This is a genomic window from Acinetobacter sp. YH12211 (assembly GCF_013418015.1).
In the GTDB taxonomy this organism is placed as follows: Bacteria; Pseudomonadota; Gammaproteobacteria; order Pseudomonadales; family Moraxellaceae; genus Acinetobacter; species Acinetobacter towneri.
In genome coordinates this window covers 1-57,671 of sequence record NZ_VPCW01000001.1, presented here as the reverse complement: position 1 = coordinate 57,671, position 57,671 = coordinate 1, and the positions used below count along the sequence as shown (strand labels likewise).

Annotated in this window: 48 protein-coding genes and 1 pseudogene; 22 read left to right on the top strand and 27 right to left on the bottom strand. The window is 42.2% G+C overall.

The window, feature by feature from the left end; translation table 11 throughout:
- Window positions 1–346 precede the first annotated feature (346 nt).
- The 8 genes from FTU98_RS00245 to FTU98_RS00210 form a co-directional block, all read right to left on the bottom strand.
- Window positions 347–1,720: an AAA family ATPase gene (locus FTU98_RS00245; RefSeq protein WP_131261097.1), complete on the bottom strand. Its 1,374-nt coding sequence runs from the start codon at window positions 1,718–1,720 to the stop codon at window positions 347–349.
- A gap of 16 nt (window positions 1,721–1,736) precedes the next feature.
- The gene (locus FTU98_RS00240; protein WP_004975892.1) at window positions 1,737–3,239 is read right to left on the bottom strand and encodes a UvrD-helicase domain-containing protein; all 1,503 of its coding nucleotides are present in this window, start codon (window positions 3,237–3,239) and stop codon (window positions 1,737–1,739) included.
- A 22-nt stretch (window positions 3,240–3,261) separates the two neighbouring features.
- Entirely contained in the window at window positions 3,262–4,044 is a 783-nt protein-coding gene (hisIE, locus tag FTU98_RS00235; RefSeq protein WP_004975893.1) for a bifunctional phosphoribosyl-AMP cyclohydrolase/phosphoribosyl-ATP diphosphatase HisIE, read from the bottom strand.
- A gap of 126 nt (window positions 4,045–4,170) precedes the next feature.
- The gene (locus FTU98_RS00230; RefSeq protein WP_131261096.1) at window positions 4,171–5,250 is read right to left on the bottom strand and encodes a patatin-like phospholipase family protein; all 1,080 of its coding nucleotides are present in this window, start codon (window positions 5,248–5,250) and stop codon (window positions 4,171–4,173) included.
- 207 nt (window positions 5,251–5,457) lie between these two features.
- Window positions 5,458–7,077, bottom strand: coding sequence for an AarF/ABC1/UbiB kinase family protein (locus FTU98_RS00225; protein WP_096901336.1), 1,620 nt, complete (start codon window positions 7,075–7,077; stop codon window positions 5,458–5,460).
- 13 nt (window positions 7,078–7,090) lie between these two features.
- Window positions 7,091–7,786: an SCP2 domain-containing protein gene (locus FTU98_RS00220; protein ID WP_004975904.1), complete on the bottom strand. Its 696-nt coding sequence runs from the start codon at window positions 7,784–7,786 to the stop codon at window positions 7,091–7,093.
- A gap of 11 nt (window positions 7,787–7,797) precedes the next feature.
- Entirely contained in the window at window positions 7,798–8,742 is a 945-nt protein-coding gene (gene ubiE / locus FTU98_RS00215) for a bifunctional demethylmenaquinone methyltransferase/2-methoxy-6-polyprenyl-1,4-benzoquinol methylase UbiE (RefSeq protein WP_004975907.1), read from the bottom strand.
- Window positions 8,743–8,910: 168 nt separating this feature from the next.
- The gene (locus tag FTU98_RS00210) at window positions 8,911–9,615 is read right to left on the bottom strand and encodes a hypothetical protein (RefSeq protein WP_180050030.1); all 705 of its coding nucleotides are present in this window, start codon (window positions 9,613–9,615) and stop codon (window positions 8,911–8,913) included.
- A gap of 246 nt (window positions 9,616–9,861) precedes the next feature.
- On the opposite strand from FTU98_RS00210, the gene FTU98_RS00205 reads away from it, so the two are divergent.
- The gene (locus FTU98_RS00205; protein ID WP_180050026.1) at window positions 9,862–11,280 is read left to right on the top strand and encodes a phosphate--AMP phosphotransferase; all 1,419 of its coding nucleotides are present in this window, start codon (window positions 9,862–9,864) and stop codon (window positions 11,278–11,280) included.
- A gap of 65 nt (window positions 11,281–11,345) precedes the next feature.
- Here FTU98_RS00205 and FTU98_RS00200 read toward each other — a convergent pair whose 3' ends face one another.
- The gene (locus tag FTU98_RS00200; protein WP_004975913.1) at window positions 11,346–11,855 is read right to left on the bottom strand and encodes a hypothetical protein; all 510 of its coding nucleotides are present in this window, start codon (window positions 11,853–11,855) and stop codon (window positions 11,346–11,348) included.
- A 236-nt stretch (window positions 11,856–12,091) separates the two neighbouring features.
- On the opposite strand from FTU98_RS00200, the gene FTU98_RS00195 reads away from it, so the two are divergent.
- From FTU98_RS00195 to FTU98_RS00170, 6 genes are all read left to right on the top strand, one after another.
- A complete protein-coding gene (locus FTU98_RS00195; RefSeq protein ID WP_180050023.1) occupies window positions 12,092–15,832 on the top strand; it encodes an exodeoxyribonuclease V subunit gamma in 3,741 nt (1,246 codons plus the stop codon).
- Window positions 15,833–15,876: 44 nt separating this feature from the next.
- The gene (locus FTU98_RS00190; RefSeq protein ID WP_180050134.1) at window positions 15,877–19,596 is read left to right on the top strand and encodes a UvrD-helicase domain-containing protein; all 3,720 of its coding nucleotides are present in this window, start codon (window positions 15,877–15,879) and stop codon (window positions 19,594–19,596) included.
- Between the two features lie 109 nt (window positions 19,597–19,705).
- Window positions 19,706–21,448 carry an exodeoxyribonuclease V subunit alpha gene (gene recD / locus FTU98_RS00185; RefSeq protein ID WP_218945015.1) on the top strand — a complete coding sequence of 581 codons (1,743 nt, stop codon included), beginning with the start codon at window positions 19,706–19,708 and terminating at the stop codon, window positions 21,446–21,448.
- Window positions 21,449–22,269: 821 nt separating this feature from the next.
- Window positions 22,270–22,539 carry a 30S ribosomal protein S15 gene (gene rpsO, locus FTU98_RS00180; protein WP_004975922.1) on the top strand — a complete coding sequence of 90 codons (270 nt, stop codon included), beginning with the start codon at window positions 22,270–22,272 and terminating at the stop codon, window positions 22,537–22,539.
- Window positions 22,540–22,800: 261 nt separating this feature from the next.
- On the top strand, window positions 22,801–24,888 hold the full coding sequence (gene pnp / locus FTU98_RS00175) for a polyribonucleotide nucleotidyltransferase (RefSeq protein ID WP_180050131.1): 2,088 nt from the start codon (window positions 22,801–22,803) through the stop codon (window positions 24,886–24,888).
- Between the two features lie 223 nt (window positions 24,889–25,111).
- Window positions 25,112–26,350 carry a magnesium transporter CorA family protein gene (locus FTU98_RS00170; RefSeq protein WP_180008399.1) on the top strand — a complete coding sequence of 413 codons (1,239 nt, stop codon included), beginning with the start codon at window positions 25,112–25,114 and terminating at the stop codon, window positions 26,348–26,350.
- A 289-nt stretch (window positions 26,351–26,639) separates the two neighbouring features.
- On the opposite strand, the gene FTU98_RS00165 is transcribed toward FTU98_RS00170, so the two are convergent.
- The 7 genes from FTU98_RS00165 to FTU98_RS00135 all read right to left on the bottom strand — a co-directional run bounded on the left by FTU98_RS00165 (window position 26,640) and on the right by FTU98_RS00135 (window position 34,168).
- Window positions 26,640–26,903 (bottom strand): YdcH family protein, encoded by a 264-nt coding sequence (locus FTU98_RS00165; RefSeq protein ID WP_131261090.1) that lies wholly within the window; start codon window positions 26,901–26,903, stop codon window positions 26,640–26,642.
- Between the two features lie 90 nt (window positions 26,904–26,993).
- A complete protein-coding gene (locus FTU98_RS00160; protein ID WP_096901332.1) occupies window positions 26,994–27,329 on the bottom strand; it encodes a chaperone modulator CbpM in 336 nt (111 codons plus the stop codon).
- 382 nt (window positions 27,330–27,711) lie between these two features.
- Window positions 27,712–28,173, bottom strand: coding sequence for a DUF2147 domain-containing protein (locus tag FTU98_RS00155; RefSeq protein WP_004975935.1), 462 nt, complete (start codon window positions 28,171–28,173; stop codon window positions 27,712–27,714).
- Window positions 28,174–28,382: 209 nt separating this feature from the next.
- Window positions 28,383–28,847: a DUF2147 domain-containing protein gene (locus FTU98_RS00150; protein WP_004975938.1), complete on the bottom strand. Its 465-nt coding sequence runs from the start codon at window positions 28,845–28,847 to the stop codon at window positions 28,383–28,385.
- A gap of 258 nt (window positions 28,848–29,105) precedes the next feature.
- Window positions 29,106–29,981, bottom strand: coding sequence for an Hsp33 family molecular chaperone HslO (gene hslO / locus FTU98_RS00145; RefSeq protein WP_178866019.1), 876 nt, complete (start codon window positions 29,979–29,981; stop codon window positions 29,106–29,108).
- 50 nt (window positions 29,982–30,031) lie between these two features.
- The gene (locus FTU98_RS00140) at window positions 30,032–31,873 is read right to left on the bottom strand and encodes a monovalent cation:proton antiporter-2 (CPA2) family protein (RefSeq protein ID WP_154321101.1); all 1,842 of its coding nucleotides are present in this window, start codon (window positions 31,871–31,873) and stop codon (window positions 30,032–30,034) included.
- A 72-nt stretch (window positions 31,874–31,945) separates the two neighbouring features.
- Entirely contained in the window at window positions 31,946–34,168 is a 2,223-nt protein-coding gene (locus tag FTU98_RS00135) for a primosomal protein N' (protein WP_004975947.1), read from the bottom strand.
- Between the two features lie 152 nt (window positions 34,169–34,320).
- Here FTU98_RS00135 and gspF point away from each other — a divergent pair, with 152 nt between their 5' ends.
- Together gspF and gspG are read left to right on the top strand one after the other, a co-directional pair.
- A complete protein-coding gene (gspF, locus tag FTU98_RS00130; protein ID WP_004975948.1) occupies window positions 34,321–35,526 on the top strand; it encodes a type II secretion system inner membrane protein GspF in 1,206 nt (401 codons plus the stop codon).
- Window positions 35,527–35,602: 76 nt separating this feature from the next.
- Entirely contained in the window at window positions 35,603–36,037 is a 435-nt protein-coding gene (gene gspG / locus FTU98_RS00125) for a type II secretion system major pseudopilin GspG (protein WP_004975950.1), read from the top strand.
- 112 nt (window positions 36,038–36,149) lie between these two features.
- Here the strand turns inward: gspG and lnt are convergent, their stop codons facing one another.
- Window positions 36,150–37,706, bottom strand: coding sequence for an apolipoprotein N-acyltransferase (gene lnt / locus FTU98_RS00120; protein ID WP_004975952.1), 1,557 nt, complete (start codon window positions 37,704–37,706; stop codon window positions 36,150–36,152).
- On the bottom strand, window positions 37,703–38,542 hold the full coding sequence (locus tag FTU98_RS00115) for a CBS domain-containing protein (RefSeq protein ID WP_154321100.1): 840 nt from the start codon (window positions 38,540–38,542) through the stop codon (window positions 37,703–37,705). The genes lnt and FTU98_RS00115 overlap by 4 nt, the downstream gene beginning before the upstream one ends.
- A 197-nt stretch (window positions 38,543–38,739) precedes the next feature.
- Here FTU98_RS00115 and tusA point away from each other — a divergent pair, with 197 nt between their 5' ends.
- The 3 genes from tusA to FTU98_RS00100 all read left to right on the top strand — a co-directional run bounded on the left by tusA (window position 38,740) and on the right by FTU98_RS00100 (window position 41,861).
- Window positions 38,740–38,997 carry a sulfurtransferase TusA gene (gene tusA, locus FTU98_RS00110; protein ID WP_004975955.1) on the top strand — a complete coding sequence of 86 codons (258 nt, stop codon included), beginning with the start codon at window positions 38,740–38,742 and terminating at the stop codon, window positions 38,995–38,997.
- Window positions 38,998–39,723: 726 nt separating this feature from the next.
- Complete coding sequence (locus FTU98_RS00105) at window positions 39,724–40,380, top strand: hypothetical protein (RefSeq protein WP_154321099.1); 657 nt, start codon at window positions 39,724–39,726, stop codon at window positions 40,378–40,380.
- A gap of 20 nt (window positions 40,381–40,400) precedes the next feature.
- Window positions 40,401–41,861 carry an autotransporter outer membrane beta-barrel domain-containing protein gene (locus tag FTU98_RS00100; RefSeq protein WP_131261087.1) on the top strand — a complete coding sequence of 487 codons (1,461 nt, stop codon included), beginning with the start codon at window positions 40,401–40,403 and terminating at the stop codon, window positions 41,859–41,861.
- 137 nt (window positions 41,862–41,998) lie between these two features.
- Here FTU98_RS00100 and FTU98_RS00095 read toward each other — a convergent pair whose 3' ends face one another.
- Together FTU98_RS00095 and FTU98_RS00090 are read right to left on the bottom strand one after the other, a co-directional pair.
- The gene (locus tag FTU98_RS00095) at window positions 41,999–43,132 is read right to left on the bottom strand and encodes a hypothetical protein (protein WP_180050019.1); all 1,134 of its coding nucleotides are present in this window, start codon (window positions 43,130–43,132) and stop codon (window positions 41,999–42,001) included.
- Window positions 43,133–43,540: 408 nt separating this feature from the next.
- Window positions 43,541–45,253: an electron transfer flavoprotein-ubiquinone oxidoreductase gene (locus FTU98_RS00090; protein ID WP_004975965.1), complete on the bottom strand. Its 1,713-nt coding sequence runs from the start codon at window positions 45,251–45,253 to the stop codon at window positions 43,541–43,543.
- A 195-nt stretch (window positions 45,254–45,448) separates the two neighbouring features.
- Here FTU98_RS00090 and FTU98_RS00085 point away from each other — a divergent pair, with 195 nt between their 5' ends.
- From FTU98_RS00085 to FTU98_RS00065, 5 genes are all read left to right on the top strand, one after another.
- Window positions 45,449–46,060, top strand: a complete 612-nt coding sequence (locus FTU98_RS00085; RefSeq protein ID WP_004975967.1) for a DUF1285 domain-containing protein — start codon at window positions 45,449–45,451, stop codon at window positions 46,058–46,060.
- Between the two features lie 46 nt (window positions 46,061–46,106).
- Window positions 46,107–46,982 (top strand): glutamate racemase, encoded by an 876-nt coding sequence (murI, locus tag FTU98_RS00080; RefSeq protein WP_004975969.1) that lies wholly within the window; start codon window positions 46,107–46,109, stop codon window positions 46,980–46,982.
- 85 nt (window positions 46,983–47,067) lie between these two features.
- Entirely contained in the window at window positions 47,068–48,096 is a 1,029-nt protein-coding gene (locus FTU98_RS00075) for a DUF4062 domain-containing protein (RefSeq protein WP_096901324.1), read from the top strand.
- 65 nt (window positions 48,097–48,161) lie between these two features.
- Window positions 48,162–49,175: a ferrochelatase gene (gene hemH, locus FTU98_RS00070; protein WP_104852985.1), complete on the top strand. Its 1,014-nt coding sequence runs from the start codon at window positions 48,162–48,164 to the stop codon at window positions 49,173–49,175.
- Between the two features lie 18 nt (window positions 49,176–49,193).
- On the top strand, window positions 49,194–49,838 hold the full coding sequence (locus FTU98_RS00065) for an MBL fold metallo-hydrolase (RefSeq protein WP_131261085.1): 645 nt from the start codon (window positions 49,194–49,196) through the stop codon (window positions 49,836–49,838).
- A 50-nt stretch (window positions 49,839–49,888) separates the two neighbouring features.
- Here the strand turns inward: FTU98_RS00065 and FTU98_RS00060 are convergent, their stop codons facing one another.
- Together FTU98_RS00060 and FTU98_RS00055 are read right to left on the bottom strand one after the other, a co-directional pair.
- On the bottom strand, window positions 49,889–50,068 hold the full coding sequence (locus FTU98_RS00060) for a hypothetical protein (RefSeq protein WP_004975984.1): 180 nt from the start codon (window positions 50,066–50,068) through the stop codon (window positions 49,889–49,891).
- A 204-nt stretch (window positions 50,069–50,272) separates the two neighbouring features.
- Complete coding sequence (locus FTU98_RS00055; protein WP_154321096.1) at window positions 50,273–50,446, bottom strand: DNA gyrase inhibitor YacG; 174 nt, start codon at window positions 50,444–50,446, stop codon at window positions 50,273–50,275.
- Between the two features lie 86 nt (window positions 50,447–50,532).
- On the opposite strand from FTU98_RS00055, the gene FTU98_RS00050 reads away from it, so the two are divergent.
- Together FTU98_RS00050 and FTU98_RS00045 are read left to right on the top strand one after the other, a co-directional pair.
- On the top strand, window positions 50,533–51,225 hold the full coding sequence (locus tag FTU98_RS00050; protein WP_225543524.1) for a tRNA (guanine-N(7)-)-methyltransferase: 693 nt from the start codon (window positions 50,533–50,535) through the stop codon (window positions 51,223–51,225).
- Between the two features lie 6 nt (window positions 51,226–51,231).
- Entirely contained in the window at window positions 51,232–52,434 is a 1,203-nt protein-coding gene (locus tag FTU98_RS00045; protein ID WP_180050016.1) for a TIGR03862 family flavoprotein, read from the top strand.
- 6 nt (window positions 52,435–52,440) lie between these two features.
- Here the strand turns inward: FTU98_RS00045 and FTU98_RS00040 are convergent, their stop codons facing one another.
- Both FTU98_RS00040 and FTU98_RS00035 read right to left on the bottom strand, forming a co-directional pair.
- Complete coding sequence (locus FTU98_RS00040; RefSeq protein WP_096901318.1) at window positions 52,441–52,995, bottom strand: hypothetical protein; 555 nt, start codon at window positions 52,993–52,995, stop codon at window positions 52,441–52,443.
- Between the two features lie 14 nt (window positions 52,996–53,009).
- Complete coding sequence (locus FTU98_RS00035) at window positions 53,010–53,786, bottom strand: class I SAM-dependent methyltransferase (protein WP_180008393.1); 777 nt, start codon at window positions 53,784–53,786, stop codon at window positions 53,010–53,012.
- Window positions 53,787–53,906: 120 nt separating this feature from the next.
- Between FTU98_RS00035 and FTU98_RS00030 the strand changes: the two genes are divergently transcribed.
- A complete protein-coding gene (locus tag FTU98_RS00030; protein ID WP_168460381.1) occupies window positions 53,907–55,175 on the top strand; it encodes a hypothetical protein in 1,269 nt (422 codons plus the stop codon).
- Window positions 55,176–55,295: 120 nt separating this feature from the next.
- The gene (locus FTU98_RS00025) at window positions 55,296–55,496 is read left to right on the top strand and encodes a hypothetical protein (protein ID WP_168460379.1); all 201 of its coding nucleotides are present in this window, start codon (window positions 55,296–55,298) and stop codon (window positions 55,494–55,496) included.
- Between the two features lie 47 nt (window positions 55,497–55,543).
- Here the strand turns inward: FTU98_RS00025 and FTU98_RS00020 are convergent, their stop codons facing one another.
- The 3 genes from FTU98_RS00020 to FTU98_RS00010 all read right to left on the bottom strand — a co-directional run bounded on the left by FTU98_RS00020 (window position 55,544) and on the right by FTU98_RS00010 (window position 57,441).
- Complete coding sequence (locus FTU98_RS00020; RefSeq protein WP_180008391.1) at window positions 55,544–56,062, bottom strand: hypothetical protein; 519 nt, start codon at window positions 56,060–56,062, stop codon at window positions 55,544–55,546.
- A 342-nt stretch (window positions 56,063–56,404) separates the two neighbouring features.
- Window positions 56,405–56,794: a hypothetical protein gene (locus tag FTU98_RS00015; RefSeq protein ID WP_004976007.1), complete on the bottom strand. Its 390-nt coding sequence runs from the start codon at window positions 56,792–56,794 to the stop codon at window positions 56,405–56,407.
- A 92-nt stretch (window positions 56,795–56,886) separates the two neighbouring features.
- Window positions 56,887–57,441 (bottom strand): YaaC family protein, encoded by a 555-nt coding sequence (locus FTU98_RS00010; protein ID WP_180008471.1) that lies wholly within the window; start codon window positions 57,439–57,441, stop codon window positions 56,887–56,889.
- 97 nt (window positions 57,442–57,538) lie between these two features.
- Between FTU98_RS00010 and FTU98_RS00005 the strand changes: the two are divergent.
- Window positions 57,539–57,671, top strand: a pseudogene (locus FTU98_RS00005) (IS982 family transposase); the annotation flags it as partial.

The window sequence follows — 57,671 nt, the reverse complement described above, 5'->3', positions numbered from 1 at the left end:
GGTTTGGTTAAAGCTGTGTTAAAAATATTTAGATGCGTCAATCTACAACCTAGTTGAATTATGGATGAAGTTGATCTGCATCTGCTGCATTTTTACAGCATTCACCGTGTTTGAAAGGTCAATAGACACTATTCAAGGTATAAAAAAAGTTGTATTGCGCAACTTTAAAAACTACAGCAAAATCGGATTTTACTATAAAAGTTCAAAATTAATCTGATTTTATTACATGAATAAAACAACATCAATTTTTTTTGCATACAGCAAAGTCATTATATACCGTCTGTTATATGCGGGATAAAGTATTTCCTTGCTTTTTGGCCAAGTATGCCTTGAAAGACTTCGGCAATTAAGATTCAGGCAATTGATCAGGTGTTGGCTCACTATCCAATTGCTGTAAGCGTTGCAGCAATTCCTGTTTTTGTTCGGCAGTTAAATGGTTTTGAATCTGCTGCAAAATTTCAGCCGTGCCTAATTGTGTTGGGTTTTGTTCTTGTAGGCTGACGTCTTCTGTCGTGTGAGTGGTTTCTAGCACATCAGCATAAATTTCTGCAAACTGCGGTTGTAAACTTTGCCATGCGATGGGATGCAGCTGTTGATGTTCCAGTTTTAAACATTGAAAGCGTTCCGCTTGTTCCAAAAGTTCGCTGCGGTTGCCTGTGGCAATAATTTGTAAGCGCGGAAAAGCTTGATGTAAACGGGTCAGTATTTGTGCGGCCTGTTGTTGATCGAGCTGATGATCAATCTGGTCAATCAACAAAATACCATCTCCCTCGCGACACGGATACAAACTGTTTGGGTTTAGCAAACAGAGGCGACGTACAATATCGCCTACCAGAGCAATCCAGTTGCGCTGACTGTTCGACAATTGCTGATACAGCATATCTTTGCCCTGACAGCGCACCATGAGTTGTAATTTAGGCAGATGTTGTAGATATAGGTCTTCAATTTCAGGCAGCACGATTTGTAAGGCATCTTTCAGTGCTTGTAAACTCGGTGCATGCATTTGGGTATAGGCATGCAATAAGGACTGATTCAGGGTTTGTGCGAGTTCGCTTTGTTGTTGCTGATATAGCTTGTGTAAAAGCTGCGCACTTTGGGCATTTTCAATATCGGAAATTTCCCGCAACCATTCAAAAAAACGAGTAAATGTCGTGAATGGAATCGCAGCAATTTCGTAGGCATGTCCAGGTTGTAAAATCAGCGGATTATTTTTATTGAGTAAATTAACTTCATTCACGAAGCGTTCTGCAGGGTAGTAGGCAATCAGCGGTAGACCTTGCATCGGGTCATGTTTAATGGCGTGTTGATAGAGCTGCACCATTTTTTCAAGCTTGGCGGTTTCTGCTTTGCTTACTCCTACGCCGCTACTATTCAGGGTTTTATATAATTGCCAGTCACAATGTTGGGTGCTTTCAATTTGCGTGTTGCTTGATTCTGCCAAACTGCCTATTTCTGCTGGAATCTCCACACACACATCAATTTTTGCTTGTAAGCGCGTTTGCATAATATCTTGATCTTGCATGACCAAGCCCGCAGTGCGTAAATCTTTATAACGTGCAGCAAACCAGGTTAGTGCCTGATAACTAAAGCGTAATAGCGAAGTCTTCCCCGCACTTTGGTCTCCTAAAATAAGGGTGATGGGAAGATCGTGATAATTGAGTTCGAGTTTTAGGTCTGCAAAATGGGTGATGTGTCTGAAATGAACCGATGTAATTTTCATAGCGCACCTGCTGCAATTACCCCACCGCTTTGCGTAACGATGTCGGCATTTTTATTTTCAGTTGTTGTACCAAATCGTAAATATGATGAATATTTAAACTGACTTTAGCACGTGTGCATGCCACGTACAGTAATCTTAATTCTTCATCGCTAATTTTATGCTCTTTGTCGTTCAGTTTAAATTGGTAGTCGTCTTCAATATGTACCCGATTCCATTCTAAACCTTTGGCTTTATGCGCTGTCGAAATAATATAGTCGGCTTGGTCAATTGGGGTGATTTTTGCCAACGCCCGTTTGAGTGGATTAGTACCATGATCATCCACCAGTTTGACCAAAGGTTTAATGTCGCTGCCATCGTTGGTTTCACAATATTCATGTACATCATGCCAAGAGTTAAACCATGCCAGTTCTGGAACGTCGGTCACACGTTTGCCTTGTTTGAGCATCGCGGCAGCATCCACAAAACGGTTTAAGCGCACATGGTCGGCTTGCAGACTGACTTTATCGCCATGCACTAAACCTGCCAGTAGCAGTTCCATGGCACGGGCGTTGGTACGGCATAAAATCGCATCACGCATTTTGGTATGCGGTTTGTTGACCACTTTGGAATGTAATTCTGGATTGCCCAAGAGTGGCACGGTTTCATTCAGCCCACCTAAAATGGCATTGGCGGTCAGGGCAATTTCTTCACCAAAACGGAACGATGTGGTCAGTCGTGATTCAGGCAAAGGTAATTGCTGCATGGCATTGATTGCACCACGCCAAGCATAGATTTGTTGATGCGCATCGCCCACATAAATCACTTGAGTATTACGTTGCTTGAGTAAAATGCCCAGCATGAGCGGGTCGGCATCTTGAGCTTCGTCAAACAGCACATAATCGGCAGGAATGTTAGGTTCAGACAAGGCCCAAAGTTTCAGATAAATATCGTGTCCAATGCCTGCCTGATGATTCGGGTCAATTGACTCCAACCAGCGTCGTTCTACCGCAGGATAAAGATGCTTTTGTAAGGTGTCGATGTCATCTGGATGCAACCAACTGGGTGCTTGTAAATGTCGTGGGGCAGGGTATTGCGAACTGGTCGAGCAGAAATGACTCACGGCATTGGCCACCAAACTGGCTAAACGACTTGGCATCAACACATATTTTTCATAGCGTCCGCCCATCATACGTCTAAGGGTAATCGGTTCTAAACGATACTCTTTGGCAATAAAACTTGGACTTAAACGGGGTAGGCGTAATTTGTCGGTGACTCCACGTGGAACGCTGCGATATGCAAGCGAGTGAAATGTACGACAATCGACCTGACGATGAAATTTACTTTGTGCTTCTGCGGCAATGGCTTTGTTAAATGCCAAGTACATGCCACGCCGTTCTGGCATGGCATCACTGATCATTTGTAAGGTCGTGGTTTTACCTGTACCTGCATAGGCAATCACTTTAAAAGATTTGCCCAGACGTGCATTATCTATAGCAGTGGCTTGCTCATAGGTCGGGCGAGGCTTGGTGATTACAGACACAGATCAGGGTTGGCTTTTCGCGTTAATGGCTACGGTTGGCTTTTTCAACCAAGCCTGATAAACCTTGACGACGAGCCAATTCATTCAGTACCACTTGCGGTTCAATATCGAAATAACCCAACATGACAATGCTGTGGAACCATAAATCGGCCACTTCATAAATCAGGTCATTTTTGTTGTTGGCATTGGCTTCGGTGTTGAAATCTTTGGCGGCAATAATTGCTTCCACGGTTTCTTCACCGACTTTTTCCAAAATTTTATTCAAGCCTTTATGGTATAGCTTGGCTACATAAGATGAGTCAGGATTAGCGGTTTTGCGCTCGCTCATCATTTGCCCTAAATAAGCCAAAACTTCAACCTGTTCAGCTTGTGCCTTTGATTGGCTCATGGCTAAGGTGTGAGCATTGGCGGCTTGTTCACCATAAATTTGATTCGGGTCTTTCAGCTGTGCATCTACAATTTCCCAACCATTGGCGGTGAGTTTGCGATAGAAACAAGATTCACGCCCTGTGTGGCAAGCAATTCCACCATGTTGTTCAATTTGCAGGATAATCACATCGGCATCGCAGTCCAGACGAATCTCGTGCACAGTTTGAAAGTGTCCAGATTCTTCACCCTTGTGCCACAATTTATTGCGTGAACGTGAAAAATACACCGCCTGATTTTTTTCGGCAGTCAGTGCCAAGGCTTCACGGTTCATCCACGCCACCATCAACACACGTCCTGTTTGATGATGCTGTGCAATGGCAGGCACTAATCCTTGTTCGTTAAATTTTACTTCATCGAGCCATTGCAAGTTATTCATGAGTTGTTCACCAAAATTAATTTAAATTGTATGGACGCTATTTTCTGAGCGCACGATTTTGCATCGTCCCTATAGTGTACGTGATTCAAGACAATTTACCTAAATTATCTTGCCAGATTTGTACTGTCAAAGCGTTTGCATAAATTGAGGGAAGTTTTGTTTTTCCACCATTTCCAGAAATTCATCGCCCAAACGCTGACTTTCTGCCACCGATTGTTTCCATAAGCGAATGCGCTGTGCCTGATCTAAACCTTTTAAGGTGAAGTCTTTACGATCGGGCAAACGGCCTAAAGGCAAGCTGCTTAAATATTCTGCCGAAGGTGATAGCAAGAGTGTCCGGGCCTGATTTTCAGGATTGGCTTTACGATGCTTCAACATTTTATCAAACCAGCCAGGGGTAATGCTGTCGGTAAAGTGTGGGTACAGCACAATGCCCTGACTTTGGTAAGGTAAATCTAGATGGTAGTCAATTAAGCCACCATCCCGATAACTGCCCACGGGCGCATCAGGAATGTCACGAATAGCAGACATCACCCCGGGAATAGACGCTGAGGCGAGCAGCCACGGTGCGACATTCTGCTCATTCAGGGCTTGGTAATGGGTGACAAAATCATCCTCTACCATAAACTGCTGACCTTGCGCAGGTTGGCTGATGACGCGTTGCATAAATAAGCGGTTATGTTTGCGCGCAATGGCATTGCTACCAATAATTCCAGCCACAGATGCTAGCAAAGGCAAGGCTTGGTCACTTTGGAAAATATGTTGAGCTTTGACGGAAATGACCGTGAGGTGATAGTCAGGATGCTGAATCAGTTGTTGTTGCTGTCCCTGAATCAGTTCAAACAGCATATTTTGACAAATCTCAGCGACTTCTTGGCGCGACATTTTTTTATGAAAATACAAGTTGGTATATAAATCGGACAGGCGTTCAGTGCCTTGTTTTGCGCCCCACGCCAAAATACTGGCAAAGCGCCAACTGCCAATTGAAGAACCGACCACAGTACGACGCTTTGGGGCTTGGGCAAAAAACTCGCCAAAAATAGCTTGGTCTAAGCCTTGAATGCCAATACCTTTGGGGCCGCCTGCTGCACCTGGAATAATATCGACGTGTTGGGCATGTAAGCCTTCTTGTTCAATCAGTTGGCGTGCCAGATGTCCTGCGCGAATACTGAGTGCAGGGGCACGTTTATGCAAAAGCTGAGTCATGCTTGATCTATAACGCTACAAATGTGCATTAATTGTAGGCGTGGTGATTTTTGCAACAATGGCGAGAGGCATCATTTGGTGACTGATGAGTCATGCGGTAGTTTTTAGGATGAGTTAGAGAAAATCAGCGTGATAAAAAAGCCTGCTTTAAAACAGGCTTTCTAATTTTTTTATCGTCTAATCAGTTTGTTATCAAGCAATGTGGCTTTATTTAGCTATACGCCAAATCGCCAAGAAACTTGCCAACGCGATTAAAACAATAGAGACATACCACGGTGCAATAATCGCAATGGAGAGGAAAATGGCCATAATGCTGCCAAAAATCCAGCTGCGTTTTTGCTGATGTTCCATTTGTAGACGCATGCTTTGTAATTCATGCAATTGTTTGGAATGCCAAGCCGATTGGTTTTTTAAACCATTTAAACTGTCAATCATTAAACTTGGTAAGTCTTGCGCACCCAGTAACAGGTCGGGAATTTGCTGCCCAATTTCTTTGACATTTTTGACTGGATTCATATTGGCTTTAATCCAATCCGTTAAAATTGGTTTTGCCAGTTTCCAGATATCCAGTTCTGGATATAAGTCTGTGCCCAAGCCTTCAACATGCACCAATGTTTTCAGGAGTAGCATCAATTGCGGTGGAATTTCCAAATGGAAACGACGTGCAATATCCATGACCTGAATCAGAATGCCTGCAAAGTCCAATTCGTGCATCGGTTTAGACACCATTGGCCCGACAGTACGGCGCATTTCACGGGCGAGAGCATCTTGATCTGTGCCCGGTGGAATCCAGCCAGCTTGGTGTACCACTTGAATCAGCTGCATAAAGTTGCTGTTCATCACCGCCAGCAACATACGTGCTACGGTCATTTGGTCATGCTTGGACAGCTCGCCCATAATCGCACAATCTAGCGCAATAAAACGCGGATTATTCGGATTGATGGTTTCCACAAAGACGTTGCCAGGATGCATATCGGCGTGGAAAAAGTTGTCACGGAACACTTGGGTAAAGAAAATCGTGAGGCCTTTTTCTGCCAAATCGGCACGATTCATCCCCAAACGATCAAAGGTTGCCGTGTCGGAAATTGGCACACCTGTAATGCGCTCTGCCACCATCACATCTTTACTGTCCATATAGACTTCAGGCACGTACATCATGCTTGAGCCTGTAAAGTAGTGACGCATGCGGCGGGTGTTATCCGCTTCTAAGGTCAAATCCAGTTCGTTGAGAATAATTTGACGATAGTCCTGAATAATTTCAGATAAATGTAGAGCGCGTGCCGCTTCCAGACGTTTTTCCAGTGCTGCACCGAGCCATTCCAGAATTTCAAAATCTTGTAGAATTTGCTGGCGAATATCGGGACGGGTGACTTTAACGACGACTTCACGACCATCATGCAAGGCAGCGGTATGGACTTGCGCAATGGAGGCTGCTGCTAAAGGTTGCTCATCAAAACGGGCAAACAGGGTGTTGATGTCTGCCTTGAGCGATTGCTGAATTCGCATTTGTGCCACGTCAGAACCGAATGGTTTGACACGGTCTTGTAGCAACACCAATTGCTGTAAAACTTCAGGCGGAATCAGGTCACGACGCGTAGACAGCAATTGCCCAAGTTTAATTGCCAATGGTCCCATTTCTTCTAAAGCTTCTTTGAGCTTCAGCGGGTTTTTACGTTCTTTACTTGACCAAGCCGCAGGGTGCATGCGAATAAAACTGAGCGCATGACGTGCCTTTTCTGGTAGTTCTTCCGCAGGAAACAACGTGTCGAGTCTATAGTGCGCGGCAATGCGCCAAAGTTCGAGTAAACGCGAAACGTGCGGAATCATAAAGACTTATTCCCTAGGGTTGAGTGGAGTTTAAGGTGTCAGAAGCGGTATCTGGCTGTGCATCAAGCTGCGCTTGTAGCTGTTGAATTTTGGCTTCGGCGCGGTCTAAATTTTGTTGAAAAATGCGCGTGTCTTGTTGTAAGTCATCCATTTGCCAGCGTGGGGCAAATAGACCACTGTCTTCTTTTAGGGCATCTTCAGCAAAGAACAAATGGCTGTGTAGACTGCGTTTTAAATGCTTGGGTGCAAGCTGAATTTTGCCAACTTCATGAGCCAAAGCAGGACCAATCCAAGGGCTTAAATGTGCGGCCAAGTCTAGTTCAGCCTGCTGCATAATGCGCTGAATATCTTGTAAAAGATGATAGTCACCTTGTAGGGGAATATTGCCCACTTCATCGGATAGCAACAGTTTGAGCAATTGCACCACATTTTTAACATGCAAAGTGGTCGTTGCGGGGCTGATATTTTGCGCTTGATCAAACGGGCGTTGCTCAAAAATAGAAGGCTGCTCGCTGTGACCTGTTGCAGTAGGTTCTAAACGAACTTTGTTGTCATCAAAAAAGACATCTACAGAAAGCTGTGGCGAATCGAGCACCACACGCAACATTTTGCCGTGTAGTTGGTTGAGCTGGATGCGAGTAATCGCATCCAAATCAATAACATGATGAATCAGTTTCTCAACTGCACCAAGGGCGAGAATTGACCACATTGCGGTACGCCTTAGAGTTTAAAACCACGGTGAACGGCAACAATACCACCAGTCAGGTTGTGGTAATCACAGTTTTGGAAGCCTGCCTGTTCCATCATGCCTTTTAAAGTGCGTTGATCTGGGTGCATACGAATAGATTCAGCCAAGTATTTGTAGCTTTCTGAGTCGTTTGCGACAATTTTACCCATCAATGGCAATGCTGTGAATGAATATAAATCGTAGAGTTTTGAGAACGGTTCAAATACTGGTTTTGAAAATTCTAAAATCAATAAACGACCACCCGGCTTGAGTACGCGGTACATCGCTGCCAAAGCTGCATCTTTATCGGTCACGTTACGTAAACCAAATGAAATAGTCAGTAAGTCAAAGCTGTTGTCTTCAAATGGTTCTAAAGTTTCGGCATTCGCCAACACGAAATCGACATTGGTACAGCCTGCATCAATTAGACGGTCACGGCCAACATTCAGCATAGATTCGTTAATATCTGACAGTACCACATGACCTGTAGGGCCAACTTCACGGCTAAAGACTTTGGCTAAGTCACCCGTACCGCCTGCAATGTCCAGTACGCGCTGACCACGACGTACACCTGACATATTAATCGCAAAGCGTTTCCATAAGCGGTGAATACCAAATGACATTAAGTCGTTCATAATGTCGTATTTGCTTGCAACCGAGTGGAAGACTTCTGCGACTTTCTGGGCTTTATCTTCACTGCTGACGGTTTGGTAGCCGAAGTGTGTGGTTGCACCGACATTGCCTGTGTTGGCACCGCGCGGCAAATTATATTTTGGCACTGAACCCGTAACAGGTGTATCCGTTAATTTTTGTTCTAAAGATTGTTGCTGACCTTGTGGAGCGCCTTGCGGTAGAGGTTCGGTTAAGAATGGACTCACTTTGTCTGTTGGTTGTGCCGACTCGGGAGTAGCGGTAGGCGTTTGATTTTCATTCGACATTGGAGTCACTCCTCAGGATAAAAAGGCTTAAGGCTGCAGTGTATGCATGATGACAGATTCTAAGCACTTGTACAGTAATCATCATGCAATTGTTATGAATAATATACAGAAAAAACCAAAGATAGCGTAAGTGTGCTGAATAAGTGTTGGTTATTTCACACATTGGGATTATGAAAATGGATGTAAATCACCTGCATGTACTTTGGCAATAATTTCCCGTTCTGTGGTAGTAAATTGCTTCACAAATTTCTCTGCGGACTTTAATGGTTTCATGGCTAAAAAGCCATCTTGCATAAACTCATACATAATTTGAAAACTGTATTTTTGCGCCGCGCCTTTACACATTTTAAAAGCGGTATAGACCACAAAAGAGCGCATATATTTATCTAGGTTTTTACCCAGTTCATCCAACATATTTAATTGTTTTAAGCGTGCTTCGCCCTGATCGAGCTTTAAATAAGTCAGACGCATCATCTCATCATTTAAAGGCATATTTTCAGGATAGTCCTGTAGCAATTGTATCGCGACTTGTTCATCTAACTGCACTGCCAAAATCGCCAGACTTACCCCAGAAGTCCCTGTTTTTATTGCATTTTCAGGGATGATTTTTTCAGCTTTGTGTGCATATTTCAGTAGGCGAGCAATTTGACCTGCCAAAGCGTCAAAATCTGGACCGCCATATAAGCGGTTTAAAAAATATTCAGCCATCAAGACATTGTGCTTTTCGGCAAACTGTGTGGCATGGGTGCGTTGCATACGCTGTTTTTGCCATGTTTGAACATCTTGTAAGCGTTGAAAAAGCATAGGATTTTTATGATATTTAAATTGATAATACAGTTCTAACAGCTCATCTAAAGCAGCAAGTTTAGACATAGGGTGTCTCATTATTGAGTTGAATGGGCAAATCTTAATGTGAGTTTGATCTCGTCGCTATGACAAATTACACAGAATTCCAAACGGCAAAGGTCAGTGTGTGAGATTAATCTACAAAAATACGCGAAAAGTTGTTAAAAAATGGGTCGATATTCGTATACTGATCAAAGTCTGTCGCTCATTCTAATATCGTAAATATAGACGAATGATCAGCAGAGCTTAAATAACACAACAATAGGGTAGATGATGTCACAAGCACATACTGAATTTAAACTCATGGAAGAAGAACAACTTTCAGTCGAGCTAATTGAAGCCCAATATGCTTTAAAAAATACCAAAGGTGAAAAAAATGCCAAAAGTTTGCTGATTTTAGTGAGCGGCATTGAATTGGCGGGGAAAGGAGAGTCGGTCAAACAACTTAGGGAATGGGTCGATCCGCGTTATTTAAGGGTAAAAGCCGATGCGCCACACCCGTTTAATCCCAAACAGACACTTTGGCAGCCTTATGCACGTTTTATTCCTGCCGAAGGTCAAATTATGGTGATGTTTGGCAATTGGTATAGTGACTTATTAAGCACAGCCATGCATGTGTCTAAAAAAATTGATGACACCATGTTTGATAACTATGTCGAAAAAATGCGTGCCTATGAAGAAGACTTAAAAAATAACCATGTGGATGTCATTAAAATCTGGTTCGATTTATCGTGGAAATCACTACAAAAACGACTAGATGATATGGAACCGAGCGAAGTGCATTGGCATAAATTGCACGGCTTGGATTGGCGCAATAAAAAGCAATATGACAGCTTGCAAAAGCTGCGCCAACGCTTTACCGATGACTGGATTATGATTGATTGCGAAGATGAAACCATCCGCGATCAACAATTTGCACAGCATATTTTACGTGCTTTAGAGCATTGTCCTGTGCATCCGACCAGTTCGGGCATCACTTGGCAAGCTGCAGAAATTCCAGAAGTTTTGCTTAATCCTGTATCTGAATCGGTCAATGAGGATGACTATAAAGCAGAGTTAAAGAAACTCACGAAAAAAGTGGCAGATGCACTGCGTTTAGATAACCGTAATGTCAGCATTGTTTTTGAAGGAATGGACGCAGCAGGCAAAGGCGGCGCGATTAAACGGATTGTAAAAAAACTGGATCCGCGTGAATACGAAATTTACACCATTAGTGCACCTGAAGCCTTTGAAATCAGTCGTCCTTATTTGTGGCGTTTTTGGACGAAAATTCTGCCTGAAGAAAAAATCAATATTTTTGACCGTTCTTGGTATGGGCGGGTATTGGTAGAACGTGTAGAAGGTTTGATTAGCCCACTGGAATGGCAGCGTTCTTATGACGAAATCAACCGTTTTGAAAAAGACTTAAATGATCATCAAACTGTCGTCATCAAATTTTGGTTAGCCATTAGTAAAGATGAGCAGGAGCTGCGTTTTAAAGCACGTCAGGAAACCGCACATAAGCGTTTTAAAATTACAGATGAAGACTGGCGCAACCGTAGCCGTTGGGATGATTATTTGGTGGCAGCGGCAGATATGCTGCAACGTACCAGTACCGAATATGCACCGTGGCACATCATTCCGAGTAATGACAAAAATGCAGCACGTTTGGAAATTTTAAGAACCATCTTGAAACAATTCAAGGCAGAATAATCTGCCTCGAGGATGCAAAGACTGCGTGTTAAGTTAGCTGAATTTGAGTCTGTTTAGTTTAAAAATTAAGCATTCACAACTTTGGCTTGTTTAAGCTGAATGCTTTTTGCCAGTTTATAGCTTTCTTCAACATGCGTTTCGGCAATTTTTTTCATAATAAAATAACCCAAACCTGCTGCCACCATTTGTCCACCCAATGGAATAAACTTGGTGACTTGTTTGGTGATGTACTTGGCTGCGACATTATTCAGGGATTTTTTTACTGCAGTACGCGCCACGACTAAGCCTGAAAATTCCACACCGCGTTTACGCAATTCGCTCCAGTGGACTTTTCGGGTTTCAGGATCATACACGCTGACTTGCTCAGGAGATAAGCCAAAACGTGCATTAATTTCTGGAATCAGTTGCGACAAGATGCCCACATCAATGACAACGTCTAAGAACGGCACAGGAATGACGGCTGCACCTGCAGAAAAATAGGCACGTTTTTTGACCAGTTCTAGGCATTCTGCACGAATCATTTCCAAGTCTAGGCTTGGATCAATACTGTCTGGAATTGTCTCTCTTTTTATCATAAGTACAACCTTAAAATGGCGGATAATCGTATGCTGTTTGGTAAATTAAACCACTTTATTCAAAGCACTTTTTGAATAAAGTAGGCAATAAAAGTATGCTTGTAAAGTGGCATACACCGTTGTAAGTGTATAGCCAATAATCTTTATTCTTTTGTTGTGCTTGAGGCAAATGATAGATCAACGGCCTTCTAGTACATTTAATACATTCTTATTCAAAATAAATTAAAGGATACCTTATGGCGATTCATGTCATACAAAGCCAACGTATAGAAGTTTTAGTCAATGAAATGCTGAAAACCATACGTCAACCGACATCGAATCCGCTTCAGGTGCTACAAACCCAGCATTTTATTGTGCCTTCAGTGGCAGTAGAAAAGTGGCTGACGGAAAAAATAGCCGAGCAAAAAGGCATTAGTGCCAATACTGAATTTCATCATCGTATTCGTGCCTTTCAATGGGCCGCTTATCAGGCAGTTTTAGACGATAAAGATCGGGTGCGTCAGGCAAATATTCCGCGTATTGTGATGCAATGGCGTGTGTTTTATGACTTACAACCGTGGATACAACACGAACAAAACCCACTTCCTGCCGAGCATGCTTTACATCGTTTGATTCAGCGAATTTATGACAGCGCAGAGCAATTGTCACAGGGTTTAGAAAAGCAGCTCAAAAAGCAAAACATGCTGTATTGGGTGGCAGATAAAGTTTCACGTTTATTTAGCAATTACATGGTTTATCGTGGTTTTTGCCAAAAAGGCTGCGAGGGTGTCTGCCAATGTCAAAGCAATTGGTTAGCGGTTTGGGGACAGCAGAAACGCCTGAACTTAAAGCAGCAAATTTATATCCCTAAAAACTTTGAGAGCGAAGAAGAAAAACAAGCGGCATTGGAAATAGCCGCATTTACTCAAGAGCAAGCCGAAGAATTAGAGCAATGGCAAAGTTGGTTGTGGTTGCATATTTTTCATGCAGATTTTGAAAAAATGCAGGAGATTGATCTGCAATTTTGGCAAGCTTTGGGCGAGCCTGAAAATCCAAATTCGTGTATTAACAAATTACCCAAACAGTTGGTGATTTTTACCTTATTAGACTTGCCGCCAAGTCAATTGTGGTTTATTCGCCGTTTGGCACAGTATATGGATATTTTTATTCTGCATTACAACCCATCGCAAGAATATTGGGCAGACATGGTCGATCCTAAGTGGAAATTAAACATGGATGCGCGAATCAAAAGTCGTTTTATTCGTGAGATGGAAAGTCAAAATAAAACCGTAAGTGATGATGATATTGCTGCATATATCAAAAAATATAATGGCGAATTTAATGCCGATATGCGCGAGTCACATCATCCTTTGCTGACACGCTTTGGTAAACAGGCACGTGATCACTTTTCTTTATTGGCGGCGTTGTCAAGTGGTGATGAAGGCGAGTGGTATGATCTTTTCCCTGAAGAAGAGCCGCAACATTTACTTGGCAAAATTCAATCGGATGTATTGAATTTGGTTGAGCCAGTCGCGCAGGCGTATGACTTAGACCCTGCCGATGAGTCATTGCAAATTCATGTGTGTCATTCAAGTTTACGTCAGCTTGAGGTACTCAAAGATCGTTTAATTGCATGGCTAGGACAAGATGACAGCCGCCAAGCCAGTGATATTTTGGTATTGAGTCCGAAACTCAAAGAACAAGAGTCTTTAATTCGCAGCGTATTTGCTGCACCGCCAAGTGAGCGTGATCTCTATCAGAAAGGACAACAAAAAGCACAGCAGAATCAAGCTACTTTAGGGCATCAACTCAGTCAAGATAGTGTGTATTTGCCTATTCAAATTGCAGGCATCAGCTCTTTAGACATTCATAATGCTTGGCGTGCGGTGGTTGGGCGTATAGCGCTAGTACAAGGACGTTTTAGCTTTGAGGAGTTTGGCGACTGGTTGAGTTTGGCTGCCACACAACAGCGTTATGCCTTGAATTTAAACAACATTGAGCGCATGAATGAGTTGTTGGCCAATGCAGGTTTTAAACGTGGTTTAGATGCCGAGCATTTAAAACGCAGCCTGAGTGCAGATGATCAAGATTATCGGTTCAGCTTAAAGTTTGCTTTAGATCGTTTGGCTTTGGGCGTTGCAGTGCCAGAGCATTGCGTGGTTCAGCACACTTTAAGTTATGCCGATGTGCAAAGTAGCGATTTTGAATTGATTTTTAAACTGGTTCAAATTTATCAGGATTTTGCACAGCGCCGTGATTGGCTAATTCAGCATGAATTGGGGCAAGCCAAAACGGTGGAATATTGGCTTAAACAACTGATGCAAGACCTGAGTGAGTTTCAGGATGCAGGGGTAGATGTGTTGGCATCGGTGTTTAGTTTGGTGCAAAAACATGACCGTATGCTGACCTTAGCCAGTTATTTTGATGTGCAGTCGGGTCAAGATTTGCGTCATTTAAGCTTACCGCTGGATTATATTCTGCAAGAAATTTCAGCCCAGCTCGAAACCCAACTCGAACAAGCCAGTCCATCGGGCGCCATTACCTTTAGCCAAATTGGTGCAATTCGTCCGCTGCCATATAAGTTGATTGTGATGTTGAATTTGGACAATGGCGTGTTCCCAAGTCGTGATCAGCAATTGGCTTTTGATTTGATGCAACTATTAAAACCACAACTGGGAGATCGTTCACGCATTGAGGATGATCAGGGGGCGTTTTTAGACAGTTTATTGTTGGCGCAAGACAGTGTTTGGTTATTTTATAACGGTTTTGATGTCAGCGATGGTGAGGTACGTGATCCATCCGTGCTGGTGCAGGAATTTGTGCAGCATTTGGAATTGATTGTGAAACATCCCGATAGGGCTAGCGATTCACGCTTAAACTTGAACGGTGTCGAGATTCCTGCGCAATTGAAATCTCTTTATCACCTGCATAGTTTGCAACCTTTTGATCAACTGCGTTTTGCCGAAAGCCGTGAAGTTCGCTTTAAAGATCAATGGTATCGGGTTGCCAAACAAATGCAGCAAGAAACCACACCACGCGAAGCATGGTTTGGTGAATATCCATTATTGCCACAAGACGTGGTGGTACTCGACAGTATGCAATGGATTCGAGATGTGTGTTTCCCTGCGCGTGCCTATTTAAAAGCGATTGGGGTCGAAAATTTACAATCCGACACTGCTGCAATGAACCACGAGCCGCTGATTTTAAATGGCTTGGAAAAATATAGTGTGCGTGATTTTTTACTGCAACATGGCGAGCAAGATGCAGAAAGCTTGTTGCAAGATACCTTGCCTGTGGGTAAAACCTTAAATGCCACGTTTCAAACGGGACTGCAAGAACAGCAATATTTACGTGACACACTCCAGCAATTTGCAGACGAGGCAACCACAACAACGCAACAGCTTTGGAAAATGAATCCGCATTTGCATATCCGTATTCAAGTGCCTGAACAGCCGACAAAGCTTTGGTGTAGCGTGGTGGCAGCGAGTGCCAGACCAAGAAAATATGCCGAAGTGTGGTTGGAATATTTGTTTTGGGTGGCCTATCAGAACACAGAACATCAAGATTTAGAGCGGATTGTGGTGTGTAAAGATGCGGTGATTCATTTTGCCAATATCCATGCACAGCAAGCACACGAGTATTTAGCCCAGTGGTTTGAGTTCTGGAAACACGCACAGCAATATCCTGTGTTATTGCCTGCGGCTTTGGTTTTAAAAATGAAAGATAAAAAAGAATTTGAAATTCAGTGGGATGAAGCTCAGTCCGATCAAGTTTTGAATATGGAAAGCTTCGTAAAACATTGGCATGACGGTGCTAGGAGGAGCTTTATTGATGAAAGTGAGAAAAATCACCCAGACTGGTCATTTATTTTTCAAGACAGTGAAACTGAACCGTTGTTGATTGAGGCATTTCAGCAATATAGCCATCGACTGTATCAGCCCATCATTGAAAATTATGAATCTGCGAAAAATCTTCAAAAACAAGGGGAATCTGCGTGAACTCATCTAGCCTATTCCCAATTTGTTATGACCCAATTCAAGAGATGCAATTTAAAGGCTTGCATTGGATTGAAGCATCGGCAGGTACAGGAAAAACCTATACTTTATCTAGTTTGATGGTGCGGATTTTCCTGAAAGATTATTTGCCTAATCAAGTGATTGCGACCACATTTACCCGTGCCGCCGCAGCCGAGCTAAAAAGTCGTATTCGTGCACGCTTGCTTGAAACCCAACAATATATCGACCAGTGTTTAAATCAGTCTTTAGATCAACGCGCCCTTGCAGAGAAAATTGCACAACTACAAGATCCTTTACTCAAAAATGTTCTGCAGGAATATCGCTTAAAACTGGACTATGCCAGTTCACGTTTGAACTTGGTGATTGCACAACTCGATGAATTATTTGTCGGAACGCTGGATAGCTTTAGCCAAAAATTATTGCGTGAATTTTCCTTTGAAAGCGGCAAAATTGAGCGCGCCAATATTACCGACCAAGCATCGGTCTATACTGAACAATTGCTGCATGATGTGCTGCGTGAATGGATTCAAGCACAGCCTCAGCATGTTGTGGACTATATGCTGTTATGTGGGCGGTTGAAATCTGCAGCAGACTATGAGGGGTTGGTCAATACCAGTTTGAATTTTGCATCGGCAGAGATTCAGGGCATAGATCAGGCACAATTGGATGTACAAGATTTAGCAGAGGCGTTGCAGAATTTAGCCAGTATCACCATGACGCAAATTGAAGAATTAAAAGAATATTATGATGGTGAATATAGCTTTAATTTTTCCGATTATGTCGCGGGGAGTGATAAGAAGGGGTTGCAGCCACTATTTACAGTGACTTTGCCAAAACTGATTGAAAAAATTAAGCACAGCCCTTTAGAACATTATTTTAATTCACATCTTGCCGCATTGTTTAATGCGGTCTTTGCACTATATTTGAATCAAGACGGTAAGCTCAGAAAATCTATTTTTAACAAAGCGAAAGCGCCATGTACGCAAGAGGTGCAAGATGCTTTTTTTGATCATCCTGTAATCCGAAAAATTAAAGCAGTTGTGGATGCCAAACTTAATTTTGAGCGTCAAATTGAATTGGTGGATACCAATTTAAAATTCTATTTGGTACAACACGTCAAGCAGCGTTTACCGCAACTTTTACAGCAAAAAGGGGAAACCACTTTTGCCCAACAAATTCGCAGCTTAGCCGAAGCGTTGCAGGGCGAACGTGGGCAGCGTTTTGCGCAGTTTGTGCATACCCGTTATCCACTGATTTTGGTGGATGAGTTTCAGGATACTAACCAAGATCAAGACGACATGCTGGCGCAAATTTGGCGTAATCCGAAGTGGTATGCGCGCGGTTGCATGATTATGGTGGGCGATCCTAAGCAGGCGATTTATGGTTTTCGCGGTGGCGATATGCTGACCTATAACAATGCCCGTGATGACGTGCTGAAAAAGCAAGGTCGCATTTATTCACTCAGACAAAATCATCGTTCAGTGAAAGAGTTGGTCTGTGTGGTGGACGAGCTATTTCAACGCCAACCCGCTTTTGGTGAGAAAGTGATTTATGAACCTGTCATTGCAGGTTCACGTCCTCATCCTGCTTTAATGGATCGGCAACAGGTCAATCCTGCACCGCTGCGTTGGGTGACGGTGGAACATGATCAGGATGAATCCATTCAAATTGCATGGAAAATTCGCGCGTTATTAAATCAAGGTATCGCAGGCGATTTATATTTTGATCATTCTGAAGGCAAAGTTGCTTTGCAAGCTGATGATATTGCCATTTTATCGACCAGTCATCAAAAGCTAGATCAAGCCCAATACGAGCTTGAGCGGATTGGAATTCAGGTCAATAGAAGTAGCCAGCGCAGTGTTTTTACAGGCTTTTTAGCCAAAGATGTGGCGGCAATTTTAACTGCAATTTTACATCCTTATGATGAAGCCAAGGTCAAGCGTGCCTTACTGACACGTTTATTGGGTTATAACCTGCAACAGTTGATTGAACTTGAGCAACAGGGGTTAGGTCAGTTTATTTATGACTTCGACTGCATTCGGGAAATGTGGGTCAATAAAGGCTTTTTAACCGCATGGAATTACTGCCTGAACTTATTTAAAATTTGGGAAAATTTGGTGGCAAAACGCAGTTTTGACAATGAACGGCATGTGGTGAATTTACGCCATTTAACCGAATTGCTGAGTCGTCAAAGTGAACGCCATCAAGGGGCTTACATGCTGTATTACTGGTATTTACAGCAAGTTGAATCACCTGCCAAACGCGATTGGGAAATTGAACGAAAACTTTCTAATGCGGCAGGCGTGAAATTGATGACCATTCACCAGTCCAAAGGCTTGGAGTTTAAAGTGGTCTTTTTGATGTCGGCAGATCAGCCGCCCAAATCTGACAAGTCTGCTTTGGTGTTTGCAACGCAGGAAGAGCAAGGCATTGAGCAACGTATCATTGCCATTAAACATAAAGACATAGATGCCACAGCAATGCAGCAGCACAGTGAGCGCCGTTTGGCAGAGTTGAATCGGCTTTGGTATGTGGCACTCACCCGTGCCAGTTATCGGGTCTATGCGATGCTAAAACAGCCTACGCCTGCAAAAGAAGGTAAAAAAGAGGCTGCACCAAAATCTGCTGGTTTAAATGTCTGGCGTTTACAAGCGCCAAGTTCAGCAGAAATTGCAGCAGCATGGAGCTGTGATGAAGCACCTCTGACACAATTGGCGGCAGCATTACAACTTGAACAAGTGCAAGAAATTAAGATTGAAGCTGCAGATTTTCCGCAGCGTCGCTTTTATCCACGAACCAAAACCAGTTTTAGTGGCTTGGCACAACATTTACCTGCCGCCATGCGTAGCGATACTTTGGCATTGGCAAGCGAGGAGCAGGCTGCTGCTGCCGACGAAATCAATCAGGAACCTGTCGAAACGGAACAGGAAATCGTACAGGTGGCTCAACCGATTGCATGGATCAAAGCTAATTTTCAGCGTGGTACTCAAGCGGGGAGTTTTTTACATAAACTCTTTGAATATATCGACTTTCAAGCCAGTCATGATGACATTTTTGAAGAAGTCAAACGCCGTTTTCATAACGACAAAGAGTTTAATTCAGATGTGTTATTGGTAGATTTGATTGCAAAACTCGACACTGCCAAAGGCAGCGCGACTGTGCAGGAAGCAGATATTTTTGCGCACATGACCGAGTGGCTGAAGGATGTGTTGAATACTCCTTTGCACGATACTTTCCAGCTTTCCGCCTTATCTACTGCACATTATTTATCAGAGTTTCCATTCTATTTGGCGTTGGCAGATCAGCGCTTATTTATTCAAGCAATTCAGCAATTGTTTGAAGATGCGGGACATCCTATTCAAGATTTAAATGAAGCCGCTACTGCGCGTTATCTGACAGGCTCAATTGACTTGGTTTATTTTGATGGGCAGTGTTATCACATTGCCGACTATAAGAGTAATTATTTGGGTGCCGATCAGCGCGATTATGAAAAAACCAACCTTGAACACAACATGACCCAATCGAGTTATTGGTTACAAGCGGCCTTGTATTTGGTGGCGTTGCACCGTTATTTGGGCAGTCGTTTGCAAGATTATGATATTCGGCAACATTTGGGTGGAGCCAGTTATTTGTATTTGCGTGGTATGCAGGGGCAAGCAGGGCAAGGGGTTTGTCATTGGCGGCCAGATGCGGAATTTATTCTGCAACTAGATCAAATATTGGGTTACTTTGAACTTAAAAAATAACGCTAAGTCAGCTTATCGACTTAATAAAACAATTGCTTATCCTGTGGATAACTTTGAGGATAACTGTGTGGAAAACAAGCATATTCACTTAAATTCAGCTCAAACGCCAATGCAGGCGTGGATGGATTACCTATGTCAGCCGCCATTTAGCAATGTCACTTTTGATGCTTCAGCGCAAATTTTGATGCAACAGGTACTCGATGCTATTCAGCAAGGGGATAGCTGTATTCCTGCAACCGCAGAACAAGTGGCGGCATTGCAACATTTGCACATGAACTTGCAGCGTAGCGCTTTAAATCCTGATCCACAAATTGCACCGTTTGTATTTGATGGGCAGCGTTTGTATTTGTATCGCTACTGGAAACTGGAACATCAGGTTGCTAGCGATATTTTACGGATTCAGGCGCAGCCGCCTTTGTCCTTTGAATTACAAGCCGAACAGCTTAATTTATTGCAAGATCCACAGCAGCAAAAAGCGTTACAGACTGCGGCAACTCAAAGTTTAAGTATTATCACTGGTGGGCCAGGTACAGGAAAAACCTATACTTTGGCGCATATTGTTGCGGTGCTTAATCAAGCTTTGCCAAATATTCGGATTGCGATGGCTGCACCAACAGGCAAAGCGGCACAGCGGATGGATGAAGCTTTGCAAAATGCCTTGAATAGTCAAGCTTTACAAATGTTTAATGTCGATGCTTTACGTCAATTACGACCCGTGACTTTGCATCGTTTATTGGGCTTAGGCAATACAGGCAAGCCACGTTTTCACGCTAAACAACCTCTACCTTATGACGTGATTGTGGTCGATGAAGCGTCGATGCTGGATTTAAGCCTGTCACAGATGTTATTGGCTGCCATTCCTGCGCAGGCACGTTTAATTCTGTTGGGCGATGCCAATCAATTGGCTTCAGTCGATGTCGGTACAGTATTGGCCGATTTACAGCAAGTGCCTGAACTCGCAAATAACCGTGTCAATTTAGTGACCACACGTCGTTTTGCTGAAGGTGCAAAAATTGGCGCAATGGCGAAGTTTATTCAGCAAGAACATTCTCCTGCACAGGTTTTGGCTGAGTTTGAACAGCAAGTCGTGGCAGCAGGTGAATTAAAGCCAATTCAATTTAAGCAAGTCGAAATAGATGCCCTACAACTGCAATATTTACCTCAGCAAAATGGGCAAATTTCAGCGGAAAATTTAGCGCATTATTATGATCAGCTGATGTATGGTTATCAGGCTTATGTAGCGGTATTAAAAGCACATACTTTGGGCTTGGAACAATCAAGTACAGCATTTCAAGCGCATGTTGAGAATGTGGTGAATGTATTTGATGATTACCGTATTTTAACCGCAATTCGTCATGGTCATTTGGGTTTACAACAACTGAATTTGCAGATTGAAAAACGCTTATTGCAACAGTTAAAACAAACCAAACATGGCGATTGGTATGCAGGACGCCCCGTCATGATGACCTATAACGATTATCAACTGGGGTTGTCGAATGGTGATATTGGCATCTGTTTTATGCGAGAGCAGAATGATCAGCGCCAGTTTGAAGTATATTTTCCAAGTTTAAATAAGTGGGTGCCTGCAACACGCTTACCTAAAAATATTGAAACCGCATTTGTACTTACTATTCATAAATCGCAAGGTTCTGAATTTACTCATACAGCTGTGGTGTTGGATGCTGCGGCAAAAAACTTGCTGAGTAAGGAGCTGATCTACACTGCCATTACCCGTGCTAAAAAAGTCGTAAGTTTGTTGGTTGATGCGCAAGCTTTGCAGCAAGCTTTGATGATTCGTACCCGTCGCAGCAGTGGTTTATTAGCCAGAATTAATGACGCTTTGGATTGTTAAGTAAAACTGAATAAGAGATGGTTTTGTACGAAATGGCTTACATTGATTCGAGAAATTTGCGCATAGAGATTTCAAGATCTTTTTGAGAAGATGACTTCACATAAAAAGCTCAATAGGGATAGTTGAGCATAATCGCAGAATAATAACGATAAATGTCGAATGACAGCGAACTGACAGGACGTGAGTGAGAAGAGGAAACTTACAGCCGCTAAGCCTTGTAGTTTTGGGAGAGACTACAGGGCTTTTTTATGCCTGTAAGTTTGGGTGATTTGCAAAATGCTGACAATGCTTACCTGTTGTAAGAAAAAGCTTACAAACAGATACGAGAAATACGACTTCTTTCACTTTAGTATTGTGGCAAAATCTACCACACAAGGACGTGAAAGCAAGAACAGGAATGTTCAGAGAATAAGACGCGAAAACGCGCAAATAACCACAATAAACAAGACAATAAGAATAATAAGACAAGAAACTACAGCGCAAAAAACAGCCCGAGCTATGCTCGGGCTGTTTTATTTTAACGGCAAAATATTCCAGTGGATGAAAAGCAGTTGGCAAAATATTACATATTATCAATCATATACAATTGTATATTTATTTTCCTTAGACACTTTATACCTAACATGATGTGTATACCCTTAGCATAAATCATACTTTTATTGGTACATCTCAAAATTAAAAGTGCTTGTTTGTCGTTCTGTTTTGCAATCGGCACGTTTTTGCCTTAAAATAATGCCCTTGCTGTAGTGATGCACGGCAGTCAATTGAGCAATCAATTGATCGGTATCAAATCTTTTTATTAAGCATCTCGGAGAAATCGAATGGCTTTAACAAACGCAGATCGCGCAGAGATCATTGCTAAATTTGCTCGTGCTGAAAACGACACTGGTTCACCAGAAGTTCAAGTAGCACTTTTAACTGCTCAAATCAATGACTTACAAGGTCACTTCAAAGAGCACAAACACGACCACCATAGCCGTCGCGGTCTTATCCGTATGGTTAACCAACGTCGTAAGTTACTTGACTACCTTAAAGGCAAAGATGTGACTCGTTACAGCGCATTGATTGCTGCTTTAGGTTTACGTCGTTAATTCGATTTAAGCTTTTATTTTCGGACTATTGCATGTTGAATGCTGTATTACTGAAAACTAAAGTATATCTAGCCTTGGCTAGATCAGTGGAAGGGGCGAATGATTCGCTCCTTCTTTGTGTTTAAAAATCGTGTTTCATTCGAGTGAGGTCGGCTTCTAAGCTTTGTCATTTACCTAAACAATTGTATTGTGAATGCCAAACCTTAGGGGTCTCCACGAGAATAATTGTTCACAAGAACTAGGAAAAAATAAAACATGTCGATGTTTAATATTATTCGTAAAGAATTCCAATTTGGTCAGCACCAAGTTGTACTTGAAACTGGTCGTGTAGCGCGTCAAGCCAACACGGTAATGATTACTATGGGTGGCGTGACTGTATTGGTTGCAGTGGTTGCTCAACCAACAGCAAAAGCGGGTCAAGATTTCTTCCCACTGACTGTTAACTATCAAGAAAAACAATATGCTGCAGGTCGTATCCCAGGTGGTTATGGTAAGCGTGAAGGCCGTGCTTCTGAAGCAGAAACTTTAATTTCACGTTTAATTGACCGTCCAATTCGTCCGTTGTTCCCAGAAGGTTACTACAACGAAATTCAAGTTACTGCGACTGTTGTATCTTCTGACAAAACCATGGAAGCTGACATTGCTGCAATGTTAGGTACGTCTGCTGCACTTGCAATTGCAGGTACACCGTTCCGTGGCCCAATTGGTGCGGCGCGTGTGGGTTTAATCAACGGCGAATACGTGCTTAACCCGAACTTTGAGCAAATGGCGCAATCTGACCTTGACCTTGTGGTTGCAGGTACAGAATCTGCTGTATTGATGGTTGAGTCTGAAGCAAAAGAACTTTCAGAAGACCAAATGTTAGGCGCAGTGCTTTACGGTCATGACGAAATGCAAATCGCGATTCAAGCGATCAAAGAATTTGCTGCGGCTGCAGGTGCAACTGAGTCAACTTGGACTGCTCCAGAGAAAAACGAAGACCTTCGTGCAAAACTAAAAGAAGCGTTTGAAGCAAAAATTTCTGAAGCGTACACCATTGCGATCAAACAAGACCGTTATGCTGCATTAGATGCACTTCAAGCAGAAGCAGTTGCGCAATTCGTTCCTGAAAATGACGAAACTGGCATTGCAGATGACTTGAACGAACTCTTTGAAGATCTTAAATACCGTACCGTACGTGACAACATCTTGTCTGGTAAACCACGTATTGATGGTCGTGACACCAAAACCGTTCGTACGCTTGACGTACAGGTTGGCGTTCTAGACCGTGCGCACGGTTCTGCATTGTTTACCCGTGGTGAAACTCAGGCTTTGGTTACCACCACTTTAGGTAATACACGTGATGCCTTGATGGTTGATACCTTATCGGGTACTAAAACTGACAACTTCATGTTGCACTACAACTTCCCTGCATATTCAGTAGGTGAAACAGGTCGTGAATCTGGCCCTAAACGTCGTGAAATTGGTCATGGTCGTTTGGCACGTCGTGGTGTGCAAGCAGTTCTTCCTGCAGCAGATCGTTTCCCGTATGTGATTCGTATCGTATCGGACATCACTGAATCAAACGGTTCATCTTCTATGGCGTCTGTTTGTGGTGCATCGTTATCACTTATGGATGCAGGTGTTCCGCTTAAAGCACCAGTTGCAGGTATCGCAATGGGCTTGGTAAAAGAAGGCGAGCGTTTTGCAGTGCTTTCTGACATCTTGGGTGATGAAGACCACCTTGGTGATATGGACTTTAAAGTTGCAGGTTCTGCCAACGGTATTACTGCACTTCAAATGGACATCAAAATTGAAGGTATCACTGAAGAAATCATGGAAGTTGCATTGAACCAAGCTTATGCAGGTCGTATGCACATCTTGAATGCAATGAACCAAGTGATTTCACGTGCACGTCCAGAAATTTCTATGCACGCGCCGACCTTCCAAGTCATCAACATCAACCCAGACAAGATTCGTGATGTAATTGGTAAAGGTGGTGCAACCATCCGTCAAATTACTGAAGAAACTAAAGCCGCAATTGATATTGAAGACAACGGTACAGTGCGCGTATTTGGTGAAACCAAAGCTGCTGCACAAGCTGCTGTTGCAAAAATTCAGGCATTAACTGCTGAAATTGAACCAGGTACAATTTACACAGGTAAAGTCATCCGTATTGTTGAATTCGGTGCTTTCGTAAATATCCTTCCGGGTACTGACGGTCTACTTCACATTTCACAAATCTCGAACGAGCGTATTGCTAACGTAGCAGACGTTCTGAAAGAAGGTCAGGAAGTGAAAGTACAGGTTGCCGATGTAGACAACCGTGGTCGTATCAAATTAACTATGAAAGATATCGAACAAGCGTAATGCTGTGTTGATGATCTGAAATGGTCAAAAAACCCGTATTCAATCTGAATGCGGGTTTTTTTATGCTAAAAATTTTGTTGCATCGTACAAACCATCTTTGTTGTATGAAAAGCGGCATAAATTACAGCATGTATTTGAAAAGAAGCCTGATCCATGCTTAAACTGAGTACATCTTAAAATCTCAAAAAACCGTACAAGAAAACTGAAATAGAGTGCCCGTTCTATGCAAAGTTATTATTTTTATCTGCATACCAATCATAAAACCAATATTTATGTGCAAAAACAGGCAATTGAAGGGCTTGAGCCTGAATTTATCTGGATTGATTGCACCCGTGATGATGTGCTTAACCGTGCAGAACAGTGGCAACAAGAGATTTTTCAGTACAGTCAATTATCGCTCAATGAATATCATGTGCGCGATATTTTAAATATAGAGCATCCATGTGCGTTTGATACTTTAGATGATTATGACTTATTGATTTTCCGTAAACTGATCACACCCGAAGACCGTATTGCAACAGGGCAACAAGTCGGGGAGAAACATGAACGGATTTTTGGACTGGCCACTACGCCGATGAGCTTTATTATGACACCGCAGATTTTGATTAGTGTGCGGGAACAGGGCAATAAAGTCATGGAAAGCTATTTGTCACGTGTAGAAGCTGCAGTGCAGCGCCCGATTGAAGAACAGAATAAAGCGCGCAAATTGGCAGCAACACCACTAGATTTAACATTACGTTTACTGAATTTGGTGGCAGATGATTACTTGGATATTCGTATGCCACTGACCCGCCGTGTGGAATATTGGCAACAAGAATTGCTGCAGGGACATCGCCGTTTTACCCGTTGGCATCAATTGTTGCAAGAAAATATGGCGTTTCAGCAAGTTGAAAATTTATGTGAAGAGCAAATAGAAGCCTTGCAGGAATTGCGTGATGAAATTGTCGATAACTACCCACATTTACGTGGCAAAAAACGTAGTGAACGGCAGGATATTATTTTGGTGCGTTTGGATGATTTGACCAGTCACATTGAACGAATTCAAAAGCATACCATTCGCTTACGCTCTGCAGTGCAAACCGCAATTGATCTGCATTTTTCTGCTATTGCCAACCAGACCAATGAAAACATGCGGATTTTAGCCATCATTACCGCAGTTTTTGCACCTTTGACTTTATTTACAGGGGTGTATGGTATGAACTTTGAGTTTATGCCGGGGCTGAAACACGCACAGGCCTTTTGGATCATGCTTGGGGTAATGGTGATGACTACTTTGTTGTTGCTGTATTATTTTTATCGTAGGCACCTTGTCGGTCTGGGTGAAAAAAGTGTGATTGATATGTTGGCACAGCAACATAATGACCAACCCATGAATTTATTTTGGTTTTTAGACTATGAACCCATTAAGCAAACCGTGAAAGGCACCATTAAAGAAGTTGAAAAACTGACTAAACTTAAATGATCTAGAAGATAAACTTACGGATGTGGTGATGGATTGAGTCCTGCATCCAATGCGGATTCACAAGATAATGTATTGATTTAAAAGTTGTCCACAGACCTCAAAAGTTATCCATAGGACTGATAAGCTTATCCACAGATTGAGCAGGATAGTCAGACATTTAGCTCAAGATGGCAGATTTTTGAACACTAGCTTCAGATTTGAATATGCCATCTTTTTTGCTTTTTGCCTTTTCTTGCTGTGTCCTGCATATCATTGCATTTAGATGTACGGTTTAGACTTGTATGAGCTTTTAAGCTAATTGATCATTTTGCGCTTTAAGCAGCAAGTGATACATTTCATCTTTCAGTCTTAATTTTTTGCGTTTCAGCGCTTCAATGTCATCATTAATCTGATGCACAGGATCAAGCTCTAACTGGCTAATTTCACGGTCTAGCTGTTCGTGATCTTCAAAAATTTTTGAAAAATGTGGATTGCTGTCGCGTAATCCCTGAATTAAATCACGAAACTCAGGAAACATATTTTTAATCTTCTTGTTGCAGTCTTTAGTTTTCATTGTGTAGATCATTCTCATCAAAAAAATTTACGGGCATAGAAAGAAAAACGCTCTAGCAAGGTGATGAATCACACAACTAGAGCGTGAGGATTAACTATGTTGAAAATTCAGATGTTTAACTTCTTTACGTAATTTTTGCACTTCATCAATCAGGTCAAGCATCATGGCGACAGCTGAAAAACTGGCATCAAAATCACGTTGCAGCCGATAGGCTTGGCGTGCACGGTTGATATCTTCACCAAAAAATTGGTGGATACGTTCGGCAGGGCGGGAAGGCAGGATGTCATATTCTAAAAGTTGTAAGACCCATTCAGGGCTTTGCCCACACGCTTCGGCAAATTTTTTTAAATCTAACTGGGTAAATTCTTCAATAATTTCTGTGTGCTGTCCGTCTGAAGTGATTTCACGATATAAAATAGTGGTCATGGCATACTCCTTCTGATCGAATTCAAACGAGTTGGCTCGCCTGAAATGAGGGATTGCTTTACATCAATAATTGGTGGATATCCAATAAGTGATTCTCTTTAATTTAGCCTGTGTACGCTGTAATAGAATCTTTTATTTGTATTCCTTTGGTGAAATTCAGCCAACCCTTTGCTGTGCTCACGCCTGTTATATTGATGTGTCAATTTGGCTTGTGCGTATAGATGTCTTATAGATATTAGTCTATTTTTTATTCAATGCCATCCTTTATTTCAATATTTTGGATTGAACGGTCGTACGGTGTTTAAAAGGATTGTTTCAAAATTTGGTAATAAAAAGGGCTCTTTAAAAAGAACCCTGTAAATCAATATCTTAGTTTTTGGAATTAGTATTTTACCCAAGTCACGCTGCGACCAATCACTGAAACACCTACATAGCCACGTAAGGTGAGGCGCTTACCGTTAGCGCTTAAACGAGCTTTGCCTTTATAAACTTTACCGCCAATTGGGTCTAAAACATGACCTTGGTTAAATTCACGTGGGTTTTTAGCATCTTGTTTAAAGCCCCAAATAAATGGCAAGCCAATAAAAGGTTTATTCTTTAAGTTACCTGGACAATTGCTACAAATCACCATTTTTTCTGCACCCGGAATATTACGGGTTTCCACGATAATGCCTTCATAAGTGCCATCTGGCTTTTTGCGAATTTCGACATCGGCACGTGAATAACCTGTGCGGTCATCAATGGTTTTCCATTTACCGACCAGTAGATCGCTTTCTGCAAAGCCAACACTTGAGAGGGTTGTTAAAACGAAACCCGCAAAAATCCCTCTGAAATTTATTTTCATGAACAGCATCCCCAAAATTGTTATTTTAAAAAATAGAGTAAAAATTCTATTTCGGGTTTTATAGCAAGAATGTAATAAACAAGCAAATTGAGCAGTGTGAGATGTCAGGCAGGAAAAGATATAAGTGTTATGGAGTTGGTAATTTAAATCTAATCATTCCGATAAAAGTGTGCAGAACACAGCTTTTATCGCATTGGTGAGGAATAATATCAGTATTTCACCCACGTCATTTTGCGGCTGGCATTGGTGGCAAGGTCTACATTATAAAGGGTTAAATGTTTGCCATTGCTGCTTAAACGTGCACGAGTTTTATATTGTTTACCTGTGCGCGGGTCTAAATAGTCACCTTCATAAAATTCAATTTGATTGCTTGGCGTAGCTTTTAAGTGACTTAATGGCACAAAACCTAACAGTGGCTTATCTTTATTTTTACCCGTACAGAGTGTGCAATTTTCCAAACGCGGTGCGCCAGGAACCGCACGTAGTTCTATAATCGTAGCGGCATACGCACCTTGTTTATCTTTACTCATGACTACGTCAGACAATGAAAAACCTGTGCGGTAGTCTAATGTTTTCCATTTGCCCAAAAGTGGGTCTGCATTGGCTGCATAAGCTAAACTTGAACAGCAAATCGCGCTGATGAATGCTAAACGAGAAAAGAACAGGGTGTTCATAAAATCAATATCCCAGAGAAGAAGCAGCCTAAAATATATAAAGGCATAAAAAAAATATGGGATTATTTATACCCAATTTACGCGGTATTTTCTAGTAATTGCATGAAAGTTTTGTGAAATTAATCACATGAAAAGTAATAAAATAATAGGTTTTGACGATGGTCATCACGTAAATAAAAAATGAGCAGAATGTACTGCTCATTTTTGATGAATTTTCAGCATTACATCACATATTAATCATGGTATTCGCCATGTAATTTAGCTGAGATGTTCTCCGAATAAACCTAAGGCTTCTTCGGCACTAAAGCTATATTGTGTGCTGCAGAATTGGCAATCCATAGTAATTGGGTTCTGATGTTCCAAAGTTTCACGCACCGCAGCAACGCCAATCTGCATTAAGGCATTGGCACAGCGTTCTTTGGAACAAGTGCAACCAAAACGTAAGGCTTCTACTTCAGGCAAACGCACTTGTTCTTCATTGTACAAACGGTACAAAATTTCATTGACGTCTAAATCAGTCAATTCTTCCGCTTTTAAGGTTTCAGTCAGCATGGTCACACGCGGCCATAAATCTTCATCGACTCGTTGTTGTTCTTCTTCACTGTTACGCGGCAACAATTGAATCAGCAAACCGCCCGCACGTTCAGCATTGCTTGCCAACACAATACGGGTTGGAATTTGTGCCGATAAGTCGTAATACTGCATTAAACATTCAGCTAAATTGGCTTTGTCTAAAGGCACAATACCTTGATAACGCTCACCAAATTCAGGCTCGATATTAATAAACAGTACAGGACTGACCAAACTTTTCAGGACGGTGCTGCTGTCTTCAGCGTTTAAAAAGCGCGGGTCTTGTTCGTAGTCTGCCAACGCACGTACTTCACCCAAATGGTTACATTCCGCCATAGCCCATTTAAATGTGCCAGATGCCTGAATTTGTAAGCTAATACGCCCTTTAATTTTTAGGGTACTGGCCAGTAGGGCAGTGGCGCAAAGCATTTCTCCCAACAATACTTGCACCGCAGGCACATAATCACGTTGTTTTAAAATGGTTTGCAAAGCTTCTTCGAGATGAACTACTTCACCACGAACAGGGCTATCTTCAATAAAAAAGCGTTGGCGTAAATCAGACATAAAATTCTCCATAACCCTGTTTTAATGGTGGCAATATTGTAAAACACAAGTCAGTTTGCTGCATCACGTGTTACATCAATATGACTGCTATGCAAGCCGCGTTTTAAATCGACACCCAAGGGCATTTCACGGTTTTGTGCATCACTTTCAAACAGGTGTTCCAGTTCTGCCAAAGCGTTACGATGGGTTTCATATACTTTTTGTTCATCGGTATAAATGTGCTGCTGTTGTGCCAAGAGTTGTTCATCATAATCACGGAACAACTCAATGCTTTTATAGGCATCTTTTTCATTAATGCCCAAATCGCGCAAAGCCTGATAGGCCATGCCTAAAGAGGATAAATACGTTTCACGCCAAATATAGGTAACGCCTAAATCGCGCAATAAGTGCACATGATGACGATCACGAGCGCGTACCAGTAATTTTAGCGCTGGATAATTCAGGCGAATATGCCGTGCCACGTTCATTGAGTCTTCAATATCATCAATGGCTAGAATAAAGATTTTGGCATGCTCGATGCCTGCGGCACGTAAAATTTCAGGTTGAGTGGCATCGCCATAATAGACTTTACCGCCGTAATTCCGCACAAAATCAATTTTATCCATATTGCTGTCGATGGCAGTAAAGTGCAGATGCTGCAAGTACGCCACACGGGCAATAATTTGTCCAAAACGACCAAAACCCGCAATAATCATGGGGTGATGTGTATCGGGAATTTCGTCATATTCAGGCGATTTTTCACGTTCTAAGCGAGGAATAATTTGACTGCTCATCAACCAATATAAAATTGGGGTCAACACCATCGACAAAGTCACAATTAAGGTCAGTGGTTGCAGCATGGCCTGGCTGAGCACACTTTCACTTTGTGCGACACTGAGCACCACAAAGGCAAACTCACCGCCTTGTGCCAAGCAAGTCGCCAACAACAAACTATTGCGCCAAGAATATTGGAAATAACGGGCAATGGCCGTGAGGCTAATCAGTTTGATGAGCAGGAGCAGCAATGCACCGCCTACAATCAGCCAAGGGGTATTCATTAAGATTGCCAGTTCGGTGCTCATCCCGACGGTCATAAAAAATAAGCCTAGCAATAAGCCTTTGAATGGGGCAATACTGGCTTCTAACTCATGTCTAAATTCGGAATCTGCCAACAATACGCCTGTTAAAAATGCACCTAAGGTGGTGCTAATGCCCAGCACATCCATAATGCTGACCACGCCAAGTACAATGAATAAACCGACAGCAGTGATCAGTTCATGTGCGCCACTTTTAGCCACAAAACGAAAAAATGGACGCATGAGATAACGGCTAAATAAGAACAAACCGCTAAAGGTCGCCATGATTGCAGCAAAATAAGCAATGCCATGATGAGTCGATTCTGCACCTGCTAACATGGGAATGATGGCAATTAAAGGAATGGCGGCAATATCTTGAAACAGCAGAATGGAAAAGGATTGTTGTCCATAACTGCTGTTGAGTTGCTGCTTTTCTTGCAACATTTGTAGCACAAAGGCTGTAGAGGAAAGTGCCAGTGCAAAACCTATCACCACACTTGAGGCAATGCCTTGCTGTAAGGCAAAAAAAGCCAAGATTGCAAGTAGAATACCCGTGATGCCGACCTGTAAACTACCCAAAACAAAAATGGGCTTGCGCATTTCCCACAGCCGTTGTGGACGCAGTTCTAAGCCAATAATAAACATCAGGAACACCACACCATATTCTGCCAGTTCCTGAATATCATCGGGGTCGCTGGCAATATTGAATACGCTAGGCCCTAGCAAAATGCCTGTAAACAAATAGCCCAATACGGTCGCAATACCAAAGCGTTTTAGTAAGGGAACCAAAACCAATGAAGCGCCTAGAAAAATGGTTATTTGTAACAATAAGGACATGTGGTCATCCAAAGTTTAAAGCGGTGGATTATTGAAATAAGTGCTGATACAGCTAAGTTTCAATTTACAGTATTAGCTAAATTCTTGCGGATCTATATCTAAACTTAGTTTCATGCTGGATGGCTTTTCATGCAACATATTTTGCCACCAGTTCCTGATATAAAAATGTAAGCGTGCCCGATCTTTAGACAACAACACCATGTGTGCATGGAAACGTCCTGCTTTACGTTCCATTGGCGCAGGAATCGGCCCCCAAATTTCAATTAATTGTTCTGAATGTTCTCTAAGCCATTGTGCATGTTGTTGTAAAAATTGCTGGTTTAATTCCTGACTTTTAGATTCACAGCGAATCAAAGCACTGTAACGATAAGGCGGTAATTGTGCAGCTTTGCGTTCTTTTAAACTTTGTTTGGCGAACTTGCGGTAATCTCCCTCGACCAATGTGGTGAGAAGTGGATGATCAGGACGCACACTTTGCAAATAAACATCACCTTTATGCTCACCACGCCCTGCACGTCCCGCCACTTGCACAATCAGTTGAGCCGTGCGTTCAGGTGCGCGAATATCCACACTAAGTAAGCCTGAATCAATATCTAAAATTGCCACCAATGTCACATACGGAAAATGATGCCCTTTGGCCAGCATTTGCGTGCCCAATAAAATCAGTGGTTCGCTGCGTTGAATACGGTCATAAATTTTTTGCCAACTGCCAACACGACTGGTTGAGTCACGATCTACCCGAATCACATCTACATTGGGAAACAGCTCGTTTAAACTGTCTTCGACTTTGGCAGTGCCCATGCCAATTGGTTTGAGTTCTGCATGGTTGCAGGCAGGGCATTGCTCAGGTTTACGATGAATCGTACCGCAGTGGTGGCAATGCAAATGTGTATAAGGTTGATGATGCAAGGTAAAGTTGGCATCACAATTCGGGCATTTGGCTTGCCATGCACAGCTCTCACAAATCAATACGGGTGCATAGCCGCGTCGGTTTAAAAACACCAAAACTTGTTCTTTTTTAGCCAAGCGTTTTTTGATTTCATCAATCAATTGTTGGCTAATACCGTGCTGTTTTTTGGCAATTTTTAAATCAATCAGGTGGATTTTGGGCATGAGTGCCGTGCCCGCGCGTTGATTTAATTCCAGACATTGCATTTTGCCTTGATCGACTAGTGCATAGCTGTCAATGCTTGGAGTTGCCGAACCTAAAATAACAGGGCAATTTTCCAGATGGGCACGATAGAGCGCAACATCACGGGCATGGTAGCGAAAACCTTCCTGCTGTTTAAAAGACAGGTCGTGTTCTTCATCTAAAATAATCAAGCCTAAATTTGGCAATGGGGTATAAATCGCAGAACGTGTACCTAAAATAATCGAGGCTTTGCCCGTTTGTGCGGCTTGCCACGCCTGCAAACGCTTGGAATCATTTAAACCTGAATGTAAGAGGGCGATGTGGCAGTGAAAACGCGATTGGAAACGGCTAATGGTTTGTGGCGTTAGACCAATTTCAGGTACTAACACCAACACTTGTTTGCCCTGTTTTAGTACCTCATGCATGATGTGTAAGTACACTTCAGTTTTACCGCTACCCGTTAAACCATCCAGTAAAAATGCCTTATATTGCTGCCGTACTTTAAGTACGCTGTCGATGGCTTTTTTCTGATCTGGATTAGGGGTTAAAGGCATTTGCGCCAAAGTCACTGGCATTGGGCTAAAATCTTGGGCTTCCAAAACACATGCGCAAATTTCTTTATTCGCCAAGGCTTTTAGGGTTGCTGTTTCAATGCCTGCCAAATTTAAAATATTTTCAGAAGTTCCCGAAGGATGCAGCTTTAAAATTTTATAGGCTTCTTGTTGTTTTTCTGAGCGTGTAATTTTAGCTTCGGCATGTGCATCCAACAATTTCCAAGTACGTGCCAATAAATTATAGGGTTTGGCTTGGCGCAATAAGCTAGGTAAGGCACTTTGCATCACTTCACCAATCGGGAATTGATAATATTGTGCCGACCATGTCAACAAAGTTAAAACTTTAGGGTCTAAAATCGCTTGCTCATCTAACAGTTCGCTAATGGCTTTGAGTTTAAAACGTGGATCAATTGGGGTGTCGAGTGCCAGTTTTTCGACAATAATTCCGACCAAGTTTTGCCGACCAAAAGAAACCAAGACCCGCGCGCCCACTTCTGCTTGCTGATATTGTGCTGCACTGAGCATATAATCGAAGCAGTCGTAAAGATATACGGGTACAGCCACTCGAATACGATAAACAGGCTGTGGGTCTAAAGTGGAATCTGGCATAGAAAAAGTCGTATCGTCCTGTGAAAAATGGCTTCGTGCTCGACTTTGGCATGTGTTAGAGTGAGCACAGAATTTATATCTAAGAATATGAATGATTTTAGTGGTCAGACGCAACTGCGTTGCAAGAAATTTTGGAAAATTAGAGCATTACAATGCCAGCATATCAATTTACTGCCATTGACGCTTCAGGGAAGCAGCAAAAAGGTGTTTTAGAGGGTGATTCTGCACGACAAATCCGTCAGCAATTACGTGACAAAGAATGGATTCCTGTCAGTGTCGATACCGTTGAACAAAAAGATAAACACAGTGGCAAACAATGGTTTCAGAAAAAAATCACCGCCTATGATTTGGCTTTGCTGACCCGTCAGTTATCGGTTTTGGTGGCTGCTGCGATTCCTTTGGAAGAAGCCGTTCGCGCTGTGGGTAAACAAAGTGAAAAAGCCCATGTGCAAAATTTGCTGATGTCGGTGCGTTCCAAAGTTTTGGAAGGTTATTCACTGGCCAATGCTTTACAACAATCGGGGCGTTTTCCAGACTTATATATTGCCACCATTGCCGCAGGCGAGCGTTCGGGGCATTTGGATTTAATTCTGGAACAATTGGCAGATTACACCGAAAACCGCTTTGCCATGCAGAAAAAAATTCAAGGGGCGATGATTTATCCCATCATTTTAATGCTGATGTCTTTTGCGATTGTGATGGGTTTAATGACTTATGTCGTACCCGATATTGTTAAAACCTTTGATCAGAGCAAAGATGCCTTGCCGTGGATCACCGTGGCATTAATGAAAGCCAGTGATTTTATTCGTGTTGCATGGCCGTTTTTACTGGTGGCTTCTGTGGTGGGGGTATTGTTGTTGGTGCGTTTTTTACGCACCACCGCAGGGCATTATGCCTTTGACCGTTTAACCTTAAAGTTGCCGTTATTTGCAAAATTATCACGTGGGATTAATGCCGCGCGTTTTGCCAGTACCTTGTCTATTTTGACTCAGTCGGGTGTGCCTTTGGTGGATGCGCTAAATATTGGTGCTGCGGTCAGTAACAACTGGGTCATTCGTGATGCGGTCAATTTGGCGGCAGAAAAAGTCACTGAAGGTGGTAACTTGGCGACGCAATTAGAGCGCAGTGGTTATTTCCCACCGATGATGGTACAAATGATCAAAAGTGGTGAAGCCTCGGGCGAGTTAGACCGTATGCTGTCACGTGCTTCAGACATGCAAGACCGTGAAGTGACCACACTGATTTCTACCCTGTTGGCATTATTAGAACCGTTGATGTTGGTACTGATGGCGAGTATTGTACTGGTGATTGTGATTGCGGTAATGCTGCCAATTGTGAATATGAACAATATGATTTAAATCGTTTTGAAGCATCGTTCTTCAAACAGAATCTAAAATAAATGTCGAATTGATATAAATAAATGAGAGAGATTGAATGAAACAGAAGCAACCGAGTAAACAGTCTGGTTTTACCCTGATTGAAGTCATGGTGGTGATTGTAATTTTAGGTGTGTTGGCGGCTTTAATCGTACCGAACGTAATGGGACGTGGTGAAAAAGCCAAAGTAGATACTACGGTTATTACTTTAAAAGGTGTGGCTGGCGCACTCGATCAATACAAACTCGATAATCAAAAATATCCTTCAATGCAAGACGGTGGTTTAGATGCCTTGGTGAATCAGCCTGCTTCGGCTAAAAACTGGTTGCCAGGCGGTTATGTGAAAGGGGGTTATCCGAAAGACAGTTGGGATAATGACATCCAATATGTGATTCCGGGTTCAGAAGGTCGTCCATTTGATTTATATTCTTTTGGTGCAGATGGTCAGCAGGGTGGTGAAGGTACCGATGCCGACATTTATTATCAGCCTTAATAGAAGATGAGTTGAGTCTATATATTGATTCAGTGAACTCCAAAAAAAACCGAGCGCTTAATGCTCGGTTTTTTTATGAATGGTTATTTCTAGCCGCTATTGAACAGTACTATTAACGACGTGATTTAAACGACACATCCACCTGACGTGGTCGATAAATCCACCCCATAATTAACAACAGCAATGAGAAAATCAGCACAGGCCAATCGCTGAGTTGGGTATACAGTGTTTGACCTTGCATGGCAGGCAGATCACCACGCAGCACAAATTCCTGATCCATTGGCGCTTGTTTGACAATATGCCCATGATGGTCAATAAATGCGGTCACACCTGTATTGGTGGCACGAACAAACCAGCGTCCATTTTCTTTGGCGCGCATTTGTACCATTTGTAAATGTTGCAATGGCCCTGCAGTACCCGTAAACCAAGCATCATTGGATACTGTTACCAAAAAGTCACTTTGGCTAGCATTGCGGCGGGTCAGGTTCGGATAAGCCACCTCATAACAAATGGCTGCCCCCAAATGATGCTGTTTAATTGCAAGCGGTTTTTGCTCAGACGCTCCACGTGAAAAACCACTCATGGATGGGTCATTTTGCATCGCAGGTAGTACCCAACTCAGTAAGCCTGAAAGCGGAATATATTCACCAAAAGGCACCAGACGCTGCTTTTTATACAAGCCTTCAGCCGCATCTCCCGTTGCCATAATGCTGTTGTAATACATTGGATGTTGCTGCACTTGTGATTCAGGCAAGTCCCAATACGGAATACCTGTCACCCACGAACTGCCCGTTTTTTCAGCCTGTGTTTTCATGGCATCCAAAAACGGTTCAATATCGGTCTGGAACATTGGAATGGATGATTCAGGCCAAACAATAATGTCGCGTCCCCATTCAGTTCGGGTCAAGCGGGTATAAATTTCCAAGGTCTTAATTTGGTATTCGGTTAGCCACTTTAAGTCTTGAGGAATGTTGCCTTGAATCAGAGAAACCGAGAGTGGCTTTTCAGATTTTGCAGTTACAAAACTGAGTTGTGCTGCACCCCATGCACCCAAAAGTAAAATTGCCGATGGAATCAGCCAGAAGATACGCTTTTTAAGGACTTCAACCAACGCACAGGCCAGCAAGATGACCACAAAAGACACCCCGAAAATACCAAACAACGGTGCATAGCTATCCAAAAAGCGTTCGGTGAAGGCATAACCTGCAAACAGCCATGGAAAACCTGTAAAGACCCAAGTTTTCGCCCATTCAAAAAATACCCATAGCGGTGCAAAAGTCAGTGGTGTTTCAGGGAAAAACCGACGATATAACCACGTTTGTACGGCAGTAAACAAACCCATCAACAGCGCCATAATGACAATCATCAGCACGCTTAAAAAGGCATTGGTGTCGCCATAGACGTGAATGGATGTATAGAGCCAAAATGCTCCGACAAACCACAACCCAATCCCGTAAGACCAACCAATCAAGAAGGCCTGTTTCGGGGTGCGTTTGCTTAAAGTCGCATACAGCAAAGCAGGTGAAAGTAAGGCAATCCACCAGTAATGATAGGGAGCAAGTGCCAAACTAAACACTGCACCTGCCAATAGGGCAATGATTAATGGATAAATTAAGGGCAGTTGTTGATGTTCTGCAGGATTAGACAGCTTGGAAAAAAAAGTCCTCATTGACGTACGGCTCGAATCAGATGAATAGTGCGGGCATCTGCTTCAAGAATGGTAAATTCCCAGTTGCCAATCGCAATCACTTGTCCTTGCAAATCACTCACCAAACCAATTTCCTGAAGCAATAAACCGCCCACAGTTTCTACTTCATCGTCAGAAAAATCTGCATCTAAAACATTATTAAAATGTTCGATTGGTGTAAGTGCTTGTACTAACCAAGTATTTGCCGTTTTTGGGTCGTGATCGGGGATGATGTATTCTGCTTCTTCGTCAATATTGTCGTGTTCATCTTCAATTTCACCGACAATTTCTTCTAAAATATCTTCTAAAGTAACCAAGCCCGAAGTGGTGCCATACTCATCAATCACCACTGCAATATGGGTTTGGGTGTTTTTGAGCATACGCAATACTTGGTCTGAACGAGCACTTTCAGGCACAAATAACGGCTGACGCATTAAGGCGCGAATATCGACTTTGGTTCTTTGTTCGGTCAGTAAAGGCAATAAATCTTTTGCCAATAAAATCCCCACCACGTTGTCGGGTTGGTCAGATGAGAACACAGGAAAACGTGAATGTGCCGATTCGACCAGTACATGCAAAATGTCGAGTAGCTCATCATCTTCTTGTAAGCTAATCATGGCGGTACGTGGGGTCATGACTTCACGGATTTTGGTGGCAGGTAAATCCAGAACACCTTCGAGCATTGCCACCGTATCGGGTTCTAAAAAACGACGTGAATCTTGTACTAATTTTAGCAATTCATCGCGGGTTTCTGGTGCAGTGCCTAACCATTTTCTTAGGCCACGCATACCCCACGATGGGCCTGATTCCTCGTGCATGATCTTTCCTAAAGACTCTTTATATCTAAAAAACTTAGCTTAATCATACCTTAGAAAATACAGTTGTCTATTGCTAATCTTGGGAGAAAATGACGGCAATTACGTCACGAGATGTGTTGCTGTGCGTAGCGGGAACACATAAAACAAGGCTGCGCTTTATGCTAAACTAGCCCGATGTTTTAATATCGAGTCTGTGCATGTCTGAACTTCCTGTCACACCTAGTATTCAACTGAATACCCGCGGTTTGCGTTGCCCTGAACCTGTGATGATGCTGCATCAAGCCATTCGCAAATCTAAGTCTGGCGATGTGGTTGAAGTGTTTGCAACTGACAATTCGACGTCTTGGGATATTCCAAAATTTTGCATGCATTTGGGGCATGAGTTGTTATTGCAAGAAGAACGCTTAGATGAGCAAGGCAATAAAGAATTTCATTATTTGGTGAAAAAAGGCTAATAGGCAAAAATTAGCCTCAGCACTTTTAGAACACTATAATTTAAACACGATAAAATAGTCATGTGATCCATATAGGCATATTTCATTTGCAATTCATGCAAGTTGAAATATGCCTTTTGTGTTTTTAGCCATGACGTTCAACTTTATTTTTAATTTTTCATCAATTTTGCATCAATCCAACCTGCTTCACAGTTTGAGTTAAAAAATGGCGAAACGATCCACGAGTTGCGTTATCTGCTACACATTTTTTAAGGGACTTTTCAACTTTTCTGCATTTATAGGGCAAGTTGTGTGCTTGTGCAAAATCTAACAAAGCTCTGTGTGTTGTATAAGAAATAATTTTTAGAGTGTGAGTTTAGTCTATTGTTTAATTATTGATTTTTAACAAAATTATTTTAAATATTTTTTAATATATGGAAAAATTAGCCTATAATGCGATCAGTTTATTGAGTTCGATTGCAGAACATTTGGGGATAAAATTAAGCAGATTTGGGGTTTTGCTTGGTTTGAATGTTATATGGCAGTGTTTATGTTTTATAAGGCTGAAAAAGCTGATTAAGCTGTCGCATTAAAGTAGTCAAGTTAAGAAAAATAATTTTGGGGGGCTTAACTGATTGTCTTTATCTTAAAAAAATATGCCATTTAGACTGAGCAAAATCTGCTTAATTTTTTACGTGATCAATCATCAATAAATCTTGCGTTATCATCATTTTGATTGAGTACGGTATGATTTTAGATAAAAAGCAAAACTTTTCTTTAAAGCCACTGAGTGTGGCGTGTTTATTGGCCATGAGTATCTCAGGCTGTTCATCGGGTTCAGGCTCTCAGTCAAGCACGGTTCAAGTCACTGATGTGTTGGGGGCAGAAAATGTCAGCCAAGAAGATCAACCGACTACAAATGAAGGCATTGGCAGCGGAGTAGAGCAACCTGTCGCACCATCTGCCCCCATTACCGATCAACCTCCTGTGAATTTAGAGCTAGATCATGGCGATGTATCATCCAATGGTGGTGGTTTGAGTGGTGGCAGTACAGATCATGGCAATACATCACCAACTGAAGATTCACTTTTAGACAGCAATGATGCTGTACCTAGCGATGATGCTACCGTTTTAGAAAATAATGATGTCAATCAGCCTGATACGATACCTACACTTGAATCACCTCCGTCAGAAGCAGAGCAACCTGTCGATGTGGTAGCTCCACCTGCAGTAGAGCCTGCTTTAACCGACACCGTTTTGGTCGATAGTGCAATTCAAGATATTGAAGTACCACAAGATACATCTGAAGTTGAGATGGGTAGTACGATTCAAGAACTTGAACCCTCACAAAACACTTTAGAAGTCGAAACAGGCAGTGCATTTCTTGAAAGGAAGGCAATTTAACCATCACAGGCAACTATTCGATGCAGATTGCTGCAGATCAGCAGCAACATGCGGGTTTTAAAGCACGTTTTGGCAATTTGCTGACGGTAACGGGAACCGCCAATTTGGCAGGGACTTTGAACCTGTTTGATGAAGTGCCACTTGATCAGCCACTTATTACTGCACAAGGTTCACAAACTACCGTATTACGTGCGCAACAAGGCGTACAGCGTGAGTTCGATGCTTATCGCTCAAGCAATCCATTATTTGAGTTGACACAAGTTAGTTATCGTCCTGAACTGAATGCAACGGGCGAGCCTGTACGTGCGGCAGATACAATCAATACCGATGTGGTGATTACGGCAAAGCGTAAATCGACTGAAACGGTGGCGGCTCTTGCTGCTGAACTTGAAGGACGTACTCAGGTTGCCCGTAATTTAGATGTAGTTTTAGCAAGTCTTGATCAGAAACAACAGTTAGAAACGCTGGAAGATGCTGAAAAAGTTTTTGCCAATCGCTTATTTAACAATTTTGCTCAAACTATACGTTATAGCAATGCTGCTGAAAGTACAGTTTCTACGCAGGCATTGAATCAACTGTTTCATCAACTTGATCCAAGTTTTTATGCCAATACCGTTTTAAATGTCGCAGAAGAAAGCAGCAAGCAAGAACGTCAGTTTGCACAGCGTTTGGCAACCGCACAACCCAAACAGCTTTGGTTTTCGGGTGATTACCAAAGTTATGATATGGATTATGTCGGCTTAAATAGTGAGCGCCGTAGTCATCATCAAGGTGTTGGTGTGGCAACAAAACTGGCAGGGATGACCTTGGCAGCGCAGGCCGATTTCAGTCAACTGAACTTAGATGATGCCGTACAAACAGGCTCAAAAAATAGCAGTCAGAGCAAAGCCTATGCACTAACTATGGGGACAGCACAGCAGCTTAATCGTGATTTAAGTGTCGCGGCATGGTTAAAAGGCATGCAGGTGGATGTTGACGCGCAGCGTGGTCATGCTCAAGCACAAAAAATACAGTTTGATGGACAAATGTATGCCGCAGGTTTGCGTCTAGATTATAGCTATCCACTCAGTCAAAAAATGCAGATTCAACCGTATTTAGACGCTTCGTTCCAACATTATGTTCATGCCGAACAAACTCAGCAGGATGGTGTCAACAGCTTAGATGATTTGGTGATGCAGCGCTGGAATTTTGGTGCAGGTTTGCAAGCCAATTACCAGTTGAATCCAGCATGGCAATTGCAAGGCAGCTTGTATTACAGCCAACCGATTCAGGAAAAAGCATATTTAGATACCCATTATGTAGGCACAGCGGAGAAACTGAAGTTTGATGCATGGCATGCCGATCAAGGTCAATATCATGCTGCCTTAGGTTCACAACTTCACTTTGGACAACATAGTTTTCTCAATTTGAATTATGAATATAGCGGGCGATCACATAGCGACAGTCATCGGGTACAGTTGGCGGTAACGACTCGATTCTAATTGATCGTTTTATTCATGAGAAAGTCATGAAAAAGCGTAGATTTGCGTATGAATGAGAAGTTTGAATCTTGATTGAAACAGCCATGTAGATAAATCTGCATGGCTGTTTTTTAGATCACAGTCAAATGGACTGAGTTTTAGACCGCATAGCGACTCATTAAAGTCAGTGGTGCTTTGGACTGTAAATAATCGGCAGGAATAAATACGATATTGGCAGCGTGTTGCTGTGCTGCATCAATAATATGGTTGATCACATCGTCTGTGGCTTGTGCGCTGTCAGGTGCGTGCGCTTGATCTAGATAAATTCGTTGCTGGTCGGTATCGACCCAACCCGCCTGCATGTAGCCTTGTTGAACATATAAAGTATCGACATTATTTTGAAACACTGCCTGATAAATTTGCTGCAGATCGGTCACAACACGGTCACTGGCATAGAGTTCATCCAGTTGCTGCGCATGTTGCTGATGCAATTGTTGTTGATGGCTTTTTAGCTCGGTCTGAATACTGTCAATAATGTGTTGTGCGCTGCCTTGTTCTAGCTGAGTGACGTTATCTACACTGAAAATAATGGCATTGGGTTGGTCGCAAATAGATTCATAAAAACTGATATTGCGTCGATCACCCACAATGACCAAGCCCAATGGCTCACTGGCACGTACAGTTTGCACATTTTTATCGACACGGTTTAAAAACTCTTTGAGTAAACGGTCTTCATTGGCGGCTGTGGCACGTTCTGCACCGCTGGTGCTATATAAGTTATCATTTTGAACAGGAAATGCACCATGTGGCAGTCGTTCATTCAAGTCGCTGTCATCTACAGAAAACTCATGGATTACACGATCATTGGAGGCCTTAATCAGACGTCCAATTTCACGACTGATCACTACCACATAGTATTGCACTGCATAAGATAGCTCACGAATAAAATCACGCACTGAAAATTGTTGATCAATCACAATACGTTCTTGGGTAGGGAATGGCAGACGCAGTACTTGTGCATTGTCGGCTGTGGCAAAAATAGCCAGACTGTCTAAATGGTAGTTGGGATTCAAATCTTTGGTTTGATGATGAATCTGTTCTAAAATTTGTGCCACCAGACGTTTGTCATAGTCTGCCAACAGGCGTTCTTCGAGTTGTTTAAGTTGGTTTTTAAGAGCAATCACATCTTGCTGATTGTCTGGAAAGGTACGATGTGTGGGTAGAAATAAGCTGACTGCAGGTTGTGCCTGCACATTTTTAAGTTGGTTGAGGGTGTCTGTTAAATTAAGCATGTTGGAATTCCTCTTCTAATGAAAATAAGAAGAACAACCAAATGCTTGAGCAAGATAAAACTCAAAGTACTGCTTTATACTCCACTCAAGTCAGTTTTAGTCAGCATCTACAACATTTTGCTACCGTGCTAAGTGCTGCATAAAATGCCGAATAGCATTGTATAAAAGCTGACAAAACAACATTTTCGGTTGTTCAAGTCTGAAAAAAACGAAATAAAAAACTAAAAATAGAAAAGATAAAAAATAAGCAAAAACAGCATAACAAGGAAAGTTATTCAATCGCCTGCTTTTGAATAGAGAAATACCTGAAAAATGTAAGGGATTATGAGACCTTGGTAATTTTGTAAACTGTGTATAAAAAAGCAGTGCCGAGGCACTGCTTTTGGGTTTCTCAATTGCGATTCGCAATTACATATTCGGGTAATTCGGACCACCGCCACCTTCAGGTGTTACCCAAGTGATGTTCTGTGATGGGTCTTTAATGTCACAAGTCTTACAGTGAACACAGTTGGCTGCGTTAATCTGGAAGCGTTTTGAACCATCATCATTTTCCATGATTTCATAAACACCCGCAGGGCAGTAGCGCTGTGCAGGCTCATCCCATTTAGGTAAGTTTACGTTCACTGGAATAGAGGTATCTGTCAACTTTAAGTGTGCTGGCTGATTTTCTTCATGTACGGTATTCGATACGAACACTGAAGATAAACGGTCAAAAGTCAGCTTGCCATCTGGTTTTGGATAGTTCGGTTTAAAGCTGGTTGCATCTACAGTTTTGAGTGCGCTGAAATCAGGCACTAAATCATGCAAAGTAAATGGTACTTTAAACACGTTCTGGTCGATAAAGTTAAACGCACCACCCATCCATTGACCAAACTTATGCATTGCAGGGCCAAAGTTACGTGCGCTATAAAGTTCTTCTTTCAGCCAGCTGTTGTTGAATTTTTCAGTGTAAGCCGTTAGCTCTTTCACAAAGAAATCTTCGCCTTCAGTTACGCGAGCAATCGCCAAGTCACCGCCTTTTGCGACACCTGCAGCAATCGCTTCAAATACTGCTTCACCGCAAAGCATGCCAGACTTCATGGCGGTATGAGAGCCTTTGATTTTGGCAAAGTTTAAGAAGCCTGCATCATCACCAATTAAAGAACCACCTGGGAAGGTGAATTTTGGCAATGAGTTAAAGCCACCTTTGGTCACAGCACGTGCACCATAAGAAATACGCTTGCCGCCTTCTAGATACTGTTTAATTAGAGGGTGAGTTTTCCAGCGCTGCATTTCCATAAATGGATACATGTGTGGGTTGGTATACGACAAGTCCACAATCATACCCAAAGTCACTTGGTTGTTTTCTGCGTGGTATAACCACCAACCGCCTGAAGAACCTGTTTCACTTAATGGCCAGCCTGCACCGTGCATGACTAAACCTGGTTTGTGTTTTGCAGGGTCAATTTCCCAAAGTTCTTTAATACCAATCCCGTAGTGTTGCGGATCGGCATCTTTATCCAAATTGAATTGCTGGATTAAACGCTTACCTAAATGACCACGACAGCCTTCTGCGAAAATGGTGTATTTGGCATGTAGTTCATAACCCGGTGTGAAGTTATGCGTTGGCTCGCCATCTTTACCAATGCCCATGTCACCAGTTTGGATGCCTTTAACCGTACCATCGGCATGGTAAAGAATTTCAGATGCCGCAAAGCCAGGGAAAATAGAAACTTCTAATTCTTCGGCTTTTTGACCTAACCAACGCACCACGTTGCCTAACGAGATCACGTAGTTACCATCGTTATGCATGGTTTTAGGCACCATCCAATGCGGTGCTTGCTGAGCTTTTTCAGGTGACATCAAGAAGAAAGTTTTATCTTCAGTCACAGGCACATTTAAAGGCGCACCTTCTTCTTTCCAGTTAGGAAATAACTCGTTGATGGCGCGAGGCTCAAGAATTGCACCCGAAAGGATATGCGCACCAACTTCAGAGCCTTTTTCGACCACACAAACGGACAGATCATTTAAATTGTTTTCAATTGCAAGTTGACGAATTTTGATCGCAGCAGAAAGACCCGCAGGGCCTGCGCCTACGATGACTACGTCAAACTCCATCGATTCACGTTCGATGTGTTCCATGTAGGACTCCTCATATAATTGAAGGTGGCAACCGCATCAAGCAACGGTGCTGCCATGAGTATTTTTAGTTGCCAGACACAAATTTAATCGTGTCTTTTACAGTATGGGTAAGTATTGTGAGCTAGTATAGTTTTAAACCGAGTCTTAGCCAATTGGCTGAATCGTATTATTTTTCCGTCAGTAAGGTACTGCAGCATGAAGCATGACGATAATTCAATCAAACCGACAGAAAATGTAGCTACGGCTGATAATAAAAATTTAATGCACATTGCACAATATATAAAAACTGGACAGTCAGGTCACAAAAGATCAATCCCTCCTTTGGAGCAATGGCATCCAAAGCATTGTGGAGCAATGGATTTGCTGGTCAAAGCCAATGGAGAATGGTGGCACGAAGGTCAATTGATCAAACGTCAGGCATTGGTTGATCTGTTTTCTAGTGTGTTATGGAAAGAGCAGGGCAAGTTTTATTTAAAAACCCCAGTGGAACAAATTGAAATCCAGGTAGAAGATGAGCCTTTGTTCATCAATCAGGTTGATGTGGTCGAAATCGGACAGCAAAATTATATTCAACTTATCACTACACATCAGGATATTGTGATTGTTGATGCCGAGCATCCTATTTTTATGCGTGAATATGCAGGTGAGCTGCGTCCTTATGTGCATGTGCGTTTTGGTATTAATGCCCTGATTCAGCGTGCGGCTTTTTTACATTTGGTGGAATTGGGCGAGCTGAGTGAAAATGCGCAGGGCGAAACGATTTTATCGTTGAAAAGTGGTGATTTGCACTTGCATTTAAGCAGCTGAGGTTTAAGCTTTATTCATCCCATTTTGTATTGCTGAATCTCTTGCTATGACAGCCATTCATCCTGTTTCTCCCTTAAATCAAGCCATGCCAAAAGCACAAGCCAGTGCGCCAATTGGTATTTTTGATTCGGGCATAGGAGGCTTGTCAGTTGCCATTGAAATTGCAGAATATTTGCCCAATGAACGCATCCTTTATTATGCCGATACTGCACATGTGCCGTATGGCCCACGTGATGATCAAAATATTCGAGAACTCACTGCAGCTGCAATCGAATGGTTATATCGACAAGGTTGTAAAGTTGCGGTCGTGGCGTGTAATACTGCTTCTGCTTTTAGTCTAGATTATCTGCGCGATCATTACGGCGAAGATTTTCCCATTATTGGTTTAGTGCCTGCTTTAAAGCCTGCCGTATTAAATAGCCAAAGCAAAACTGTGGCTGTACTTGCGACGCCTGCGACTTTTCGCGGACAACTTATTAAAGATGTGATGCAGCGTTTTGCGATTCCTGCTCAAGTGCAAGTCTTGAATGTCACCAATCTAGATTTAGTGCCTTTTGTTGAGCAAGGGGCGCAAATGAGTGAGGCATGTTTAAGTTCCTTACAGCAGAGTTTGCAACCTGTGGTCGATCAGGGCGCGGACTATTTGGTGCTCGGTTGTACCCATTATCCTTTCCTAAAACCTGCGATTGAGTCCATTTTTGGTCAGAAACTGACATTAATTGACTCAGGAATTGCCGTTGCGCGTCAAACTTCCCGCATTTTAATTAAAAATGAGTTATTATTTGAACAAAGTTTGGCAGATACTTTACAAATTGCGTGTTATGTCAGCGGGAACAATGCAGAACAATTAAAGCCCGTGTTGCAGCATCTTATTCCAGGCAATATTTCTTGGAGTATCGCAAATGTGAGTACTGTGGACTGACTTTAAGATAATTTTTTATGATTGGGGAAAGGCATTACAAGTAGACGGTGACCGACTTGTAATGGCAATAGGAGAGGGGAAACCAATGCTCGATAAGCGCTATCAGGTCTTTATCTCGACGTCTGGGGCAGATATGCAGCCAGAACGAGTGATCTTGGCACAAACATTGGTGGGAATGGGTTTTTTTTCGTGGGGTTTAGAACAACGTACCCCACTCAGCACTGCATTTGCACGCCGTCAAATTGATGATTGTGATTATGTGGTGATTCTATTGGGCAGCCAGTACGGTGAGCAATCGGTGTCGGGCGTGGGGTATATGCATTTAGAGTATATTTATGCAGTCACCAAGCAAAAGCCGATCATTGTATTTATGCACGAAGACCCAGATTCACGTGATTCATCTTTACATGATGAAAAACCTGAATTGCGTGAAAAATTCAAAGAGTTCCGTAAATTATTACAACAAGAAGTCGATCAGGTGTTTAGCTACCGCACTCTGCGTGATTTAGAGCTTGCTGTCCGCTTTAATATGTCGCAAATGCTAGAACGTTATCCGACTTCTGGTTGGGTGCGCCCGCAAAATACACAAGCTTTGCATGATGAAATTGAACGTTTAAAAAGTAAGTTACGTCAGCTGGAAACCGATGTGGGACAGCGCGAAGCAGACCCGTTTCTAAGCGTATCTAAAGTGTCGATGAATGAATCATATCGTTTTGAATATCGCATGCATGCCTATCAGGATGGTAACTTTAGAGAGCTGAAAGTTGAGCGAAGTTTAAGTTGGGCGCAGTTGTTGGCAATTTTAGGCAATACTTTTATTCATCCAACCCCTGAAGAATATTTTTCGAAACGCATGAATGAATATTTGAATGAAACTGGTTTGGAGGATGCACGTCGGATCATGCCACGTGCGCATGCAGTTGCACGTGCCCAAATCAATATTCGGGCCTTGCATCAGATTAAAATGCAAATGCGTCAAAATGACTGGATTGTGCAGGCGGGGCGTGATGATCGTCAGCGGATGTTGTGGCAAACCACGGCAAAAGCGCAAAAACTTTTAGAGAGCAATTTGCTAGATACCGATCGGGTTTATTCATTTAAAACACCGTATTAATCTCTCAATACAGAGTGAAAAAACTGTTAAAGTAGTCGGGCTCAATCATCAGACACGAGGGCTGAATGTTGTCTACAGCAAAACCCAAAGTAACCGTTCTTTTAGCCAATTTAGGTACGCCTGATGAACCGACTGCAGCAGCGGTTCGCCGTTTTTTAAAGCAGTTTTTATCCGATCAACGGGTGATTGAAATTCCAAAACCGATTTGGCAAATCATTTTGAACTTATTCATTTTGCCATTTCGTCCTAAGCGTGTTGCACATGCTTATGCCATGGTCTGGCAGCAAGATTCACCGATGCGGGAAATTTTGTTGCAACAGGTTGATGCTTTAAAACAGCAGTTATTGCCGCTATATCCTGAGTTTGAATTGAATATTCTACCGGTAATGACCTATGGCAATCCGGGTATTCAACAGGCTTTGGCAGCTTTGAGTCAAAATCCTCAAGATCACGTGATTTTGTTCCCTTTATTTCCACAATATTCGGCAACTTCGACTGCACCTTTATATGATGCCGTTGCCAAATGGGTGCCACAGCAGCGTAATTTGCCGGGCTTATCCATCATTCGTGATTATTATCAGCATCCTTTATACATTCAGGCGTTGGCGCAAAGTGTGCGTGAATTTCAAGCCGAGCATGGTGTGGCAGAAAAATTATTGATGTCGTTTCATGGCATTCCACAGCCGTATGCCGATAAGGGTGATCCGTATGCAGAGCGTTGTCGGATCACGGCCAAATTGCTTGCCGATGCTTTAAATTTAAATGATGATCAGTGGGCAATTAGCTTCCAGTCACGTTTTGGCAAACAAGAATGGGTCAAACCCTATACCGATGTCTTACTTGAAGAATGGGGACAGCAGGGCGTGAAGTCGGTGCAAATTATGAGTCCTGCTTTTTCTGCAGATTGTTTGGAAACGCTAGAAGAATTGGCGATTCAAAACGCAGAATTGTTTTTACAAGCAGGTGGCAAAGAATATGCCTATATTCCTGCACTGAATACCCGTGCCGATCATTTGGATTTGCTCAAACATTTACTTCAAGCTAATCTTGATGCTGTAAAGCTTAACCTAAGCCATTAATTTTTGAGGTTCGCCACCATGTTGCAAGTCAAAATTGTTCCCGTCACCGCTTTTCAGCAAAACTGCTCGATTGTGTGGGATGCAGAAAGCAAAGAAGCAATTTTGATTGATGCAGGCGGTGAGCCTGAAAAGCTGAAAGCCGAAGTTGAAGCGTTGGGTTTAACGGTGAAAGCTTTGTGGCTCACTCATGGACATTTAGACCATGCGGGGGCTGTTGGTGCGTTGCAACATTACTGGAATGTTCCTGTGATTGGTCCACAGAAAGAAGATGCTTTTTGGTTAGATCAACTGCAAGAAGTGTCTGCACGTTATGGTTTTCCTATCCCTGAACAAGTCACGGTTACACAGTGGTTAGAGGGTGGTGAAGTGCTGCAATTGGGTCAAGAAAGCTTTGAAGTGCGTTATGCACCAGGGCATACCCCAGGCCATGTGATGTTTTATAATGCAAAATATGGCGTCTTGTGGACAGGCGATGTGCTATTTAAAGGCTCGATTGGACGCACCGATTTTCCACGTGGGAATCATCAACAATTATTAGATTCAATTCAGCGCGAGTGTTTTAGTTTGCCCGATGACACTCAGTTTATTTCGGGGCATGGTCCCATCAGTACCATTGGATTTGAAAAACAGAACAACCCTTTTGTGGCGGGGCAAGCAGGTTAAAAGCAGTGTGTATTTATGCTTTAAGAAAAAGTCAGCAGTCGCTGACTTTTTTATTTGCGAAAGGGATTATTCAGCATTTGTTTGCTTTCAATTGCAAACAGCATTGTGAAAATTGTCAGTAAGATGCCTATGCACAGCATGAGTAAATCATGCGCGTACAGTCCAAAGCCTAAACTGCTGGTAGAGAGTAAAATACACAGCATTACAATTCCTTTTAACATGATTTCCATGGTGAAATGTTCCTAGGTTATTTTTTGCTTTCTTTATTGTTATGTGCAGTGACGGAGTCACGAATAGTGCAAAGTATAACCTGTGCTAATTCTGCTGAAAGCAATTATAGAACAACTAAATTTTGAATAATTTTTCTAAAAATGTGAAAAATTCCATGAAACTGTGTGTAGTTTTAGGCAATATTTGGCGTGGAAATTTATTGCTTATTCCTCAGAGTTTTCTGCTTGCGGAGCATCTTGGGTGGGTAAACGATACTCGTCATTTGCCCATGCGCCTAAATCAATGAGCTTGCAACGCTCAGAACAAAATGGACGAAAAGGATTGTCTTCCCATTGTGTAGCTTCGCCACAACGTGGGCAAGGGAAAGTACGTGGCATGATCAACTCCAAATGAAAAATGCAGGATTGGATTAGGCAAATAGCACCTGACTTGATAGACTTGTGCCGAATTTTGTAAGTTTGATCTGATTATGCCAATTCGTCAATTTCAAGCACAGCGTATGCATGCCCCTCGTGATTTTCAAGCCATTGCCAATGAATCGGTTTGTGTGGAAATTGGGGCCGGAAAAGGTAAACACGCCCTATTGTTTAGCGGGCAGCATCCTGAGCACAAGTTGATTGCAATTGAGCGCACCCGTGAAAAATTTTTGGCGATGCAAAAACAGCATCAGCTTGAAGGTCAGCAGAACTTACAGATTGTTCATGCCGATGCGATTCCATGGATTGTGCATGCTTTATTTCCTGCTCAAGTCGAGCAATTCTTTATTTTATATCCGAATCCAGAACCGCATAATGCCACCCAGCGTTGGTTGAATATGCCGTTTTTTGAGTTTTTATTGTCACGCTTAAAAGCAGGTGGCAGCATTACTTTGGTGAGTAATATTCCTGAATATATTGCAGAAGCACAGCAACAGCTGATTGAAGTGTGGAAGTTGCCATTTATTCAGCAGGATGTTCCAGTAGATTCAGCACGCACTCACTTTGAAATCAAATATTTAGCACGTGGCGAGCGTTGTCAGGAACTGTTGATCACCAAACCAGTAGCTTATACAACCCGTTTTGATGATTTTCAGCCTTTGCAAGGACAGCAGCTGACTTTAACACCTGCTGCAGTTGAGGCGAAAGTTTCTGCAGACTCAAGTGCAACAACTGAGTAAACAGGCATGAAACAGCGCATTGCAATTATAGGAGCAGGGCCAGCAGGGCTAATGGCTGCCGAAGTGCTGAGTCAGTATGCCTATGATGTGCATGTCTATGAGCAGAAACCTTCAGCGGCACGTAAGTTTTTGATGGCAGGTAAAACGGGGCTGAATATTTCACATGCCGAACCGATTGCACAATTTATTCAGCGTTATGATCGGGCGGAATGGTTGGCGCCGTGGATTCAACAATGGGATGCGGCTTGGATTCAAAACTGGATGCAGGGTTTAGGTATTCAGTCTTATGTAGGTTCATCGGGGCGAATTTTTCCACAAGAAATGAAAGCCGCACCTTTGCTACGCGCATGGTTAAAACGCTTGGTTGATGCAGGCGTGCAGTTTCATTATCGGCATCAGGTATGTGATTTAAAGAACAATCAACTCAGTATTCAAAATCTAAGTACAGCGCAAGTTGAACAACAGCAGTTTGCCGCTATTGTGATGGCATGTGGAGCAGTGTCGTGGTCAAAATTAGGTAGTGATGGTGCATGGCAGCGTTGGTTATCTGCCAATGAAATTCAGCCTTTTCAAGCCAGTAATGCAGGGGTGGAATGTCACTGGTCTAACTATATGCAGCCAGTTTTTGGACAACCTTTAAAACGTGTGCAAGCATGGGTGAAAGGCGCTGAAGCGAGCATGGGCGATATTGTGATTAGCCATTATGGTTTGGAAAGTGGCTTAATTTATAAGCAAGGGCGAGCATTGCGACAGTTGCAGCACGCTCAACAACCGCTGCAGTTACAACTCGATTTGCTACCCGATTTAACCGTTGAGCAACTCTACCAAAAGTTGCAACCTTCCAAAAAACAGTCTGTAAGCAATATTTGGCGTAAGGCAGGTTTGGATGCCGTGAAGTCTGCAGTCGTGCGTGAGTTGCTGGATAAAGCCCTTTGGCAGCAACCTATGCAATTGGCGCAGCAGATTAAAAATTTAACGGTGCCTTTAAAGGGTTTTCGTCCTATTGAAGAAGCAATTAGCTGTGCGGGCGGAGTCAAACGTGAGGTTTTATCTGCACAATTGCAGTTAAATTCCAATCCACACGTTTTTCTCTGTGGTGAAATGCTGGATTGGGATGCGCCAACGGGCGGCTATTTGCTGACAGCCTGTTTTGCTACAGGACGCGCTGCCGCTGAAGGAGTGCATCAGTATTTACAGCAGCGTCCGTAAAACACGTTATTCATCAAGTTGTGGATATTGCCCACGCCAATGTTCTAGTTGTTGCTGCGCCTGTAGCAAGTCTGCTAAGCCTTGCTGACGTTGTTCTTTACTGACAGGATAAGGTGCAGAAGTTGTATTTTGAGTTGCTAGATATTGCGCTTGCTGTTCCCAATAATGACTCATTAGGCCTTGAATATAACGCCCTTGCGGTGTCTTTAAATCCAGTTCTTTGAGCATACTCAAGGCAGATTGAATGTTGTCCTGCAGGCGATTTTGTGCAAATGCAGCATCGAGTTGTTGGCTTTCATGCAAGCGTTCTAACTCATCTTCCAAATCATTGCTCATTTGGTCATGGCGTTGTTCATAATCCATCAGCAATTGAATATCATGCGGGTCATCCGCAGTCATTTCAAAGGGCTGAATCGCGGCTTGCTCGACCTGAGTTTGCATGATTTGATCTTCAGGGCTGAGTTTGTCTGCATGTTCTACTTTGCTGCGCTCGCAAGCGCTGAGGGAGAACGCCAAAAAAATTGTTAAGGGAGCAATCGCGTGTTTAAAGGTTATTTGCATTTATTTGCTCCCTCTCATTCAACTTTTTGATAGACATACAAATGTGTGCAATAGGGAAATTCAATTTCATCTTGCACATGCTTATTCGTATATTCTAATACTAATTGTTCAAATTGTGTTTTGAGTTGTTGTTGCTGTTCAGTTGGCATTGCAGCAATGAAACTGGTCGAGAGTAGACGCTTGGAAACCACTTGCTCGACTGTGCCAACATGCCTGTGGTGAAATTGCTGTTCGTGGCAAAGTTGGAATAAATCTGTATCTGCAAAGACCTGACGCCAGTCTTGATTGTGAAAGCGTGGTGTATCGCCCTCAAAAGGGAGAATCATTTCTGCGAGGGCATTGACCCAATTCACTGAAATATCACGCTGATTCCAGATGAGTAACAAGTGAGCTTGAGGTTTTAAGATACGATGAATTTCCTTTAAACTTTGTAGATTGGCAAACCAATGAAAAGATTGTGCGCAGCTGACTAAATCAGCACATTGGGCAGGCAAGGGCAATTGCTCACTTCGTGCCTGAACGGTTGCAACTTGTGGGTAAAGTTGGCGTAATTCAGTTAACATGCTAGCAATGGGTTCAACTGCTGTAAGCTGCGTTGTTAGTTTGAGCAAATGCGGCAGGAACTTTCCTGTGCCAGAACCCAAGTCTACAATATGGCTATTGGGTAGAACTTTGAGCTGATCTTGCAGGAAAGTATCGACTTCTTGCGGGTAACTGGGGCGAACTTGTTGGTATAGGCTTGCACCAGAACCAAAGCCTTGTTGTGCGGCAGGATGTAGAGATTGTGTCATATTTTGCGATTTTTAATCTGCTGTGCATCTATAAAATAACATATTCACTTTTGAACTTGCGTAACGTGTATTCAAGTTTAAAGTAACGGTTTAATTCAGCGCCTTGGCGCCGGTGTGGGAATGGACAAACACATAATTTTTGAAGACGGACATATCCGCGCTATTTTCATGAAAGGCTCATCTCAGGAGCTGATTTTTTCTTTTGGCGATTTAATCACTCGTGCCAAAGGAACGTCTATTAACGCCGAAAAATCACTGGAAAAGTTTCATTTTAATGTAATTGGGGTGATGCCAAAGGAAAAATCATGGTTTCCTGAAGCATCTATGCGTGCCATGTTGGCAGCCATTCAAGAGCTCATTGCCCCGTTTAAAGTCCGTGTCGGCTATGGCGGCTCTATGGGAGGCTATGCGGCAATTAAGTATTCTAATTTACTGGATTTAAACCGCATTGTGGCTTTGGTGCCGCAGTACTCGATTGACCCTGAAGATATTCACGACGCACGCTACAATATGTTTTACCATGCCGATGTGAATGCCAATATGCGTATTCAAGCGCAGGATGTATCGGCACAGCGTGAATATATTGTGGTTTATGACCAATACTATCCAGAAGATCGTGGGCATTATTTAAAAATACAGCCATTAATTCCGCATTTACATACCTTGCATTTGCCATTTACAGGGCATGATGCGATTGCGATTTTGGCTAACTCAGAATTGTTAAATGACTTTTTGACCCATCCTTTTGATGCGCCGTTTTTTTACCAAAAAATTCGCAAGGTGAAAAAGAACAGTAAGTTTTACTACCGTAAAGTGATTGAAAATGTCTTACCGAATCACCGTTGGTCTTTAGGTCGTATTTTAAAATACAACAATTTACAGCTAGACAGTAATTTCTTTGATGCCAAGCTGAAACAAAACCTGATTCGTTCTTTATTGAGCAATAAACAGGTCGATCAGCACGACCTAAACAAATTGGGTCTGCAAATCCAGTTACCGTATGAAAATCGGAATGTATTGCTCGATCATTTTGGTCATGGTTTGGTGTTTAACATCATCAGCCAAAAAATTGAGAGCTATGCAGCAAATGCAATTGCCTTAAACCATAAATTTTTGATTCCGATTTATGCCAAAGGCAGTGGCTTGGTACAAATTTATCTAAACGATGAGCGCTACTTAATTAGTATGAATGATCGTCATGTCATGAAATTATGCAAAGAGCAAGATGCGCTTGCGGCAGGCATGCATCCCTTAATACTGAAAAAATATAGCGACTATTTTGTCTTGAGTTATAAGGATTTAAACCTGAGCAGCGATGAGTTTGGCGGCAACGACTTTGTAGAAGATTTACCAGATACTGCCAAATTTACTCTAGAACTTGAACAGTAGTCTGCAAAGTTTTAAAGCCTTAATTTCTATGGTTTAAATTTTAGACACTTGTATTGTTTTGCCATTGGGCTAAGATGGTCTTGAAACCTTGTTTTATTGATCATTCCAAGGGTAGTGTGTATGACCAAGTTGTTAATGCCTGCTGTGCTTGTTTTATTGTTCAGTTTAATTGTATCCGCAACGGCTTTTGTCGATGCGCCAGAGCCTAAAGCCTATTTATTCTTTGCTTTAGCTGTGTTGGTATTACTTGGGCTTAGCCTATATGTGTTCCGACAAATACAAAACTCTATTCGTTTTCACATGAATAAGCCTGCAGAATAATTGCAGGCTTTTTTATAATTTTAAAGCAAATCATCAATCCAATATTTTTATAGTTTAATCACTTTAATTTCTTCTTCAGATTCGTCACTTGGGGCAGCCTGAGTCTGTGCTTCCTGTGTCTGTGGCGTTGTAGTGGTTGGCGCAGGCGTTACATTTTGTGATGGTGTACTTAATGGCGCTTGATAGATCGGCACGGCTTGATCACTTTGCCCTGTAATCACTTCTTTGGTTTCCTGAATTTTATTATTGACCTGACCCGCCAGTTGCTGCCCAGTATGTTTGGCTTGAGCCGCACCCTGGCTGCTCAATTGTTTGGCGTTGTCTAAAGCTTGATGTGCCGATGGGCGAATTTTTTCAATACCTTTTTCGGTTACTTCACCGACTTTTTGTGCAGCTTGAATCACGCCTTCCTGAGTTTTATATGCCCAAACATGCAAAAGGTTTGGATTGTCTGCATAAGGCTGAATTGGTTTATTGCTTTGAATTTGCGCATCACTATTTTGTGCCCACACCGAAGCACTACTGAGTAATAGTCCAATACAAATGCTGACATTGATCTTTTTCATTGTGCTGCGCCTCTTAGGATGCCGAATACTGGTCGTTGAAAGGTTTTGAATAGAATGTACTGCATTGTATAAAGCCTAGATGATCTGCAGTGTTTATTTTTCGCAAGTATGATGTATTTTTAGGTGAAATTTACAATATTTAAAATTATGGCAGCATTTCAGGCTTAAAGAAGAAGACCCACATAAAATTGTGGGTCTTGTTACTCTGGAGAGTTTTTAAAGCAGGGCAACAATGGCTACACTGCTTTTATCATCTTAGTTTGAAATATCCAGCGATGCTGCATTTATATTGAAAGTCCAACAATCTTGCTACATCAAGATACATTCAAAGCTGTTTTTAGCTTAGTTACATTGTGCAAGCGCATCTTTATGAAAATGGTTGCGTAAGGTGATGAAGTTCTTTTGCACAGTTGCATCATGCAAGTCAAAGTGAGTTGCTATGCTAGTCCCATCTTGTGCAAATGTTGCAGAACCAGCTGAAATTAATGCATTGCCTTTAAATGCCCATTGTTCAATAGAACGACCTGCTTGCAGCGTGCCTGTAAATTCGATCACGCATTTATCAATAAATTTTGTGAGTTTGGCGCTGTTATTGACAGTGTCTGGGTAAACTTCAATATTTTTCACTTCTTGTAAAACACCTGCAGTAAGCTGCGGAATAACAGGTGCAGAAGTACACGCACTAAGAGAAAGGCAAGTTAAACCCGATAAAATGAGTGTTTTAAGTTTCATAAGCTCGTTTTCTTGTTGAGTGTTGTTAGGTTGAGTATAGGGAATCTGAAGTGAAATGCCTATAGTATTCTTTGGAGGTGTTTATTCCTGATTTATATAGTACTCATAGGGGTAATAGATGAAAAAGGCATTACGCATTCTTTTTCTAATAAGATAGAACATAATTGATAAAGGAATTGATTGGGTGAAATATTTACAAACTCACTTACTACAGGTCTTAACGTACCCTGCAATAGTTCATTGGCTTCACTAGGTCTGTAACGTGCTACCGTGCCAAGATAAAACATGGATAACAACGTGTAGGATAGATGAGGTAAATCAGCTGCTTTTAAATCAACATAATAGCGGTAGCCTGTGTTGGTTAGGATTGGCGTAATGTCAAATTGACAATACTCTTTTAAGATATTTTGATAGATTGTATTTGTATTTTCTCTTGTATATGATTTTCTGTATTTAGATCTATATACAATTTTTCCTTCACGAGGGAATCCATCTTTAAAATAATTAAGTCGTTTCTCCTTGAGAAACTTAGTTATATCCACTTTTGTTTTTTGTTCATTATCAATTATCACTTCAGTAAATAATTTATTGTGTTCTGAATTGGTTAGAATCTCTACATTAATGGGTAAAAGTTTTCTTTTATTTATTAAGTTTAACCCGAATTACGGATAAGAAAAGCCCTTGAAAAAAAGGTAGTTAGAGCCATTTAGAAAGTTACGACACAACCCAAAGGCTCTAACTGCCATGTACGATTTTACAGAAATTTTTTGTATTGTTGATGATTTTTTCAAAAAATTTGAACCCATCTATTGGCAATTTCTCAAGCAAGAAAACAAACGTCAACGTATCAGACAAGCAACGCTATCTTTATCAGAAA

What these genes read in the sequence shown, in the direction of transcription:
- FTU98_RS00245 (WP_131261097.1), bottom strand. Translation starts at nt 1,720, where the DNA reads ATGAAAATTACATCGGTTCATTTCAGACACATCACCCATTTTGCAGAC.
- hisIE (WP_004975893.1), bottom strand. Translation starts at nt 4,044, where the DNA reads ATGAATAACTTGCAATGGCTCGATGAAGTAAAATTTAACGAACAAGGA.
- FTU98_RS00230 (WP_131261096.1), bottom strand. Translation starts at nt 5,250, where the DNA reads ATGACTCAGCTTTTGCATAAACGTGCCCCTGCACTCAGTATTCGCGCA.
- FTU98_RS00225 (WP_096901336.1), bottom strand. Translation starts at nt 7,077, where the DNA reads ATGATTCCGCACGTTTCGCGTTTACTCGAACTTTGGCGCATTGCCGCG.
- FTU98_RS00220 (WP_004975904.1), bottom strand. Translation starts at nt 7,786, where the DNA reads ATGTGGTCAATTCTCGCCCTTGGTGCAGTTGAGAAACTGATTCATCAT.
- ubiE (WP_004975907.1), bottom strand. Translation starts at nt 8,742, where the DNA reads ATGTCGAATGAAAATCAAACGCCTACCGCTACTCCCGAGTCGGCACAA.
- FTU98_RS00210 (WP_180050030.1), bottom strand. Translation starts at nt 9,615, where the DNA reads ATGTCTAAACTTGCTGCTTTAGATGAGCTGTTAGAACTGTATTATCAA.
- FTU98_RS00205 (WP_180050026.1), top strand. Translation starts at nt 9,862, where the DNA reads ATGTCACAAGCACATACTGAATTTAAACTCATGGAAGAAGAACAACTT.
- FTU98_RS00200 (WP_004975913.1), bottom strand. Translation starts at nt 11,855, where the DNA reads ATGATAAAAAGAGAGACAATTCCAGACAGTATTGATCCAAGCCTAGAC.
- FTU98_RS00195 (WP_180050023.1), top strand. Translation starts at nt 12,092, where the DNA reads ATGGCGATTCATGTCATACAAAGCCAACGTATAGAAGTTTTAGTCAAT.
- FTU98_RS00190 (WP_180050134.1), top strand. Translation starts at nt 15,877, where the DNA reads ATGCAATTTAAAGGCTTGCATTGGATTGAAGCATCGGCAGGTACAGGA.
- recD (WP_218945015.1), top strand. Translation starts at nt 19,706, where the DNA reads ATGCAGGCGTGGATGGATTACCTATGTCAGCCGCCATTTAGCAATGTC.
- rpsO (WP_004975922.1), top strand. Translation starts at nt 22,270, where the DNA reads ATGGCTTTAACAAACGCAGATCGCGCAGAGATCATTGCTAAATTTGCT.
- pnp (WP_180050131.1), top strand. Translation starts at nt 22,801, where the DNA reads ATGTTTAATATTATTCGTAAAGAATTCCAATTTGGTCAGCACCAAGTT.
- FTU98_RS00170 (WP_180008399.1), top strand. Translation starts at nt 25,112, where the DNA reads ATGCAAAGTTATTATTTTTATCTGCATACCAATCATAAAACCAATATT.
- FTU98_RS00165 (WP_131261090.1), bottom strand. Translation starts at nt 26,903, where the DNA reads ATGAAAACTAAAGACTGCAACAAGAAGATTAAAAATATGTTTCCTGAG.
- FTU98_RS00160 (WP_096901332.1), bottom strand. Translation starts at nt 27,329, where the DNA reads ATGACCACTATTTTATATCGTGAAATCACTTCAGACGGACAGCACACA.
- FTU98_RS00155 (WP_004975935.1), bottom strand. Translation starts at nt 28,173, where the DNA reads ATGAAAATAAATTTCAGAGGGATTTTTGCGGGTTTCGTTTTAACAACC.
- FTU98_RS00150 (WP_004975938.1), bottom strand. Translation starts at nt 28,847, where the DNA reads ATGAACACCCTGTTCTTTTCTCGTTTAGCATTCATCAGCGCGATTTGC.
- hslO (WP_178866019.1), bottom strand. Translation starts at nt 29,981, where the DNA reads ATGTCTGATTTACGCCAACGCTTTTTTATTGAAGATAGCCCTGTTCGT.
- FTU98_RS00140 (WP_154321101.1), bottom strand. Translation starts at nt 31,873, where the DNA reads ATGTCCTTATTGTTACAAATAACCATTTTTCTAGGCGCTTCATTGGTT.
- FTU98_RS00135 (WP_004975947.1), bottom strand. Translation starts at nt 34,168, where the DNA reads ATGCCAGATTCCACTTTAGACCCACAGCCTGTTTATCGTATTCGAGTG.
- gspF (WP_004975948.1), top strand. Translation starts at nt 34,321, where the DNA reads ATGCCAGCATATCAATTTACTGCCATTGACGCTTCAGGGAAGCAGCAA.
- gspG (WP_004975950.1), top strand. Translation starts at nt 35,603, where the DNA reads ATGAAACAGAAGCAACCGAGTAAACAGTCTGGTTTTACCCTGATTGAA.
- lnt (WP_004975952.1), bottom strand. Translation starts at nt 37,706, where the DNA reads ATGAGGACTTTTTTTTCCAAGCTGTCTAATCCTGCAGAACATCAACAA.
- FTU98_RS00115 (WP_154321100.1), bottom strand. Translation starts at nt 38,542, where the DNA reads ATGCACGAGGAATCAGGCCCATCGTGGGGTATGCGTGGCCTAAGAAAA.
- tusA (WP_004975955.1), top strand. Translation starts at nt 38,740, where the DNA reads ATGTCTGAACTTCCTGTCACACCTAGTATTCAACTGAATACCCGCGGT.
- FTU98_RS00105 (WP_154321099.1), top strand. Translation starts at nt 39,724, where the DNA reads ATGATTTTAGATAAAAAGCAAAACTTTTCTTTAAAGCCACTGAGTGTG.
- FTU98_RS00100 (WP_131261087.1), top strand. Translation starts at nt 40,401, where the DNA reads ATGCAGATTGCTGCAGATCAGCAGCAACATGCGGGTTTTAAAGCACGT.
- FTU98_RS00095 (WP_180050019.1), bottom strand. Translation starts at nt 43,132, where the DNA reads ATGCTTAATTTAACAGACACCCTCAACCAACTTAAAAATGTGCAGGCA.
- FTU98_RS00090 (WP_004975965.1), bottom strand. Translation starts at nt 45,253, where the DNA reads ATGGAACACATCGAACGTGAATCGATGGAGTTTGACGTAGTCATCGTA.
- FTU98_RS00085 (WP_004975967.1), top strand. Translation starts at nt 45,449, where the DNA reads ATGAAGCATGACGATAATTCAATCAAACCGACAGAAAATGTAGCTACG.
- murI (WP_004975969.1), top strand. Translation starts at nt 46,107, where the DNA reads ATGACAGCCATTCATCCTGTTTCTCCCTTAAATCAAGCCATGCCAAAA.
- FTU98_RS00075 (WP_096901324.1), top strand. Translation starts at nt 47,068, where the DNA reads ATGCTCGATAAGCGCTATCAGGTCTTTATCTCGACGTCTGGGGCAGAT.
- hemH (WP_104852985.1), top strand. Translation starts at nt 48,162, where the DNA reads ATGTTGTCTACAGCAAAACCCAAAGTAACCGTTCTTTTAGCCAATTTA.
- FTU98_RS00065 (WP_131261085.1), top strand. Translation starts at nt 49,194, where the DNA reads ATGTTGCAAGTCAAAATTGTTCCCGTCACCGCTTTTCAGCAAAACTGC.
- FTU98_RS00060 (WP_004975984.1), bottom strand. Translation starts at nt 50,068, where the DNA reads ATGGAAATCATGTTAAAAGGAATTGTAATGCTGTGTATTTTACTCTCT.
- FTU98_RS00055 (WP_154321096.1), bottom strand. Translation starts at nt 50,446, where the DNA reads ATGCCACGTACTTTCCCTTGCCCACGTTGTGGCGAAGCTACACAATGG.
- FTU98_RS00045 (WP_180050016.1), top strand. Translation starts at nt 51,232, where the DNA reads ATGAAACAGCGCATTGCAATTATAGGAGCAGGGCCAGCAGGGCTAATG.
- FTU98_RS00040 (WP_096901318.1), bottom strand. Translation starts at nt 52,995, where the DNA reads ATGCAAATAACCTTTAAACACGCGATTGCTCCCTTAACAATTTTTTTG.
- FTU98_RS00035 (WP_180008393.1), bottom strand. Translation starts at nt 53,786, where the DNA reads ATGACACAATCTCTACATCCTGCCGCACAACAAGGCTTTGGTTCTGGT.
- FTU98_RS00030 (WP_168460381.1), top strand. Translation starts at nt 53,907, where the DNA reads ATGGACAAACACATAATTTTTGAAGACGGACATATCCGCGCTATTTTC.
- FTU98_RS00025 (WP_168460379.1), top strand. Translation starts at nt 55,296, where the DNA reads ATGACCAAGTTGTTAATGCCTGCTGTGCTTGTTTTATTGTTCAGTTTA.
- FTU98_RS00020 (WP_180008391.1), bottom strand. Translation starts at nt 56,062, where the DNA reads ATGAAAAAGATCAATGTCAGCATTTGTATTGGACTATTACTCAGTAGT.
- FTU98_RS00015 (WP_004976007.1), bottom strand. Translation starts at nt 56,794, where the DNA reads ATGAAACTTAAAACACTCATTTTATCGGGTTTAACTTGCCTTTCTCTT.